Below are 57,514 nucleotides of genomic sequence, written 5' to 3'. Positions count from 1 at the left end.
GAAAATATCGGATCTCGTTTCCCTCGGTGGGGTTGGCTTCGGGCTGATGTCGATAATAGTGATGGCTGATCGTGGCTGGGTGGCGAGGCACCACGCCGCTTCACGCGTATTTGCAATACTCGACGCCCTGGCCGGGATACCGAGATATCGCGGAGCGTTTCCCCACTTCGTAAAAGCCAGCGATCTCACGGTCGTCCCGTTGGTGCCACTGGACGATGGGGCCGACCTCATTGAAACAGCGCTACTCGCCCAGGGGCTTTTATGCGCTCGAGAATATTTCGACGAGAAATCGCCGGCCGAAGACGAGATCCGAGAGCAAATACATCGAATTTTAACGGCGATTGAATGGAGCGGCTTCGTCCGTCCGGGAGCCCGACCATCGCTGTTCTGGCATTGGAGCCCGCAGTATGAGTGGTCCCTCAACGTGCCGATCACAGGATGGAACGAAGGCCTTATTGCCTATGTCCTTGCTGCAGGCTCACAGGATCATTCTATTGACCCAGAGGTCTTCCATCTCGGATGGAAAAACGAGGGAGCCTATCGCAACGGCGAAAGCTATTATGGCCATACCCTCCCCGCCGGCTCGCCCTACGGCGGCCCGCTTTTCCTTTCTCAGTACTCGTTCTGCGGCTTGGATCCTCGCGGCTTGTTCGATGAACATATCGACTATTGGGATCAGGCCGTCGCTCATTCGGGAATTAACTATGAGCATTGCAGACGAAACCCAAAGGGGCACATTGGGTACGGAGTCTATGGGTGGGGTCTAACCGCATCAGACGGACCCAGGGGTTACCTCGTGAGCTGCCCGATGAATGACGTCGGCGTTCTTGCGCCGACCGCCGCGTTATCGAGCTTTCCATTTCTGCCCGCTCAGGCTGAAGCCGCGGCACGTGCATTTCTTTCTTACGGAAACGGACGTTTGTGGGGAGCGTTCGGTTTTGCTGACGCCTTTGCCCCGGCTGAAAATTGGGTTTCGGATTGCCATCTTGCGATCAACCAGGGACCGATCGTGGCGATGATCGAGAACTATCGCACGGGTTTGCTATGGCGCTTATTCATGAAAGCCCCGGAAGTAATGGTTGGACTGGCGCGCCTGGGAATTGACAGACGGCAACGAAGCCGGGATCCGGAGTCTCTGGGAGAAACACGACCGTGAGCAACAAGCTTGTTTGGCCTGCGCATACGACAAATTTGCCGGATTTCCGCACAGATCCCGCCTACGCGAACGGCTCAGCCTATGTCGATGGGAAAATCGTACCGATTGAGGAAGCGAAGGTGCCCCTCTTGGATTGGGGCTTCCTGCGCTCTGACGCATGTCAGGAGACGATTTCGGTGTGGGACGGCAGTTTCTTCCGATTAAGTGACCACCTTGACCGGTTTCAAAGGTCTATCCAGCGTCTCCGGATGGATACGGCTCCTGTCGAAAGGGCCGATATCCTCAGAGTGGTCCACGAGCTCGTTGCCGTATGCGGGTTCCGTGATGCTTACGTCCAAATCATCATGACGCGGGGACGTCCCCCCATCGGTAGCCGAGACCTGCGCCTCTGCTTAAACCGCTTTCAGGCGTTCTGCATGCCGTATATGTGGGTCGCCAGTCCAGAAAAACAGGAAGCGGGCATGGCGCTTCATATAAGCCGACGCGTCAGAGTTCCGCCGCAGTCCGTCGATCCATTGGTGAAGCACTACCATTGGCTCGACTTTGAAATGAGCTTGTTTGAGGCTTATGAGAAAGGGGCCGATACAGTGGTTCTCAGCGATCTCCACGGCAACATCACCGAAGGACCCGGTTTCAATATCTTTGCGGTCATTGACGGGTCACTGCGGACCCCCTCCTCCGGCATACTGGACGGAATGACAAGAAGGAGCGTCATGGAGCTCTGCAACGAGCTAAATGTCGGTGTCGTGGAGGAGCACATTTCCTTCGAGCGGCTTCTAAAGGCCACAGAGATTTTCCTTACGACGACGGCAGGTGGAATCATTCCAGTGTCTTCGGTGAACGGAACCACGGTCGGCTCAGGCGCTGTCGGCGAGCAAACCCGTCGCATCCACCACTCGTACTGGCATAAACGTAGCAGCGGCTGGTATGGCGAGCCTGTCGCCTACATCCCAAAAGCCTCCTTCGTGCGTAGGTCACATTGAATATGTCACGTTTCGACGGAGCTCGCAGTCGTTGAAGCTGCCACGGGGTTAGGCGTCAGTTCTTCCGTCAGCGCTTGGGCATTTGAATTCTCTCAGTGCGTTCTATCCCGCCTTGACTGCGTCTTGGCTCATCGGAAATACAGCAATTGGAAGCTCTCGAAAAACGATCCACACTGAGACAGGTCACGTCGTCGCCACTTTATTTGGGCGCAGCAATCGCGATGTTCCTATCGGGCCTCGGGACATCTGCCGCAGCTCCGCAGATCGTATTGTTCCTTGTGAAGGAACTCGATACGCCGATGGCCGCTGCCGGCCTGTTTTACTTGACAAACCTGGCGGTGCCGTTGGCCGGTTATGCAATCGGCAGCTTTTCTGATCGAACTGGCGACCGCCTTAGCCTTTTTCGCTTATGTGCTTTCATGGGCTTCATCGGTTGGGCGGGGATTGCGCTGTCGACCAGCAGCTGGCTGCCCTTTATCGTCAATACATTTGTCTTGGCATTTTCCGGAGCGGCCGCCTCGCAACTTTTCGCCGCTATTCACGATGACATTCAGTGCAGAACAACGCTGGTGAGTGACGACATCGTTCCAACGGTCCGAATGGCGCTGACAGCCGGGTGGGTCATCGGGCCTGTCGTGGGGACGTGGATAACGGCGCAGTTTGGAATTCGTGAGATGCTTTGGTTTACCTCCCTCTGCTTCCTCCTTCAAATAGCACCTCTAGGCACGCTCGCCACACCTCGGCCCTCCGAAACGCCGGGAGTGGCGGAAAAGCAGCGTCGCCAGCCAAGTCTCGAGAAGATGCTGCCCCTCCTTGCTTTTACTGGTCTGTTCGTCCTGGTCTATGCGGGAGAGTCGATCAAATATGGCTTCCTTCTGTTGTACATGGACGAGAGCCTTGGTCTAGACGCTGCGACACGCGGAGCCGTAATCGGAATTCAGCCTCTCGTAGAGCTGCTGATTATGCCGTTTAGTGTTCTCCTCGCGCGAAGAACAGGTATGCTTTGGCTGATGTCTATTGCCGCAGCACTTGGTGTTTTTGCAAACATCTGCTTTGCGAGCTGGAACAGCGTCATGGGCATGTTCGCGGGTCAGATCCTCATGGGCGGCGTGTGGGGCGTATTCGCGGCCCTGGGAATTATCGCCGCCCAACGACTGCTCCCGACGGCGGTCGCAACTGCCTCAGCCATATTCATGAGTTCTACGGCGCTTAGCAGCGCACTTGGCGGAGCAGCGGGCGGGTTGGGTATCGCCTTGCTCGGTCTTCCCTATGTATTTTTCCTGCCGGCAGTCTTTTCGACAGTGGCTGTTGTCGGATTGGCGTTCATGGCTAGGTCAATGAAGCTCCTTTGACGCGCTCGAGCGTTGCAGAAAAGTGCAGCAGTCGGATGCGCCCGTGGAGAATGTTGAGAAGACGATGAGGAACGTTATAGCGCTGCAGTTGTATTCGCTTAGATCACTAGGGTCTCTTCAAGCCCAGGTGCTTGGGGCCGCAAGCGCCGGCTTCAAGGCGGTCGAGCTTTTGGAAGAGCATTTGGAAGAGCCTACTGTTCTGAAGGCTTTACTCGAGGATCATCAGGTAGTGGCGCCGTCCGCGCATGTAAGCCATTTGGCACTACGCAATCACCTCGCGCGACTTATCGATGTATGTGAATTTTGCGAAATCAAGCAGCTCTTTGTTCCCGGCGTTGCATTTCGTACGCCGAAGGGCAGCGTCAGTGACTGGCGCTTTATGGGATGGGAGTTGGCCCGATTGGCCGAGCGATTGCACAATGCCGGGATAACACTCGGCTACCACAATATGCGCCAGGACTTTTTGCCCCTCGCAGATGGGCGCTTTGGCTTCGAAGTCCTAGTCGACACCGCCCGAGGAAGCCCGCTGAAGTGGCAGGCAGACATCGCGTGGATGAACCGCGCTGGAATGAACGCAGCGGACTGGTTGAAGAGATATCGGGGCATTCTCGTATCTGCCCACATCAAGGACGAGGCGCCCGTCGGCACTCACGAGGATGAAGACGGTTGGTCCGATGTTGGTGACGGTACCATTCTTTGGCCGTCGCTTTGGAAAACCGCCACCGAGTGCGGTGCGTGGTTGCTTGTGGTTGAGCACGACAACCCGAGACAGCCACTGGAATTTGCCAAACGAAGCTTGAGTTACCTTAGTCGATTCAACGCTTAAGAGTCTGTACGCCCATTCTGAGCACGGAGGACCTTCTACAATGGATCTGAAATATCGGATTGATCATTTTTCGCTCTTGGTCAAAGACCTCGCACGCAGCATCAAATTCTATCAAGACGTCTTCGGCTTCGAGATCATTGAGGAAACCAACAATGCGAAGATCCGCTGGCTCAAGATTGGAGGCACTGACACGGTTCACCTGAGCGAAGGCGACACAAGCACAACTTCTCTTCGAAAGGATACGCACTTTGCCCTGCGTGTGAGAGATTTCGAAGCATTTCTCGCCGACATGGAAAACCGGAGTATCGCCTACTACGACTGGCCCGGGAATATCAACAGGGTGGGCGAACGGTTCGATGGGTATCGACAGGTCTATATCCAGGATCCCGATGGGTATTGGATCGAAGTCAACAATCACGGCCTTCGATGACTTTAGGTTCCCTTCGCCTGTCCTTCAGCAAACGTGGCGACAGAACTTCGCATCAGTGCTACCCTCTAGCAGCTGTTTTGGACGCGCATAGAAACTCGCTTCGAGCTTGCGGCCACAATCGCAACAGAGAAGCTCGAAGTTAAGCTGCACGCCGGTTAACTCGGCCGACAGTGGCAGAAGAACGATTAATCCGGCCACAGCAGCCGGAATTATGCGTCTGCAGCCAAATCTGGATGTCAGGTGCGCTGTGAAGGGCATTGTAGCAATTGATCCAACGCCCATGCAAAGCAATAGGAAACCAAGGGTACCTTCATCCACCCGAAGCCGTTGCTTCGCAAGCGGTACGAGGGGAGCCCAAGCTCCAAGGCAGATGTCCGCTAAGCAGAAGACCAAACGCGTCGCCAGTCGTTCTCGAGCGGGATCAAACGCAGCAATCCGCATGTATCTATCCACTGGAAAACGAGCCAGCAGCCAGAGCGAATTACTGGCTGCTGGACGACGCGGTATGCCGTACGCGGTTGGCGGCCTCAATCAGCCGCTCGGCAGGCAGTCGGCCCGTTTGAACGGCGTCGACTATACCGTCGCAGAGCTCAGGCAAATGTGGACCGCCAGCAACCAACAGCAGATCCACACCAGCGCTGAGCGCTGTCACAGCAGTATCGACCAGCGATTGCCCGCGCATCGTGGCAGGCGCGTCGAGGTCATCGCTGATGACCAGGCCAGTGAATCCAAACTCGCCGCGCAAGAGCTCGATGACCTTGGCTGACGTACAAGCGGCGTTCTCCTGGTCTAAAGCGGCAACGGGAGCTGGTCCAGCCATTACGGCCATCGTCCCGGCTCTTATAGCTTCGCGGAAAGGCGTCGCATTTTCCAGGATTTTGTCCAGTCCGGACATCATTGAAACATCTACGAGAGCTGGATCGCCTGCCAGGTCGATGAACCCGGGAAAGTGTTTCGTGACCGCCGTGATCCCGGCTCGCTGAATCCCTCTGACAAATGCAGAGACAATACGTCCGACTTCTCTTCTGTCCGTTCCAAGGGTTCGACCTTCAAGCCACGGGTTCTGCCCCACAACAACGTCGGCTATAGGCGCGAGAAACATTGTTACTCCCAGCTCCTTGGCCGCCCGCGCTGTTTCGAAGCAACTGCCTTCGATCTCATCGGCCGGCAGACGCTTCGCCTCGTGTAGTGTGGGTAAAGGTGGAGCGAGCCCCTCAAGACGCCTGATGCCCCCGAGTTCTTGATCAACGGCAACAATCAAACCCGCCTGACCACGGTGCAAACCGTCGATGGCCGCGGTAACTGCCTGCTTGTTCTCTCGAGCGAGTCGGTCGCCGGACATGCCCCTGGCGACATATTCGGAACGGGATTCTCCGATCAGGACCGAGCAGCCGCCAGCATCAATGAAAGGAACCATTATGTTATGGAAATCCAATGTATCGAATGCTGGCAGAAACACAGCTCTCGCATCACGCTGAATTGTCTCGCTCACTGGCTATCTCCGAATTGCTTCAATGTTTAATCAATGCCGTCTCGGCAAACCGACGCCGCTTGCGCCACAGAAGCGGTTCTATCTTACCGTCCACCCATTAAAATGCTGATCGCAGCGGCATGAAGATCCTTGTTTGCGGAAGCGATAATGCGACCTCCATTTTCCGCGCGCGAGCCGTCAAATGTCGTCACTACGCCCCCTGCCGATTCGATAAGGGGGATCAACGGTACGATATCGTAGGGCTGAAGATTGAATTCGACGCAGATATCGATGTGACCGGCCGCCAACATGGCGAAAGCGTAGCATTCGCCGCCATATCGGGTCATTTTGACAGCGTCGTCGAGGATATCAAACCGAACGTCGGGGTTCCTGCGAACACCCTCGGGCGAATTGGTGTGCAAGACGGCATCCGATAGCTGCGCGCACCCACTTGTCTTCAGGCGCGTCGTTGTGTTGTCGGTCTTAAGCCAACTCTCGCCTTTGTAGGCCCAGAATCTCTCTCTGGTGATCGGTTGACTCATCATACCTACGGTCGATCGCCCTTGCTCGCAGAAACCGATCAAGGTGCCCCATACCGGAATTCCGAGCAGGAAAGGACGTGTGCCGTCGATCGGATCGAGGACCCACTGGCAGGCCCCAGTTCCGGTGAGCCCGTATTCCTCACCGACAATGCTGTGATCAGGAAACTCCTCGGAGATTAGCGCTCGCATTGCCAATTCAGCCTCTCGATCCGCTTCCGTCACTGGATCGAAACGGTATCCCTCTTTTGGCTTCGTCGTGGTCTCGAGCGTTTTTCGGAATCGCGACACTGTCTCGCGATCGGCCAGGTCGGCCAGCCTGTGCAAAAAGTCCGCCGTAGGAAGTTTCATCGTCTATCTCTATCTCGTTAGGTGGCGGCCACATGGCGACACCCTCGTTGCCCAACATCGGTCGTTGATTTCGCTGTTCATCCGGCATCGCTGTTGCGGCTTCGTAGAAGCTGTAGCCGTCGTCCGTTGTCCGAGTTTCACACGAACAGCCTCATCCCGACGCAGACGAACGTCACACAAAATGCGAGGTCAATTTTCAAACAGCTTGGTCGATCTGTATTGAGCTCACTTGCTCTGCGAACAGGTGGACTTGCGCGCCAACTCGGCCAGGTCCTGCACGAGGCAAGAGCGTTGGCAAGCTCGCCCCGAGGTTACGTGCCGTTCCGCAGGTCTGCGATCTTTTGATAACTTATGCCGATCTGGTCGAAGTGCGCCTTGGAGCCTTCTCCCGTCGGCGATTGAACGCCAAAACCGACTTTGATCGGACGGTTGCCAGTGCCCGGGATCGCGAACCAGCGTAGAAACTGCCAAAATTTGCCGTCCTCGGAAAAATGGAATGCAATCGTATCCCCGTCGCAATAGACGCGAAGCCAGACATGTTCTCCATCGTAGTTGGGACCGTCACAATCGTCCGAGGTCGTCCTCGTAACGACGCTTACAATAGTCGGCTTCTTGGCAGCCGAGTATTCAAACGCCAATTTCGCCCAGTTATCTTCGTCAACTTGCAGAAAAATTGCGCCTGCGTCGTAAGCGGAAGAAAACTCGACAGAAACCCTAGCAGTAATTGAAAACGTCTCCTCAGCAACTTCCGTAACGAGCGAAAGTACGTCGTTGCGGCGAAAACTGTCCGCAGGGTGATGAAACCAGTCAGTGTTCCCGTTGGCGGTCAGTATCAAGCTCTTGTCGCCGACTACCGCCGTTCCGTGCTTTTCGCCCCTAACTTGCATCTTGTTCAAGTTCATTACAACTTCCGCTCGCTTATGAAATGGACCGCTAGTTCTGGAATGCGCCGGTACGCCTGACCCAGAAGACGACGCGTCTTGGTGAGAAGAAAAGGCAACGCAACAAGACATGCGTCAGAATCGCATGGAATTCATCGGCTACAATTTCGCAAGGTCGTCAAACCTGACGCGATGTGACGCTGTCCGCCGATGTCGGACGTGAACAGCATCGAACACCTGGGATTTACGACCAGTTCGCGGAGAGAGAGGTCGTTCGTTCGACTAAACTTTCGCGGAGCAATGCTATCGCGAGCCGGAAAGGTCGACGCCCCGGCAAGCATTCTCCATACGTCTGGGTCATGCGGTCGTCCGAAGCCGGCGCTGCTCCCGCATCATTGGCATACCATGATGGGCACTTACGATCTCTGCAAGGACCCGCCGTTGCAAATGTACTGGGATCTGTGGGTTGGAAGCTTCGACTTGGTCGATAACCTTTGGCGATGACAATGACCAAATCTCGCGAGAGCAGAAGTTAATAAGCCGGATTGGGTCCAGCGGTCGCCAAGTTTGGTGATTTTTCTATCCAGGCTGCTCGGTCTCGAGATCGAGTATCCCGCTGAAGGCAAAAAATCCGGCATCCGCTGCCGAGTTGCTGCCGACTTCCATCTAATGGCTCTGCACAAATTTGAAACCCACCCCATTCTGAGACAGGGCGGACTTTAGACGCCGATTGACAGTTGTCGCTACCAATTCAGCAGAGTGAAATTCCCCGGCGCTAGCCAGTAGCCCGCGGTTCTGTAGAATGATAGAAGCATTGTCCGACAAATTTCGGAGCGGCTGACATATAATGAGTCTTCAAATTGAGGAACGGGTGAAGCTTTCGGACAAGGTCTATGAAAGCCTTAGTTCTAAGATTTCGACCGGCGAGTGGCCTGAGGGCACCCGCATTCCAACTGAGGCAGAGCTTGCTCTGATGCATAGCGTATCCCGACCGGTCATACGGGAGGCGCTTTTCCGGCTTCGGTCAGAGGGGATAATTGGATCCAAGCGCGGCTCAGGCAGCAGCGTCCTCGCAAGCGCCGCCACTCCAGTGAACAGCAGCTACAAGCCGATTGAAAACGTCGCGGATCTTATTCATGCATTCGAGTTTCGCTTGTCGGTCGAATGTGACGCCGCCGCAGTGGCGGCCATGCGTGCGGAACATGAACAAATAAATATCATTAAAGGTGCTCATGACGCATTCAATGGCATCGTAAATGACGAAAATTTTGGCGATCTCGACCTAAATTTTCACGTTGCCATAGCGAAGGCGACAGGAAATCAGATGTTTGAGACAACTTTGACCATGCTCCACTCACAAATTATCTTCGGTATGCGCCTCACCGGTGAGTTTAGATCGGCTTCCGAGGGATCCCGAGTTGACGTCGTGAGACGTGAGCATCAGCCGATCGTGGACGCGATCGGCGCCCGAGAACCCAAGGCTGCTTTTCAAGCTATGCGACAGCATTTGCGGGCATCGCGGCTTCGCATTCTTGGTTTCGAAGTGGCTGGCGATTGGCAGAGGCCTTGATAGCGCTGTGGCAGGCCGCCTGTTGCTGTGGTGGAGGATTAGCCTGAGTAGCTGCCGGCATATGAGAATATCGCCGGCAAGCCGCCGGTATGAAGGAATACCACACGATCTGATTTTGTAAGTTTTCCACTGCGGATATCTCCTACCAAACCCGAGAGCCCCTTCGCCGAGTACACCGGATCCGCGAGGATACCCTCAGAACTCGCGATCAAATCCGCCGCCTCCTGTGCGGCATCTGATGGTTGACCGTAATCTGCTCCAACATAATCAACGGAGTTTTCGATATCTTCTTCAGTTACATCCAGATCGAAACCAAGCATTCGGGCGGCGGAAACGCATCGATCCGCGATGACCCCCGGCGGCTCATAGGCCTCATTGCGGGCGTCCATCGGATTTATTCCGCGAACCAGAGTCTCATGACCCAATAGCATAACCGCAGCCTGCAACCCGGCCTGCGTGCTTCCCTGAGAGGTTACATATATGTGGGTTGGCGGTAGGGCGCCCATCGCATCGAATTGATCTACCAGTTCACAATATGCGTCAATGTATGCGACGGCCGCCAAGTTAAGCGCACGTTCCGACCCCATCCCGAGGATCGCCGGCATGAGGCCCTGTGCACGCAGCCGCTCCGCCATAGCCTCTTTGGCAACCTTAGCGGAGTCTGCCGGATCAATTGGGACGATCTCGGCGCCAAATCGACGCGCGATCAGCTGATTACCCTGCACCTCCTCGAAACGAGCATCCTTGCGCGGCATTAGAATGCAGCGAATGCCCAATCGCGCAGCCGCGGCGGCAAGCTGGCGAGATTGGTTGGATTGCGACGCCGCGCCCTGAATGACGACGTTAACACCCCGGCTGATTGCGTCGCCTAAAATGTATTCGTGTTGTCTCGCCTTGTTGCCTCCAAAAGCCAAGCCCGTGCAATCATCGCGCTTGATCCAGATTTGGGGTCCCCCTAATTTTGCGGAGAATCGCGGGCACGCTTCGAGAGGTGTCGGGAGATGTGCGAGTTCAACTCGCGGAAGGGCGTCAAGAGCGAGCTTTAGCTGCGCTCGCGTGAGAATGGGCATGGCAAAACAATATCCTATCTACAATTTCGAGTTCGAGCAGAGCGCGTATCGACACAAGAGACGAACTGCCGCCGCGCGTACCTGGGGCGTCAACGCATAGTGTCAACGGCTACTACCTGCCCGGTTCTGGCGGCTTCGCGCGCGGCAATTGCGAGTTTGAGCGAGGCCAGTCCGTCCTCCCCAGTGACCACTGGTCTGCCCTCACCCCTGATTGAATCATTGAAAGCACCAATTACGCGCGGGTAAGCGTTCGAATGCTCAATGGCTATCGGTACCCTTGATCCGTCGATACTGAGAGATATTGTTCCTCCTGCGCGCTGAAGGAGGACGTCTTCAGCAAAAGCGGAAGCTTTGGTTCCGTGCAACTCGAGGGAGGTCTTTGCATGCTGCATCGCAAAGCTTTCGGTGATCTGAACAAGCAGTCCCGACTCCGTTCGAGCTATTGCGGCAACTGTGTCCTCAATGCCTTGGGCGGAAATGCCGTTGTTCGACGTAAATGCCGCGATTTGGGTAATCTTTTCACCAAGTACGAAATGAAGCAGGTCCGCGTCATGCACGCTTAGATCGAAGAATACCCCCGCACCGGCATCTGCACTCTCCGTTCTCCATCCGCGGTTGGCCTGGGGCAACAGAACGCCGAACATAATGCGCACAGCCACCAAATCTCCGAGAACGCCATCGGCTACCAGCTCGCGCAGCTTGCGGTGGGAGTTCATCGAACGGAGATGATGATTGACTCCCAACACGAGGCCCTTGTCCGAAGCAAGTCCGACCATAGCCTGGGCATCTTTTACGCTCATGGCCATCGGCTTTTCATCGAGAACGTGCTTCCCCGCCTGCAGCGCGCGGATGGCGCACGGAGCGTGTTTTTCGTTGGTATTGGATATATAAACAGCGTCTACGTCTGATGCGAGCAAGTCGTCTACAGACGAAAATGCCAATGGAATTCCGTGAGCACGGGCGTACTTCTCCACACGATCCTTATCGGAACCCTGAACGGCGACGACTTCACTGTCAGTTGCCTCCCTGATCGCTGGAATTATCCACTCTGCCGCAATTCTGCTTGCGCCGATCAGACCCCATTTGACTTTCTTTTTCATTTGTATCTCCTTGATTTGTGGAACGTATTCCTGGTCTATTGCCCAGGCGAATTGTTGGGGCAGCGATAGATGACGGAAGAACGTCGCGCCGCGGAAATGCACTGTGCAAGGCATGCGCTGTGCAGCAATCCCAACACTCGGGTCGTTTCCCGTATTGGCAGGCGCATTGATGAGAAATTTCCCTAACGCCCATTCCTTTCGCAAACGAGACCCGGGCCGTCGACGCGCGCCGCCTCAGAGCCAATGATGCGGACGTCAACAGACAAAGTCATGACAGCCGGGTACCCGTTTCCTGGTTGAAGACATTAACGCGGGACATGTCCACGCGCAGGCGGGCCGGCCCCGGATTGGAGATCGATCCCGCCCGGAGCAGAGCCGACATTTCCGTTCCTGCATAGCGGAACAGGACCACGTCATCGGAACCTGTGGGCTCGATGAGCGTGACGTCTACATCTATATCAATGGAATCGAGTCCCGCAGGACGCTCGTTAGGAATAGAGAAATGTTCCGGACGGATGCCTACCGTTAGTTTGGTTTGGTTTTGGCCGGCAGCCTTGACCAACTCTTCCGGAACACCGAAGCGCAATTCACCTTGGTTTAAGTGAATCGCACCGTTTTGGCTCGTCGCCGTAATCAGATTTATGCGAGGACTTCCGATGAACGTAGCCACGAAAAGGTTGGCCGGCTTGTTGTAGACCTCATGCGGCGTCCCAAATTGCTGAATTATGCCCCTGTCCAAGATGGCGATCCTTGTCGCCAACGTCATCGCTTCAATTTGGTCGTGCGTTACATAGACTGTCGTTCGTCCCATACGATGATGAAGCTTTTTCAGCTCGGTTCGCATTTCAACGCGCAGCAGCGCATCAAGGTTGGAAAGTGGTTCATCAAATAGGAACAGACTAGGGTCGCGAACGAGCGCCCGACCGATGGCGACGCGCTGGCGCTGCCCACCCGACAACTGCCCAGGCTTCCGATCAAGCAAGTGACCAATCTGCAGCAGCGAGGCCACGTCGTCGACAGCTTTCCTGCGGTCGACCGCCGGCATTTTGCGCATCTGCAAAGGGAAAGAGATGTTCTCCCGAACAGTCATTGAAGGATAGAGGGCGTATGACTGGAAGACCATTGCAATGTCCCTGTCCTGACAGGGAACGTCGTTGAGCACGCGGTCCGCAAGGCGTATTTCGCCAGCGGAAATCTTGTGCAGACCGGCGACCGCATGCAAGAGCGTCGACTTTCCGCAACCGGAAGGCCCTAGCAGGACGAGAAACTCCCCGCAGCGAGCCTCGATATTGATATCGTTGAGGACACACAGATGCGGGCTGTAGTACTTGTAAACGTTGACGAGGGAAAGTGACGACATCTGTCTTATCCTTTCACCGAGCCGGCCATCAAACCGCGTAGGAAGTAGCGCCCGGAAACAATGTAAATCAGGAGGGTGGGGGCTGCGGTGATGAGAACCGCGGCCATGTCAACGTTGTAAGCTTTGACGCCAGTCGTGGCGTTCACCAAGTTGTTGAGTGCCACCATCACGGGCACGTTTGCGCCTGAAGCAAATGTGGTCCCAAACAGGAAGTCGTTCCAAATATTGGTGAACTGCCAGATCACCGAGACAACGAAGCAACTAATCGCAATCGGGCAGAGGATCTTTGTGAAGACCGTGAAGAAGCCGGCCCCGTCCATGCGAGCCGCCTGAACCAGCTCATGAGGGACTGACATGAAGAAGTTGCGAAAGTACAACGTCGTGAAAGGAATTCCGTAGACGATATGCACAAGGATCAAGCCCGGAATGGAATTTGCCATGCCGGCAAAGCCGAGGACGCGCGCCATTGGGATGAGCACGATCTGATAGGGTATGAAGCAGCCGAAAAGCAGAACGGCGAAGACGAAGTCTGCTCCTCTAAAACGCACTAGCGTGAGCGCATAACCGTTTAGGGCGCCCAGGAATGTGGAAACCATCAGTGCGGGGATCACCATCGTGACAGAGTTCAGAAAATACGGCCGGAGTCCTTCGCATTGCACCGATATGCATGCAGAATCCCAAGCAAGCTTCCATGGTTCGAGCGTCAACCTGGCTGGCAGAGACAATATCGACCCGGTCCGAATATCATCCAGATCCTTGAGCGATGTGAGCACAATCACGATGAACGGCAGAGTATAGACAAGTGCCATCGCGATCACGCAAACGTAAATCGCAACCTTGCCAATCGTGAACCGTTTGTCTCCGGGCAAACCTTCAGGATCAATGAGCATAGGCGTTCTTCCGCGCTTCGCAGTAGAGATATGGAACGATGATCGCAAACACCGTCATGAAGATCATCACCGCGCTTGAGGCGCCAAGCGCCATCGAATTGCGCCCGAAAGTTTGAATGTACATGAAGGTAGCGGGGAGTTGCGTGGAGTTGCCCGGCCCTCCGGAGGTCAGTGCGATCACCAAATCAAAGCTCTTGACCGCTTGGTGGACCAGGATGACGAATGAAGTGAGGAAGCTGGGCGCAAGGAGAGGAAGGATGACCCGCCGATAAATGTGAACGGGTCGCGCTCCATCCAACCGCGCGGCAAACACTATATCGTTATCGACTCCCCGCAAGGCAGCGAGGAAGAGCGCCATGACAAATCCCGATGACTGCCAAACTGCTGCAATGACAACGGTGTAAATGGCCATGCTGGGATTGACCAGCCAGTCAAATTGAAAGGATGTCCAACCTAAATCACGCGCAAGTCTTTCAAGTCCGAGACCTGGGTTGAGGATCCATTTCCACGCTGTGCCGGTCACAATGAAGGACAGAGCCATAGGGTAGAGATATATCGTTCGCAACAGGCCTTCGGCCCTCAGCTTCTGATCGAGAAATATGGCAAGGGCGAGTCCGATCGCGATGCAGAAGACAATGAAAAGAAAAGAGAAAACAACGATGTTACTGACTGCTGTCAGCCACATCTTATTGGTCCAGAGCTTCACATACTGCTCGAAACCGACGAAGCTGTATGTCGGCATAATTGTTGAGTTCGTGAGTGAAATGACGCCGGTCCAGACCATGAAGCCGTAGACGCCAATTGAGATCGCAAAAAGCGATGGCGCTACGACCAGCTTTGACATGTACCGCGCGGAGAATTGCGCTAATCGACCGTCATGATGTAACTGCGCATCAAGCCTCATGGCGTCCCAAGTCCTTGTTCTCAGTGTAGTGATTGTAGTTCGACACGAAGTGTGACGATCGCTGCCACTCGACCGGCAATTCGAACCCGAGAAGCCGTCTGCGAGACATCGCTATATGCTCGCCCATTGCAGCATGGGCAGCGTCGGCATCTTTCCTCGACACAGCGTCGATAATCGCTTCGTGTTCTTCCAAGACAGTTTCGACGCGGTTAGCGGGCTTACCTTGTTTAAACTCTCCGACTAGCCGCATTCCGAATTCGATCTGGCGTCGCAGCATGCTCATCGTCGAGACGAACATCGCATTCCGGCTGGCCTTTGCGATTGCGAAATGGAAGCGAAAATCTACATCTCCGAAAGTGTCCTCTGACGCCTCCCCCATCAAGGTGAGACCGGCTTTGCGAATTTCGTTCATGTCGGAATCGTCACGGCGAATTGCAGCCAGTGCAGCGATGTCACACTCCATGGAAAAGCGGAACTCGAATACCTGGATAAGGTCGGCAACATTCTCGATCGGCCGATAGCCAGCGTCACGCTCGTCGCCATCAACAAGAACGTAATTGCCAGTTCTACCTCGCGGCCCGATCAACCCGTCGGCCCTCAATCTGATCAGGGCCTCACGCACGACGGGACGAGACACACGATTCAAGTGGGCAAGGTCTGTTTCCGCTGGAATGCGGCTGCCCGCAGCCCATTCTCCCGATGCGATCATTTGGGAAAAAAGGTCATACAGTTTGTCTGCAAGTTTCACTTTTTGTGGCACGGTAAGCTCGCCTGTTTACATATTTGTAATATTGGCAGCATTTTTGTTTTACATCAAGCCGAAAAAGTTCTTATAGTCCGACATTCTTGTTGATCGGCAAATCGGACGTGCTGGCTTCAGGAGAGCGCCTGATGGGATCGTTACAGGCCGCCAATTTTTGAGAGGAAATGACCTTGGACTCAGCATTTCAATACAACGGATACGACATCCCGGCGTACCAGCCGCCGGCCTACGCTTACACGTCAGTGCTGGTCCACAACGGGCAGGCATGGGTGAGCGGCAGCGTACCAAAAACCGGCAATAGCGACCTGCATCCCGGCAAGGTGGGCGCTGACGTAACCTTGGAGCAGGCGAAAGAAGCTGCTGACCTTGCGCTTAGAAACGCACTGGCTTCGTTGTCCTATGCAATAGGTGGGCTGGACAATGTTGTTCAGGTCCTAAAGATCACCGTTTACGTCGCATCGGCTCATGGCTTCAATCAGCAGCCACAGGTCGCCGATGCCGCCACTCATCTTCTGCGTGCAGTCTTAGGCGAGCGTGGCGACCACGCAAGATCGGCCGTAGGTGTCGCCGAACTGCCGCGAAACTCGTGTGTTGAAATCGAACTTGTGGTCGCCGTCAAATGACAAACCCTTGACGCGGAAGGTGACGTTCGCCTCCCGCGTCGACCGCTCAATCGTTAGTGGCGTGCCGCTCAAACATCGCTTGAACTTATGCTGCGACCGTTTGCTGGGCGGCGAGGCGTCGACCGAGGATCGCATCTGACCCTCGCTCCCCAATCATGATCGAGGGCGCGTTTGTGTTTCCCGAAATCAGGGTCGGCATGATCGACGCATCGACTACCCGCAGACCAGCAACCCCACGAACCTTCAGATCCGTATCCACCACCGCCATCTCATCTGCCCCCATTTTACAAGTGCCGGCAGGATGGAAGTCGGTTTTACTCCATTCGCGAACGTACGCTCGCAGATCCTCTTCAGCGGCCGTTTTTGCGCCGGGTAAAAGTTCCGCCTGGTACAGTTTCTCGAACGCCGGCTGGCGGAGGATTTCGCGGGCAATCTTGAATCCATCGATTGTGTGGGCCCAGTCATTCGGATTCGTCATATACTTTGGGTCGATCACTGGTTCGTCGGCCGCGTTGCCCGAAGCAAGGGTCACTTCCCCGCGGCTTTCCGGCCGCAGATACGCGGTGTTCAGCGTCATCCCATGGCCTCGCACCTTAACCCGACCGTGATCGATGACGTAGGCTGGGAGGAAGTGCATTTGTATGTCGGGCCAATCGGCGTTTCCCTCTGTGGAAACAAACCCACCGCCTTCGCAGACGTTTGAGGTCAAGGCCCCGGTTCCGAACATCATGAACTGTAATCCGTACCATAGCGCCATTGGCCCCTTGTCGTGCCCATTATATGACACCGGTTCCTTGAGGCTTGCACAGCAGTAGACGTCCAAATGATCCTGCAGGTTCTTGCCTACCCCTGGAAGGTCATGAATCGGCGTCACCCCTGCCTGTTTTAGCTCGCCAGCGGGACCTATCCCGGAGAGCAGCAACACTTTCGGGGAATTGATTGCCCCGGCAGAGAGAATGACCTCATTTTGCGCCGCGACATACATGACCTCCCCATTCCAGGAGACGTCAATGCCGGTAGCTCGGCCGCTTTTGACATGTATCCTTAAGACATGAGCGCCGGTTTTCACCGTCAGGTTCTTTCGCCCGATGTTCGGATAAATGAAGGCTTGAGCCGAACTCGAGCGACGCACGCCGCGTTGGGTGACTTGATAATATCCGATCCCGTACTGCTGCCGGCCGTTAAAGTCGGTGTTATACGGATAGCCGGCTTCCTGAGCGGCGCGGATATACACTCGTGTCAAATCGATCGGTGACCGTTGATCTGAAACGCCAAGCGGGCCGCCGCTCCCGTGAAAACTGTCCAGATAACGCTCATTGTCTTCAGACCTCTTGAAATAGGGAAGGAGATCATCGTACCCCCAACCATCGTTGCCGAGGTCGCGCCAATGATCGTAATCACGCCGGTTTCCACGAACGTAAACCATTGAATTTACGGATGACCCGCCACCCAGTATCTTCCCTTGCGGAAACAGCATTCGACGATTGTTGAGCGCAGTTTGGGGCACGGTTTCCCATTCGTAGCGGTACCTAGGGCCTTGCAATTTGGCGTAACCTGCTGGCCAACGGACCAGAGGGCCATCATTCTTCTCCCCGAACTCAAGCAGCAAAACCCGCGCGTCACTGTTCTCGCTCAATCTCGAAGCCACAACACAACCCGCCGAACCGCCGCCGACGACGATGTAGTCATATTCTTTTTCCATGGACGGTTCCTTCTTTGCTCTCAGAGAGCCTTGCCGATCCAGCGGGGCTCATAGCCACTGCTGCGGAGCTGGACCGTTTTGACGTCCGTAAATTCTTCGCACCCGACACGACCGACTTCGCGACCGATTCCGCTTGCTCCAACACCTCCGAAGGGAAGTTCGGCCGGACCGTCGAGATACGTGTTGATCCAAACGGTACCTGTTTCAAGGCTGCGCGCAGCCCTGATCGCGGAGGACGTATCGCGCGTCCAAATTCCAGCAGACAGGCCGTACTCCGTACCATTTGCGAGCTCGAACGCATCGTCAAGATTTTCAAACGTCTGGATGGTGCATACTGGGCCGAAGATTTCCTCCTGCGCGATCTTCATGCTGGGTTCGACCTCAGTGAAGACCGTCGGATCGATAAAACGTCCGCCGTCTTCTTCGCGCCACGTGCCTCCGAGCTTCAAATTCGCCCCTTCCGCCTTTCCAGCTTCGATATAGCCAATTATTTTGCGGTACTGGGTCTCGTTGATAATCGGCCCCATGAGGACATCATCGCGAAGCGTGTCGCCGACGCGGATTCTCTTGGCAGCCTCAACAAACCGCTTCGTAAATGTGGCCGCGATAGTGCTTTGCACCAAAAGCCTGCCGCCCTGATTGCAAGACTGGCCGGCGTTCAAGAATGCTCCATGCAATGCTGCGTCAAGCGCCGCATCCAATTCCGCGTCTGCCATGATGATGTGCGCGTTCTTGCCGCCGAGTTCCAGCGACACCTTCTTCAGGCAATCGGCGCCGACCCGCATCGCATGCTTGCCGACGGTCGTCGAGCCGGTAAAGGAAATCATCCGCGTTCGCGGATGAGCAAGGAGAGCTTCGCCGACGACGCGGCCAGTGCCTGCCAGGATATTCACGACGCCGTCGGGAAGGCCTGCGTCCTTAAGAATTGGACCTAGCAACAAAGTGGTTACCGACGTCAACTCCGATGGCTTTACCACTGCCGAACATCCAGCCGCCAGCGCAAACGGTAGCTTCTGGCTGATGATGAGAAATGGAAAGTTCCACGGCGTTATAATTGCAACTGGACCGATCGGTGCCCGCAGAGTCAATGCGAGATAGTCACGGCCGAGTCCACCAAAACTGTCACCGGTTAAAGATCGTGCTTGGGTCGCGGCATAGTCCCAAAGCATTGCTGATCGCTCTATCTCTGCGCGAGCCTGGCGGCAAGGTTTACCGCTCTCGGCCATCTCATACCACGCGAGTTCTTCTATATTGGTCCGGATACCAGCGGCGACCTTCAACAGAATCGCAGCCCTTGCTTCTCCGCTTGCGTCCCGCCAGCCATCAACGAAAGCTGCGTGAGCACTCTCGCAGGCAAGATGCACTTCGCGCTCGGTGCTTTGCACCAAGCGAGACACAACCGCACTATTCGATGGATTTCGTACGTCCGTTCCTGGTTCGGACGTATGTGACCACTTTCCATCGATCCAGCTAACGAATTGTCGGGGTGGCGTGGGTGGTATGAACGCAGTGGCCATTGTCAGATCCTAATATATGTCGTCATGCGTGGCAGTGGCTAACCCGAAAGGCCGGCGCCGATGAACGATGCCGGCCACGGAAAACTCGTAGGTCTAGAGCTGGCCAAGTCCGGTTACGATCGCTTCAACCGCATCCTTGGACGTCATCGACGGAGTGACAAAGAACTCGGACACGACGTCAAGATATACGCCCGTCTGAGCGGCGGGAAGCGCTGCATTGTGGAAGATCGACGGAACCACGCCATTGGTTGTGGCGGCGTTCTTCCGATCTTCGTAGGATTTCTGTCCGCATGCATCGAGACGCGTCGCATCAACATTGTCGATCACTGGAATAGAGCCCTTCTTTATCGCAAAGTCGACCTGCACTTTTGGATCGAGAACTGTTTCCGCAAGAGTATTCTGCGCCTCTTCCGCTGCCTTGTCGTTGAGATTGAAAAACGCAAAGTTGTCGACGAGCCAGATAAAGTCCTTGTCAGTGCCAGGCGACGCAACACAACCATAATCTATCCCGGGCTTTTTGCCGGCAAGCGCGAATTCCGCTTTGGCCCAGTCACCCATAATCTGGAAAGCCGCCTCGCCGTTGATGACCATCGCAGTTGCGAGATTCCAATCGCGACCCGGAGAGTTTGCATCGACATAGCCGCGTAGTTTGGCAATCTGATCGAATACGGAGATCATCGTGTCGCTTTTAATTGCTTCGAGATCTCCGGCGACGATTTTTCGATAGAAATCCGCCCCCCCTTTTGCCACGATGACGCTTTCCAGAAGATCCCCGTACTGCCAGTTCTGACCGCCGAGAGCGAGTGGTGTAATGCCGGCAGCCTTGAGCTTATCCGCGATGGCATTGAACTCGTCCCATGACTTGGGCGGCTCGGCGCCAACCTTCATTAAGAGCGCAGAATTGTACCAGAGCCAGTTCGACCGGTGCATGGTGACGGGAACCGCCACCCACTTTCCGTCTACCTCATAGTTTGATTGAATCGCAGGCAAGATTTCCTTCCGCCAACCGTCCTTCTCTGCAAGTGGCGAAAGGTCGCGTAGCAGCCCCTGATTAGCCCAGGCCAAAGTCTCCTGAATATGCATCTGCGCGCCGGAGGGAGGTGTACCAGCGGCTAGACGCGAACGAAGAACCTGGTAGGCGTTGGCTCCGGTTCCGCCGGCGACAGCGGCATCTTTCCACTCGATCCCTTTGGCAGCGAGTGCGTCTTTAAGCGCCCGCACGCCTTCTGCCTCACCTCCACTGGTCCAGAAGTGCAGCATTTCGACAGATTTGTCAGCGGCCAAGGCGCTACTGGCAAGCAGGCCGAACGCTGCCGCGGCGGTCACGTTCAAGGCAATTCTACGCATCGGCATTCCCCTTTTGTCATCAGATTTGCGGTAACTCGATATCCGAGATGATGCCCGGGTGTGCCAAGCATCACGATCGAAACGTGATGTCCGTGTCGTAGTCCCAATTGTTGTCGGACAATCGCAGCTCTAATAGGAGCAGAATTTACATCTTTGTCAATTTTATTTTTTAGAGTCACTATGACGCGGCGTCTTTCGGACGTTCGGCCTCTACTCTCTTGTCCTTTTATTGCCGGAGCTTGCATGCATAGACGGAAAGGCTACCCAGAGTACGCTTTTGGAGAGTGGCGCTTACAATAATGTATGTCTGCTTGGTTTCGTGATTGACAAAAGCTGGACAAAATTACAAATGTGGAAAAAACATAGTGGAGCTGCAACGATGAGTTCAAGGATCAATCGGGCATCGGCCGACATCGGAGGAACGTTCACTGACATTGTTATCGAGACTGATGGTGTAAGGAGTTCAACCAAAGTCCTGACAACCCATCAAGCGCCCGAACGCGCGGTTATTGATGGGGTTCAGAGCCTTCTCGAAAAACAATCTTTGGCATTCGCCGACCTCGACATCTTCCTCCATGGCACGACGCTTGCCACGAACGCAATTATCGAGCGACGCGGTGCGACTACCGCGTTGGTGACGACGGAAGGTTTCCGCGACACAATAGAAATTGGCTCCGAAAGTCGTCATGATCAGTACGATGTCTTCATCCAGAAGCCTCAACCGCTTGTCGGACGGGAACTTCGGTTCACCGTAAAGGAGCGTATCGCGGCGAACGGTGAGATCCTTGTCGGCCTCGATGAGAGCGAGGTTGCTGCGCTTGTCACCAAGCTTAAGGCGGCGGATGTTAGATCGATAGCGATTTGCTTCCTGCACGCTTACGCTAACCCTTGCCACGAACGACGCGTTTACGAAATTCTCTCCGCGCAGCTGCCGGAAGTATACTTCAGTCTGTCTAGCGAGGTTTGCCCAGAAGTGCGAGAGTATGAACGGGGCTCGACGACGGTCGCGAACGCTTATATTCGTCCTATCATGGCGAGCTATCTTGGTCGTTTGAAATCCGAGCTCGGCCAGCGAGGTCTCTCCGCGCCGATCCTGCTAATGACCTCGGGAGGCGGCCTTACAACTGTTGATCAAGCTGCGGACTATCCCATTCGGCTTGTCGAATCCGGGCCGGCCGGAGGAGCAATCCTGGCCGCGAAAATCGCGAATGAATGCGGTCTCAAGGAGATTGTTTCATTCGACATGGGTGGCACAACCGCCAAGATTTGCTTGATTGACAACGGACAGCCGTTGAAATCTCGGAGTTTCGAAGTCGATCGCACGGAACGTTTCCTTAAAGGGTCGGGTCTGCCAGTCCGCATCCCCGTAATCGAGATGGTGGAGATTGGGGCTGGCGGTGGTTCGATCGCGCAGGTCGACGCACTTGGCCGGCTAACGGTGGGCCCGGAAAGCGCCTCCTCGGAACCTGGGCCTGCGTGTTACGGGCTTGGAGGAACACGGCCGACAGTCACGGATGGAGATTTCATCCTAGGCCGTATTGACACCCGAAAATTTGCCGACGGGCGCATGGTCCTCCGGCGGGATCTGGCGGAGAAAGCGCTAGATCTTCACGTCGGAAAAGCTCTTTCGCTGAACTCTGTTCAAGCCGCCGCCGCAGTTACCGCGATCGTCGAAGAGAACATGTCGAATGCCAGCCGAGTGCACGCGGCTGAGCACGGAAAGGACCTGCGTCGACGCGCCATGATCGCGTTCGGCGGCGCAGCCCCGATGCATGCCGCTCAGCTTGCCCGCAAGCTATCGTTGAACACTGTCATCATCCCGCTGGGAGCCGGCGTTGGGTCTGCGATTGGCTTTCTCGAAGCGCCGATGGCTTATGAGGTGGTCCGCAGTCGCCATAGCAGCCTTGATCGCGTCAATGAAGACTCAATAAGCCAACTGATTTTGGAGATGTGCGAGGAAGCTGTTGCAGTGGTTTCTCCTGCTGCAGGTGGACAACCGATCGAAAAGCGTCTTTCGGCATTCCTTCGGTATGTCGGACAAGGGCATGAACTCGAAGTCGACCTATCGGTCGATCCCAGCGGCTCCATTGATCCCTCAGCATTGAAGCGTGCCTTCGATGACCGCTATTCTAAGGTCTTCGGCCGCTTCCTTCCCAATCATGAGATTGAGATCCTAACATGGGCGGTGACGGCTTCTGCCCCACAGCCGACGCTTGTGGGAGTGGGTGGCGATTGGAAACCGCACGACTCCATCAACCCCTCGGGGGAGACTGTCTTTACGGATGTCGATGGCACGACAGTCAATGCTCCTGTCTTCGAAAGGACAGATCTGACACCCGCCGTGACGCTGATGGGACCAGTGGTGATCACTGAGCGGGAGACCAATACGGTTGTCCCCACGGGCTTCAGTGCGGAGTGCAACGTCTTTGGACATCTAGTGCTCACCAACCTTGCCGCTCGCACGGCTGCGGCTCAGTGAGAGAGGAGCGAACGATGACTGCAAATCCTGCAAACGGTGCAACTCCAGCCATTGGTGAGATCGAGTTCCAGATCATGTGGAATCGGCTTATCGCTGTCGTAGAAGAACAGGCACAGGCGCTCCGTCGCACGGCCTTTAGCCCGATCGTCCGCGAGTCTGGCGATCTTTCGGCTGGCTATTTTCATCCAGACGGACGTATGATCGCGCAAGCTGTCACCGGAACTCCTGGTCACGTAAACACGATGGCCGCATCGGTCTTGCATTTCCTCCGTCTTTTTCCCGCGCGATCCATGTGCGAGGGCGATGTTTTCATCACGAATGATCCTTGGATGGGGACAGGCCATCTTCATGACTTCGTCGCTGTCACACCAGCGTTTTACAAGGGAACGATGGTCGGCCTTTTCGCCTCGACTTGTCATTTCATGGATGTTGGCGGAATTGGCTTCGGTCCCGATGGGCGTGATGTGTTCGAAGAGGGTTTCTACGTCCCGCCCACTGCGCTGATAGCCGCCGGAGAAATCAATCAGACGCTTATTTCCCTTGCGCGAGCGAACTCACGCTATCCTGCGGAATTTGAGGGTGACCTCATGTCTCTGGTGGCTTGTAACCAGATCGGCGTCAACCGTCTGACCGACATGCTCGATGAATTCGATCTAACGGATTTGACACCTCTTTGCGACCAGATTGTCAGTCGATCTCGACAGGCTGCCTTGAAGGCTATTGCCGCTTTGCCGAAGGGGATGGCCGAAGCCGAGATGGTGATGGACGGCTATGATAAACCGGTAAAATTAAGGGCACGTACGGAAATTTCGGCAGATCATATATTCGTCGACTTTACCGGGACCAGCGGGCTTTCGGCACGTGGCATCAATGTCCCTATCAGTTACGCGCAAGCCTATTCCACTTACGCCCTCGCCTGCGCCCTGTTTCCGGAGGTGCCCAATAACTCAGGCAGTCTCTCCGTCGTGACCGTAACGGCTCCCGCGGATACGATCGTGAATGCGTTGCGTCCGGCGCCGGTGTCGTCGCGCCATGTGATAGGCCAGATGCTTCCCGACGTCGTCTACGGGTGCCTTGCTCAACTGGTTCCTGAAAACGTCCTTGCCGAAGGAGCATCCGCACTTTGGAACCTTATCTTGGAAGACGCGCATGACGCATGCCTAACTCAAGGCATAACGTCCACCAGACGCTTTTCCGCCTTGTCCGTACAGACCGGCGGCACGGGTGCACGGTCGAGACTCGATGGTCTCAACGCAACAGCGTTTCCCTCTGGAGTTTCTGGAGTCCCTGTAGAGATTCTTGAAACTCTTACACCACTAATTTTCTGGCGGAAGGAACTCCGATCCGGCTCAGGTGGTGATGGCGAGTTTCGAGGGGGCCTCGGCCAAAGTATCGAAATTGGACATCGTGAAGGGCATCCCTTCTACATTTATGCCGCGCTCGACAGAATTGAGAATCCAGCCCGTGGACGTTTCGGCGGCGAGCACGGCGCGCCCGGCGTCGTCGCGTTAAAATCCGGAGGGAAGCTCAAGGGCAAGGGTAAGCAGATCATCCCCGCTGGCGATCGCTTGCTTGTGGAAACACCCGGCGGAGGAGGCTACGGCCACCCGGAAAATCGCAGCATCGAACATCGTAAAGCAGATCTGCGCAATGAATTGACGAAGAGGAACGACTGATGTCTGACTATATTCTGTCGGAAGAGACTAGGACAAAGTATAAAAAGATTTCAACTGCTACCATCGCGACCGCGCTGTATAAACGCGGGCTTCGCAATCAATTCATCCAGGGCGTGGTACCGGTCGCGGCGAAGGCGGATAATATGGTAGGACAGGCGTTTACCCTGCGATACATCCCGGCTCGCGAGGATCGCAATCCGATTACTGTATTCCGCGATCCGCATCATCCACAGCGCATCGCTATGGAAACATGTCCCGCGGGCCACGTGCTGGTGATGGATGCACGCAAAGACGCTAGAGCCGCAACTGCGGGCTCCATCTTGATAACCCGTTTGGCCGTGCGCGGCGCAGCAGGCGTCGTTTCCGATGGTGGTTTCCGTGACGCAGAGGGAATAGGCGCTCTCAGCATGCCGGCCTATTACGCCAAGCCTTCCGCGCCGACCAATCTCACGCTTCATGAAGCCTTGGATATCAACGTGCCAATCTCCTGTGGTGACGTGGCTGTCTTTCCCGGAGACGTCATGATTGGAGACAGAGACGGCGTGATGGTTATTCCCGCTCATCTAGCTGACGAACTTGCCGATGAATGCACAGGTATGGAAAGCTACGAAGATTTCGTTCTCGAACAAGTTCAATGCGGCGCAGCCATAATAGGCCTCTACCCGTGCACTAAGGAAGAGCATCAACTCAAATACGCCGAATGGCGCATCAAGACCGGGCGTTAGCAGAACCAATGGTCGTTAAACTCCGCCGCCAGCAGCGACATTGCTTCTGCCTCCACCGCTGGCGGCCCGGTCATCATGGGTCACTCGGCGCTTCCCGGTGTCCCTTGGTGCTGCAGTAATCCGGCACAGAAGCGGGCTAAAATCGCGTTCGCTTCGATTAGCCTCGCAAAACACGGAAGGAAACGAAGTGATAGGGTTTCGCGGTCTTCTTGGATTGATGAAATGTCGCGCAAAGTTCCGAAAGTTGCGAACTCGCGGGTTTAATGTCCCCAAGGTTGCCACGGTCGCAGCCCTAAAGCATTCGGGCTTCTGTCCATATCCCTTGACGGGCAGAAGCCGATCTCCGACTAAGCATGATGTTGTACCTTAGTGTAATTCCATGGTTGCTCTTGCGATCAACATCCATCCAACGCGAGGATCTGCAATGAACACGCCCTTGCGGCTTGCCTACAGCACGCTCTTTCCGGTTACGACAGAGCTGCAACTCTCCCCCGATCTTGTCGAATTCCTCAAAAGCGGCGGCCGAGCCATCCTCTTCGGTGAAGACGGCACCGAATACGCAACCGGCATAATGCACCCTGACCGCATACGAGACGAAACGGCCGAAACCTGGCGAGCCGCGACGGATGAAGTTCGCGCGATTGCCGGGCTTGCCCTGCTTGCTTTGGATGCCGATATTTCTGCTGTTCACCGCCTGCATAGATTGACAGCTGCCTTGCCCACTTTAAGCGAGGGCAAAGCCATGACCGATGAGGCATTCACAGCCAAGATACATGCAATGGCACACGATGCACGGCAGCTGGGGATCAATCTGGTGCTGTCTCCAACTGCCGACGTTGTCGCCAAAGATAACCCATGGCTGGCAGGACGCACGCTTGGGGATGATTTCGCCGAGGTTTCACGGTTGGTGTCCGCTTATGTCCGCGGCGTGAAGCGGGCCGGCATCGGCAGCACGCTGAAGCATTTTCCGGGAAATCCGGTTATCACCGGGCTGCCGGCAACTCAAGACGCCCGCATCCCCATGACGATGGAAGCCTTGCGGCCCTATCTCGCACCGTTCGCGGCTGGAATCGAGGCCGGCGTCGATGCAGTCTTGCTCAGTCCTGCCATCTTCGACGCCGTGACGCCGCCGCAGCCCGGCTCGATCTCGCCGGATCTGATCAACCTCTTGCGCCAGGAACTCGCCTTCTCGGGCCTGGTGATTACCAGCGATCTGGATCACCGTTCGACCTTGGGTAATCAGTCGCTTGAACAAATCGTGGTGGAGGCGCTGATCGCCGGCGCAGATCTTCTCTTGGTTTCGCCAGCAGCGGTGCCACATCTCCGCCTCCTCGCCCGGGCCATCGAGAAAGCGGTCGACGACGGGCGCCTGCCACTGGAACGATTGCTGGCAGCCTCGGCCGCAGTCGATCGCGTCTCAAGCTGACAGGGTTTCCTCGTCTCGATGAGAGTGAGTGCATGCCCGATTGGTAGCCTAGGCTATGAGCTCTTGCTGGATTGGAAATTTGGTAGCTGACACCTTCTGTTGTACCACTGCCGATACAAATCATTGATGGTGGCGACGGGTTCAGGTCTTGATCGAACCGGCACCGCGTCGGTGGGATCCTCAAAGCGGTTGAGCGGCCCGCGCAATGACCGCGGCGACGGTCTGAGGATGCGATATCATAGACATGTGCCCTGAGTTGATCGTTGTTGTGGTGGCGCCAATGTGCTGCGCGAGCCATTGCTGCACATGGTGTGGGAAGCGCGTTGTAACGTTCCGTCACCAGGTACCAGCTTGGTTTGGTGGTCCACGCGGCGGTGGTGACAGGCTCCGAAAAGGTTTTCACCGAAATTGGTGGCTGGGTTGCGGCGAGAACAGCAATGCGAGACGCCGAGACATCAGCAGCCATCACACGCGCGTATATCTTCGGATCATCCAGCCAGACAAGGTCTTCGTGATCCGGTGCTAGTCTTTCCATCGACACATTCTGTATCTGTAAAATCTCGGAGACGGATTCCCCTGCATCCGGAACGAGAGCGGATGGGTAGACCAGACCCTTGACGTTCTCAGCATTGCCAGCCTCCGTCACCACGGCACCGACCCAGGAATGTCTTTGCCGCTGCAACACACGCCTGGTCGCTGCGACATCGTCGGCTAGCGAAGTCAGCGGATTTTGCACAGCGGTGACATTGTAACCCCTGGATTGAAGGGGCGGAATGATGTCTGGCCAGCTTGACCAGTCAGAAGACGCCGTGGACTAAGTCGATATTTCGCACCGCCTTGGGCTGCTCTGCAGCACGGACAGGCCCTGCCACGACAGCAGACGCCAGGGCAATGGCAACACCGAAAATTTTTCCAAATGCCGGCAACCGCATCTCGCCCATGCGAACGATGGCGGGTATGGAATGCGCTAATCACGTTACAGCATTGGCCACCAAACCGCCTTTCGGATCGCCGATACGATCCAGGGCTCCAAGCATGCACTTCATGGCCAATCACGGCATCACATGCTCGATGAGCCGATCCGGACATGCTCGATGAGCCGATCCGGCAATGTCTTGGACAATGCCGCGATGGAAAGCTTCTTCTTATCACTCAAAATGGAAAGGACAGCTCGCAAGGTCTGCAGAACCAGAGACAATGCAAAAGCGGAGGTGTTCGACTACATCGAGCGCTTCTACAACCCGCAGCGCCGGAATTCAACGCTGGGTTATCTCAGCCCGATGGAATTTGAAAACAAAGTGAGATTAGCCTAACTCAGTGTCCGAGATACCGGCAGCAGGCGATGGGGATATAGCTGTGCCTAGAACCAAGACCGCTTCTCGACGATATTTGCAAGTTGCCTGCCTTTTACAAACGCCAGGCAGTTATCGCGCAGAATTTTATAACGACGCTCCTCGAGGTATGGTCCGAAGCCGGCCATGTGGGGTGTGATCAATACGTTGGGCATACTCCAGAGCGGGTGACCTTCCGGAAGCGGCTCTTGATCGAACACATCAAGCGCTGCTCCTGCGAGATGCCCCTCTTCCAACGCCACAACCAGATCACTTAGTCGCGTAGTCAATCCCCTGCCGATGTTGATGAAGAAACTCGATGCCTTCATTCGGCGAAATCGCTGGTGGTCCATCATATTTTCAGTCTGCGGCGTATGAGGCACCGTCAGGATCACGAAATCCGCGGACGGCAGAAAATCATCCATGGCGTCGACACCATGCATCTCTGCGAAGCCTTCCGGCATTGACGTGCGTCGCGCGTCGATCCCAATGATGCGTGTGCCAAAGGCCGAGAGCATGCGCCCGGCTTCGGCACCGATGCCACCCACACCGATGATCAGCGCCGTCGCCTCCGGCAAGAATACCACATCGCTATTCAATGGCTTGGGAGCCCACCGCCCCTTTAGTTGCTGAGTGTGATAGTATGGGAGATCACGAGACAACGCGAGCACGAAAGCGAGAATGTGCGCGCCGATATGATCATTATAGACTTCCCGGGTATTGGTAACGACAAGCGGGTGTTCTACGAGCGCATCATGGAAATAACCGGGCGGCGGGGCGATCTGTCGCGAATGAAGCCAGCGTATGTTGGGTGCGTGTCTTAGCAGCTCGGGTGATAGCGCCCCAAAGGCTGCGTCGGCCTTTGCCAGACACATCATCGCTTCTGCCTCGGATTCAGGGACATGCACGACCAGACCCTCGACATCATTCTGCAACTGTGCCGCAAAGGCTCGCGTGACATCCGATTGGGGTGGAACGAAGACAAAGTTGATCATGGAAGTTCAGGAGTTCCTATTCACACAACTGTTATGGCTTAAGCGAAAAGGCGGCTCGGGTTCACGTTCAACGTCAGTCTAATTTGTTGGTCGGTGTCACACCATTCTTTAATCAGGTTCAAAGAAAGCGCATCGTCAACAATCCCGAATGGTGCAACTTCCTCCACGCTATTGCCGCGCCTGGAGTGGGGCCAATCCGAACCCCAGAGCACCCTTTCGGGATTGGCGTCGATCAATTGCTTTGCAAAGGGCTTCATTCTGTCAGGCGATTGGGCAAGGCGATCCGCAAGCGAGAGCTTTACGTACGTCCCACGACGAACGAGATCAGTCAGTTCACAGAAGCCCGGCTGCTTGAGACCGTGTTCGGCCCGGGCCAGCCCAAAGTGGTCCACAACTACGGGAAGCGGCAGGCTGGAAATAGCCTCACCGATCGAAGCGATCACCGCTAAGTTCGTGTAGATTTGAATATGCCAACCCAGCCCTTCGATCTGCGCCGCGGCCTCTTCAAGCCGTCGCCGCGCAATCCCCGGGTCATCCTTGTGCGCGGTTGTCTCCAGATTTAACCGAACGCCCCTAACCCCTGCTGCCTGGTATTCCAGCAGAACTGAACGGTCGACGTCCGGCTTGAGAGATACGATTCCTCGCGCACCTCCATCGAACCAGGCAAGAGTGTCCAACAGACAGCTGTTGTCGTTACCATAGACGCTCGGCTGCACGACGACCGTGCGGCCGATACCGTGCTGCGCGCGGAACGATCGCAGAGTTTCCGCATTTGCTAGGCCCGGAGTGTATATTCTCGAGTGGTCCAATGGAAACTGCAGAGGATCGCCAAACACGTGCACATGGCAATCCCAGATCAGGTCCTGATTGTCAGGCATCGGTCACCCGTCGAAACTTTCCTGCGAAGTATGCCAGGGGGACGCTTCCCAACAGCGCCATGTCCGTGACACGCCCGACGAGGATGCGGTGATCGCCGCCATCATAAACCGCGCCGACCTCGCAATCCGCATAAGCGAGGACGCCTTCGATCAAAACCGATCCGCTTTCGAGTTGCCGTGAAGGCAAGCCCTCGAATTTCTCGCCCTTCTTACTGGCAAAACGCATCGCGATCGCTTCTTGGCCTTGCGCCATGAAATTGATGCAAAACCTTCCACTAGAGATGATTGAGGGCAATGTGTTCGATTTGTTATCAACGCTGATCAGAAACTGAAGGGGTTCCACAGAGAGCGACATCACCGCACTCATTGTCAGACCAACAGGCCCATCCGTTTCACTGACGCTGGTGATAACGGCAACGCCGCTCGGCCAATGCCCTGCAATCGAACGGAAGACGTCGCGGGCGACTTCTGCGTTGTTCATGAGATTTGACGATCCAGTTAAGGTATGAGCACTCGAAGGTGATGCATTCATGACTGTTCTCCCAGATTGCTTAAGGCTTCATGGCCTTCCATGTTGCCGTGGCGAACGCATACAGCGCGCCCGTACGGGGGTTGCGAGCTTCGGACCTGACGAAATTGATCGACTTGCCCGACCGCAGAAAGGACGCGCTGCATGTGACGGCCTCACCCACGGATGCGGGCGCGAGATATTGAATCTTCATTTCGAGCGTGGCTGCTGGCGAGCCGTGAGTCTTGAACAGCAGATGTCCCATCGACACATCCATCGCAGTCGCCATTATTCCTCCGTGGAGCGTGCCCAAAGGATTGGTAAGCTCCGGAACTACTTCGAAGGTCACGTCGCACCCTGCGTCGGGATATTCGATTTTCAGGCCGAGTAGTCTGGACAGGAAGAAGTCCCCAAATTCGTGCCGATCGCTGGAACCGACTCGGCTCATAAAGCCCTGTCCATCGGGTGTCGCCGGTAATGTCATCGCCAGAGATTCTCCGATAGGTCGAAACTGCCGACGCGCAGATCGGCTTTGGCCCTTTTGAGCTCAGGCTTCGAAATTTTGAGAGATACGGTGAGCGGAAACTCATCGATGTACTCGATGTATCTCGGCAACTTGTAGGCAGCCAAACGTCCCCGGCAATGATCCAGGATAACTTGGGGTGAAACGTCCCTGGTCGAGGCACCAGGCTGCAAGCGAATGTAGAGTTTCACCTCCTCACCTCGGTAATCGTCTGGGACCGGGAGTGCCACGACCTCGAGCACGCCGGCTAACTTGCCGACCTCCTCCTCCAACTCCGTAGCTGAGATATTTTCGTTGCTCCGTCTGATTACGTCTTTGGCGCGTGCAACCCAGAAGTAGTAGCCATCGCTGTCCTGACGGAAAAGGTCGCCGGTCTTGAACCAACCGTCGTCGAATGCATCGGTGGAGGCTTCGGGCGAGTTATAGTAGCCTGACAACATCCCAGGGCCGCGCACCTGCAACTCGCCAACATCGCCCTGCGACACCTCTTTGCCAAGCGCGTCCACAATGCGGCAAGACCGAAACGCCGCGGGAAGACCTACCGAACCGGAGCCAACCATCGTCGTAGCCTGCGTCGGCATAACGATCGTCGAGCCCATCTCCGTTGAACCGTAAATTTCGCGGATGGGAGCTCCGAGCTTTCTTTCCGCTTCGGTATGAAGCTCTTTTGGCAAAGCGCAGGAAGCCATCCACCTCAACGGAGACCCACCATCAAGCGCGAAGTTTGGGCGCTTGGCGATCAGGTTCGGCAGCGAAGAGAACTGGACGCCGTGGGATGTGATCCGCTGCGCGAAATGATTGAGGGTCGGCTTGCTGGCCACCAGCACGCAAGCGGCCTGGGTCAGCGCGATCGCCAGTCGCCATTGACCGCCCATGTAGTAAATGGGGTTCTCGATGAGGACGTTCTCAATGCCGGGGCCCTGCAGCGAGCGCACGTGCCCCATCATCGTGTGCCAACGGTGCGGAAGCATGGCGGGTTTGGGCCGACCACTTGATCCAGAAGTATACAAGATGCTGGCGGGCGCATCGATATCCGAACCGTAAAGTTGCGGCTCCCGATAGATCTGTTCGACTAGATTGGCATCGAATGGTCGGCCTATATCTTGCGAGACACTGGCCCCGACCACGATTATTCGCTCCGAGGGAAGTCGAAAGGCTTTCCAGTCTGACACCCAATCAATGCGCCCCTCGCCAAGGACGAGGAATTCCGAGTCGGATGTGCCGAGGATGTACTCGAGTTCCTTTTCGGTCAGGCCGGGATTGACGCCAACGGCAACCGCTCCAAGCCGAGAAAGGGCGATCCAGATCGCGATAATCTCTACACAGTTCGGCAATGCTATCGCGACGTGCGTACCCCTGTGCACCCCGAATGAAGAGAGTAACGCGGCGACGCGCCACACTAAGCCATCGAGATCGCGATAGGTCAGGGTTCTGCTCTGCCCATCGATCTCTCTCAAGGCGGCTCGCTGCGGATATTTGTCGGCTTGGAGCCTGAGCAACTCCCCGAGACTAGCCGACAGACTCCCGGATTCTATAGCCCGACGGCCGGCTTCGATCAGTTCGACTTCATCGCGCGGTGTCATAGCATCTATACTCCAACTCGTTTGAAGTTTGGCTTTGCAAACTCCGTCAGCAGCTTGAGTGTATCAGGCGTACTTTTCCCGGTGCTCCAAATGACATGGGTGGCACTCGCGCTTGCGAACCGCCTCTTCCGCTCCTCGACATGTTCGTTGCAGGATTTGACAAACGGCTCCAGCGCGCCGAGCGCCGATGCAGCAGAGGGTTCAACCGGAAACCCATGCTCGCCGAGTTTGGCCGACAGCTCCAGCATTTCAGATTCCGAGACAGTGACGCAAGTCTCGACCATCTCACCCACCTGCTCGACCGCGAAGATCGACGCAGAAGGCACCGCTAGTCCGTCTGCGATCGTTCTGTTGTTGAGACCAACATCATAGACGGACGTCGGAGTGTTTTTCCCGGACATCAACTGCACCAGGAAACACGGAGATTGAGTTGGCTCGACAAATACGCACGCGCAGTTGTCTCCAAAAATCGCCTTGAGCCCGAACGTCAATCCGCCCGGCGCGCCACCAACGCCGCACGGCAGGTACACGATCAACGGATGTTCCTCGTCCACCGTGATCCCGCGCGAGGCCAGTTGGTCGGCGAGGAGGCGCGCTCCGTACGAATAGCCGAGAAATAGGCGGGGGGAGCTTTCGTCGTCAATTAGATAGGCCGCATCGTCGCCGGCCGCAGACTTCCGGGCAGCGGCGACCGCCTCGCTGTAGTCCCCGGAGTGCTCAACGACATCTGCACCCAACTCAACTAGCCTTGCCTTCTTGAATGGGGTTGCATCGGCGGAAATGTGGACCTCGGCTTGGAAGCCAAGGGCGCGAGCAGTACGGCCGACACTGTAAGCAAGGTTGCCCGTGCTGCCGACCACAATCCTTCTCGTCTCCAGGTTCGAATGCAGTCGCCCCCAATCTGGTGCAAGCGGATCAAACTCCGTGCCGTCGATGACGGCGCGGTCAGCTGCATGCTGAAGTACTTCGAACACGCCGCCACGAGCCTTGATTGACGACCCGATCGGGAGGTCATGGTCCGCCTTCAGAAAAACGTTCTCGCGGCCCGCGATTGAAGCAATGTCTACAAGCTGGGAGTCAACAACGCCCGATTCAGGAACTTCTCCTGGAAATAGTGCTGCAAGTACCCCCCTATACTCCTTCCATGAGGCCGCGGCCTCCTCCACGTCCGATAGTGTCATTGATGCGCGCGACAACGCCTCTGCGAAAGGCCGCCAGCGATCGTTATGCCATACCGTTGGACGGCCACTTTTCAGGGCATTCAGATCGTCTTGGACAGCAGCAAAAGACGGCGCTGCTCCCGCGAGCTGCGGCAACATATCTTGCATAAAACATTCCTCGTTTTCGCGAGAGAGAGTGACTTTCCTAAAGTTGAACCTACCCCACAACACACGGTAAATCTACAAAAATATTGCCTATAGGAAAATTTATCTCCGCAGGAAATACTTGCTGGTGTGTGTTCATGGAGAGGCTCGCCTTGGGTACTAGCGGAAGCTCAAAGGGCATCCTCGAGGATCATGGCGGCAGCCTTTTCCCCGATCATGATCGTTGGTGCGTTTGTGTTGCCCACGATGATGCGTGGCATGATCGAAGCGTCCGCAACACGCAGACCATCTACCCCTCCGACTCTCAAACGTGGATCGACCACGGCGGCGCTATCCACACCCATCTTGCACGAGCTCGTTGGGTGCAAATTCGACATCCCGCGATTCCGAATGTCGGCCTCCATCTCGGCCTCGGTGTTCACATTTGGACCGGGCAAAACCTCCTCGACGATAAACTCCTTCAATGCCGCTTGACGCGCAATGTTGCGAGACAATTTGATGCCCCGCTTTAACGTCTCCATATCCTCTTCATGCTTGAGGAAATTGAAGCGGATTTCCGGCTTGTCTAGGTGGTTCGCGCTTCGGATTCGAACGCTTCCGCGGCTTTGAGGAGCAAGATGCACCGGGCTGAGAGAGAACGCTGAGAAAGGATGAGGTACGACGCCGGCAGCCGTCCTGGATTTGGCACCCCACGTACCCATATGAATTTGGAGGTCAGGTCGGTCCAACCTTTCGTCGCTTCGAACGAAGCCACCAATGTGCATACCGGTGCCGCGCATCGGCCCCTTGCCAAAAAGATATTGAAGCGCAGCCACGCCACGCCGCGGATAACTGTTTGCGATGTCGTTCAGCGTCATCGCTTTCGATGATCTGTAGATGATGGATGTCCAGAAGTGATCCTGCAGATTCTCGCCGACACCAGGCAGGTCAACCTCGACGGCCATTCCATGACGTCTAAGCAGGTCCCCAGGACCAATACCGGATAGCTGCAGGATATGCGGGCTGTGAAATGCACCCCCAGAAACCACGATCTCGCGACGTGCGAAGATGGTCTCCACCACACCGTCGCGTACTACCTCGACCGCTACGGCACGGTGTCCCTCAAGCACGATGCGCCGTACGTTAGAGTTGGTCTGCACGACGAGATTCTTCCGCGACCGCGCGGGCCGCAAGTATGCGGCCGAAGTATTTGCGCGGCGACCATTGTTGATCGCAAACTGATAGAGTCCATAGCCATCCTGCTCCGCACCATTGAAATCAGGGTTGTGCGGAATTCCAGATTGGCCGTAAGCCTGAAACGCTGCGGCGACAAGCGCGTTAGGTGGCGACTGGTCAGAAACGGTGAGCGGACCATCGTTGCCGTGGAACCTGTCGTTTATTCTCATGTTGGATTCAGCCTTCCTGAAATACGGAAGGACATCCTCGTACGACCATCCAGTGCAACCCATCTGACGCCAATCGTCGTAGTCGAGTCGGTTGCCGCGGACATAGATCATACCGTTGATGCTGCTTGTCCCGCCGAGCACACGACCGCGAGGTTGGAACGAAGTCCGATTGTTGAGTTCGGGCTCCGGCTCGCTTTCGAGGTTCCAGTTGTACTTTGCATTGTTGTAAAGGAGAGGGTGACCGAGAGGTATCTTGATCAACGGGCTTTTGTCCTCAGGACCGGCCTCGAGCAGAAGAACGCTATATTTGCCTGATTCACTGAGCCTTGCAGCGACAACCGCGCCACCGGAACCTGCGCCCACCACAATGAAATCAAACGTTTTTAAATGCGACATCGCATTGTCTCCAGAAAATATGGGAAGCAGCCTGCTTAGTTGATGATGCAGACGTCGTCGGGCGACCATCCGAATTTCACGGTACGGCCCGTCTCGTAAAGCTGGAACCCGGTATGTGGTAAAGCACGCGCGACAAGACTTTGCCCTGTTGGTGCGGTGATCCGGTACTTGACACTGCCCGCCGTATAGAGGGATTCTGTGATGAGGCCCTCATAAGCGTTGGGTAGCCGCGCCGCGTCTTCCCCAATCACTACATTTTCAGGGCGAATACAGACGTATTTCCCGCCACGTACAACGTTGGCCGGGTTGAGCCTCATCCTGAGACCACCTTCGATGGACGCGGACGCGTCGGAGCCCGTCGACAGCTCGGTGATTGGAAACACTGACGCTTCGCCGAGGAAGCCTGCAACGAAGCGGCTCTTGGGTCGTTCGTAAAGCTCCCGCGGCGTGCCAATTTGCTCCATCGCGCCATCCTTCATGATTCCAATTCGATCGGCCAGGAACGCTGCTTCTTGCTGATCGTGCGTCACGTAGATGACCGTAATGCCGAGCTCCTGCTGGAACCGCTTGATTTCTTCCTGCATCTCGTCTCGCAAGTTCTTATCCAGGGCACCGAGCGGTTCGTCCATCAACAATAGCGACGGCTGGTAGATAGCCGCCCTTGCGAGTGCGACACGCTGCTGCTGGCCGCCAGAGAGCATCCCAGGTTTACGGTCGCGGTACTGCTCCAACCGCACCATCGCCAAGGATTGGTTTACCCGCTCCGCCACGTCGGCATTCTTCATGCCACGCATCTTCAAAGGAAACGCGATATTCTCTGAGACGGTCATGTGAGGGAAGAGAGCGTAGTTCTGGAATACCATGCCGATGTTGCGTCGATACATGGGCTCCGACAGAATGTCCTTGCCATTAACCTCAACCCGTCCCGCCGTTGGCTGGACGTATCCGGCCAAAATGCCCAGGAGGGTAGATTTTCCCGAACCGCTGGGACCAATTATCGCGAAGAATTCCCCGGAAGCGATATCGACGCTGGTCGGAGCCACAGCGACAATCGGATGGTATTCCTTCGTGAGTTCCCTGATAGCAACCGCGCAGCCAGTCTTGATTTTTCCGATGTTCATCATGCGCTCGAGACCTTGTATTTCTGCTGACCGAACCGTCGCACGAGTGTGGCGCTTAGGATCAGCAACAATGTAAATGTGAGGAGAACGGTGGCGGCGGCCGCGATTTCCGGGGTGACCTGGTAGTTCAACTGCTGCCACAAAAGCAGGGGTAGCGTTCTAGTCGACGGACTCGTCAGGAAGATCGCCAAGACGAGCTCATCAATCGAAAACGCCAAAGCGAAAACGAAGCCCGAGAAGACACTAGCGCCTATCATAGGCAGAGTGACGTGCCGAAAAGTCTGGCGAGGGGAAGCGCCCAGGCTCATCGCCGCATACTCAATGCGCTCGGAGTAACCCTGTAGCGCACCGCACACAGCGATGAAGGGAAAAGGTATCGATACAGCGGCGTGGGCCAGAATGACGGCCCAGTAGGTGCCGTTCAAAGACAGCAGAACGCTGATCGGGTAGAGGCCGATCGCCAGGATGATCTGAGGAAGGATCGCAGGAGCCATCATCAATGTCGACAGAACGTTCTTCCCGGGTATGGCTCCACGGATGACGGCGATGGCTACCAGCGTTCCCGCAACCGTAGCTAAAAAAGCGGCAGACACGCCAATTGTCAGGCTGTTGGCGATGGCGCTCTGGTAGTCCGCGTTGGACAGAAACGACCGATACCAACGAAACGAGAAGGCGCTCGGGGGAAATGACAGATAGGATTGGTCCGACAGGGAAAGTATGACGATAATTGCCAGCGGCACTAGCATCGCAAGCAAGAGCAACATCGTCAAAGCACGTACGGATAGTCGTAAAGTCTTCCAGACGATTCCTTCGTTCTTCATGCTATGCCTCCGCTCTTGGCGGTTGCGCCACGCGCCATCTTGTAAACCAGAAACAACGCTGCCGTCAGAACAAGCGCGACCGTCGCCAAAGCGGACGCGAGGGGCCAGTTCAACAGTCTTGATGCCTGCTGGCTAATGAGGATGGACAACATTGTTCGAGAGCCGCCGAGTAGCGAAGGAGTGACGAAAAAGCCAAGAGACGAAATGAAAACCAATATTGATCCAACCATTGCGCCCGGCAGGGAGAGTGGGAAATAGACGCGGACAATTTGCCAGAATGGATTGGCCCCCAATATAGCTGCGGCGCGCATAAAACTGGGGTCGATCGTCCTCATAGTATTGATAAGCGGGATCACCATAAATGGTATCTGGATGTATACCATCGCAATGATCATCCCGACCCCGTTGTCGAGAAGACGAAGTGGTTGGCTGAGTAGCCCGATGGCCATCAGAGCTTCATTCAGAGGACCTTTGCGTCCCAGGATGATCATCCAGGCGAAGGTTCGGATGACGGTGCTGACCCAGAAAGGAAGAAAAATCAGCGCGACACAAACGGTTGCAATCTTCTTGGGCAGATGAGTGATGACGAAGGCAACCGGATATCCGACAAGCAGAGTTATCACAGTCACGACTGCTGACACGTAGAAGGTGTAAACGAGGACGGCTCGAATGCCGGGATTCGTGAACACGATCCTGTACTGCTCGAGCGGCCCGCCATCGCCAGAAAAGCTCTTGCCGATGATGAGTACTGACGGCCACACAAAGAATGGCAAAATCAGCAGCGCGGCAGGCAACAGCAGCCATAAATGGCCGCTATGACGTCGCTGACGTCGTTCAATCAGAGTTCCACCCATTACATTGTTCCCATTATTTTCATCGTTCCCGGAACGGGTCCTTTCCGATCGTCTGAAATTTTGGGCCGCCGAGGTTTGGACGTCCGCGGCCCAAAGACGATTAGCCCTTCTTCGACTCGGTCGCATATTTCGCAATTTGAGCCTCGACTGCGCGCCGGCGTTCGGCCTCGTTGTTTGCTGCGTTCCCTGCCATCTCGGTAAGCGAAGCTTGCCGATTTGCGTTCACCTTCGTGAAGTGGGGGATGACGTAGCGCGCATAGAGTTCATAGGATCGGCGGGTTTGCTCCCAGTCCGCCCAATTGTGAGCCATCTGGAGGAATACCCCAAAGTCGCCTTGGCGGCCGATCAGCCGCTCGATCAGCGCAATTGCGTCATCAGGGGTACCGATCGCGCCGCCGCCGACCTCGTTCATATAGGCGACCGGATCGCCATCCGCTGGAAAGCGGCCCGGTGCAACGCTGTTCGAGTAATCCATGTAATCGCGAAGGCCGAACTGAACGTTCTTGGCCGCCTGCTCACGGGTCTCGGCGATGTGCATCGGTGCCACAAGACGAAGCCCACGGGGGTCCATTTTTTTACCGTTGGCTTCCGCAACTTGCGTCGCGATATCCCAGTTGGTCTTTAGGGCATCAAAGCCGGCCCGGTCAGCCGCAGCAACGCAAAGCATGGAGAATCCATATTTTCCGGCCGCCTTCGCGCCAGACGGCGAAATCGAGCTGGCGAGTGCGATTTCGGGATGCGGTTGTTGATATGGTGCGAAATGGACCCGCGCGTCCTTGAGGACAAACCAGTCGGCGGTGTGGGTTATGGTTTCACCCCTGAGAAGACGAACGATGACCTCCAAGGCTTCAGCCATCCGGTCTCGGGTCTGCTGAGGGTCGATGCCGAGCATTCGCGCGTCTGTGACGAGCAGGCCTGGGCCGACGCCGAAAATGATGCGCCCCTGGGTCATATGGTCGAGCTGAATGATCCGGTTCGCGACCATCAGGGGGTTGTGGTAAGGCAACGATACGACGCCAGTTCCAAGCCTGATCCTGCGGGTTCGCTCGGCAACAGCGGCGAGAAGAAGTTCTGGCGAGGCTATGGTCTCGAAGCCACCGGAATGATGCTCGCCAACCCATGCTTCGTCAAATCCGAGTTCATCCGCCCATCGAATGATTTCCATATCTCGATGAAGGGAGATCGTGGGGCTTTCAGTCACCTTGTGGAAAGGAGGCAGAAAGAGCCCGTGCTTCAAAGGCAGGTAGGACATGCGTTTTCCTTTATTACTAACTAATTTTGGATCGGTCGATGTGCATGCGGACTTCAGCCCCATAGTCGCGGGTCCACCCATATTGGGCAGCCTTGTCGATCATTGCATCAAAACGGGCGAGCCAATCGGCGGCCTGAGGTCCAAGCTTCCGCAACCGCTCGGTTCTCACCCAGACATGATTGGGGTCTTCAAGGCTGCCCCACCCGGCAAGACCCGATGAAAAATCCCCACCGGACAAGCCCGTAGGCCAACTCTCATCGAGTCTCAGGGAAAGAGCTTTGAAATCATCGGGAAGCAGCAGTTTGACTGTCAGGTCCCGGCTTAAACTAACGATCATTGAGACCGTCCCCTTCATCGTTATCGGAGCTTATTGCGGCTCCTTGATTGGGACGCATTCAAAGCTTCGAAACATTTTGTGTCAAGAAATATATTTCCCATAAGAAAAAAACTAGACGTTCAGGTCAAATTCGATAAAGATGCAACCCAAGAAAAAGGGGTCGACCAATGTTTGAAACGCTACTTTTTGAAGTCGATGACCGTGTGGCCGTGGTCACCATCAATCGCCCGGATCGCATGAATGCCATCAACGATCAACTGACCGTCGAGTATCGGGCGTTGATGGCGGAGCTCGATGGCAACGACGACGTCCGGGTGATCATTGTGAGGGGAGCAGGCGACCGAGCATTCTCGGCCGGATACGATCTCAAAGAGTATCCCGGAGCCAAAAGGAACATCGAGCAAATCAACGATCGATACCTGGATCAGCAGGAATTCCTTCTGTCAAATTGGCGCTGCAGCAAACCGGTGATCGCGATGATCGACGGCTTCTGCCTGGCGGGCGGCCTTGAGTTGGCCCTTTGCTGCGACATCAGGTACTGTTCGGACCGATCGCAAATCGGCGTTCTGGAAGCACGGTTCGCGGGCGCGATCGGGACAATGATGGCTCCCTGGATACTCGGGAACAAGTGCCGTGAACTCATCTACACCGGGGATATCCTGGATGCGCATGAGGCCCTGGAAGTAGGCCTTGTCGAGCGTGTCTTCCCGACAGCCTCTCTCTTTGAGGAAACGTTGCTCGTAGCGAAGCGAATGTCGCGCGTCGCAGCAAACTGCCAGCGTTGGAACAAGCGCTCAATTAATCAAAGTTTCGAGACAATGGGCCTTTTCACCGCATTGCGACACGGTGCCGACATGGCCGCGATGATGCGGACGGCCGGTTCTCCGGAACGCGACATGTTCGACGACCTTCGCACGAATGTAAGCCTCCAGGCCGCACTGGACTGGCGCAAGCAGCAGTTTGCCCCATTCGAGAAGCGCAAGACTATCCCGTCCTCGGAAGAGTGAGCTCGACGTCGCCATCGCGGCGCATATGCGAAATAGCTTCGAGAGGGAGAAAGGAGAACTGGAAGTGCTTCAAGAACCATCAATCCGAACCGATTATCCGTCTCTCAGGGGAACGCGGAAACTGCTTATAGACGGTGAGTGGATCGAGGCCGCCACAGGTGAGACTTACCCCTCAATCAACCCGGCCACTGGAGTCACCATCGCCTATGTCGCGATGGGTGGCGAGGAAGACATCAACCGAGCAGTAGCTGCTGCGCGGAGAGCTTTCGAGACGGGGCCTTGGAGCACGAGCACGCCGTACGAACGTCAAAATCTCCTTCTGACATTTGCCGACCTCGTGGACGCCAATTTCGAAGAACTAGCGACACTCGCAACGATCGATATGGGCGCGCCTATCTCTCGGCAGATGGGTTTTCGCAAGCGCGCGATCGGGCTGCTCCGGTATTACGCGGCGATGGCGGTATCTGTACACGGCGAAACGGTTCCCAATTCCCATGGTGGCGACATATTTTCCTATACGCTACGCGAGCCTATCGGGGTCGTCGGCGCGATTACGCCGTGGAACGGCCCGATTCCGTCCACCATCTGGAAGCTCGGTCCGGTGTTGGCAACTGGCTGCACGCTTGTCCTGAAACCTGCGGAAGAGGCCCCTCTTGTGCCTTTGCGATTGGGTGAGCTAGCCCTAGAGGCCGGGATACCGAAAGGCGTTTTCAATATTGTTACTGGCTCGGGAGCGGTCGCAGGTGCACGACTCGTCGAGCATCCCGAGGTTGACAAGATCGCATTCACGGGAAGTCACTTGACCGGCCAACGGATCATGCAGGCTGCCGCGCCGACAATGAAGCGGTTGACCATGGAGCTGGGAGGCAAGTCCCCAAACATCGTTTTCGCCGATGCCAATTTGAGTAAAGCCATACCTGGGGCTGCACAAGCCATCTTCAATAACAGCGGTCAGATATGCAGTGCTGGATCGCGCCTTTTTGTCGAGCGATCAATTTACGACCAGGTTGTTGAGGGTGTCGCCGAGTTTGGTAGAAGTCTAAAAATGGGGAACGGCCTTGATACCTCTACGCAAATCGGCCCCCTTGTTTCTACGAAACAGCTCGAACGCGTCTGCGGGTTTGTTGAGAGCGGTGTTCGAGAAGGGGCGCGAGTAGTCTCCGGCGGAGCCCGTGTCCAGGAAGGCGAACTCGCCAACGGCAACTTTGTCGCCCCGACAGTGTTTGCAGACCTGACTTCCGAAATGGCCATCGGGCGAGAGGAAATATTTGGTCCAGTCCTGACGGTATTTCCATTCGATACCATCGACGAAGTCGTCACTTTGGCAAACAGCACGGTTTTCGGACTTGGAGCTGGCGTTTGGTCGAGCCATCTGGATACGGTGCATACGATGGCACGGCGCATCAAATCAGGGGTTATCTGGGCGAACTCGTACCAGCTTGCTGATCCAGGCGTTCCCTTTGGTGGATACAAGATGAGCGGGTTTGGGCGCGAGTCAGGTCGGCAGCACGTGGAAGAGTACACCAACGTCAAATCCGTCTGGATAGCGCCGTCGGACTGAGTTCGCCCCGGGACCAGCTTTCAAGACTCCATGCTCTCGCGCAATGGCAAACTCGGAGACAAGAGTTGAAAATCACAAATATCAGGTCTTACATCGTCGACAATGGCACGAAAAAACATTGGGTTTTCGTTCGGCTCGAGACTGACGCCGGCATTGTTGGATGGGGTGAATCGTATTCACAGTCAGACAGAGAAGATGCCATCATCAGCCATCTTGCTCAATTCGCCCGTTACATGATCGGCCGCGACCCATTTCAGATCAAGTACACGACAACGATGCTCCGGGACGATTACGTCCACCGCCGCGGATCGATGGAATTTTATAGCGCGCTCTCCGGACTTGAGATAGCCCTCTGGGATATTGTCGGCCAGGCCTGCGGTCAACCCGTTCACAACCTGCTTGGAGGGCGTTACCGCGATAAGATCAGGGTGTACGCAAATGGGTGGGCCTACAATGCGAAAACGCCAGTGGACATAGCCAAGGCGGCCGAGGCCGTCGTTAGCCGTGGCTTCACGGCGCTAAAATTCGACCCGTTCCCGCTGCCTGTCCGCACTTACGTCGACAAAGACATTGAACGGCATGCCGTGTCGATGGTTTCGGCCGTTCGCGACGCCGTCGGAGACGAGGTTGAGGTTCTCGTCGAATGCAGCCGACGCTTCAGTCCAACGATCGCTTCTCGCTTCGCCAAGGCAATCGCCCAACTGCGCCCTTACTGGATAGAGGAGCCAGTTCCTGCGTTCGACCTCGACGGACTGCGAGAAGTGCGACAGGTCTCCGACGCCCCGATCGTTTCCGGGGAAACACTGTATACGAAAGACGAATTCCGATCACTTTTCGCATCCCGTGGCGTCGACATCATCAATCCCGACATCTCCGTATGTGGGGGCCTTCTTGAGTTGAAGGAGATTGCGGCGACCGCCGAGTCCCATCTCGTAGGCGTCAGCCCGCACAACTACAATTCGACGACAGTGTCGCTTGCCGCCACGATGCAGGCTAGCGCGAGCATGCCAAATTTCCTGCTGACTGAGTATTTCCTCAGTTTCGATAAAGTTGGTTCCGACATCTGCGATGAACCGCTCGTTCCCGTTAACGGTCACATTGAACTAACGGATCGCCCCGGGATCGGAATTGCATTGAGAGAGGATGAACTGCGCAAGCGGGCGGCAAGCGGCACGCCGTTCAGGACGCTTCGCACAGTCTCCGCCGAAGCATAGCCAATAGCTAAATGTTGATGAGCAAAGGCGCGAAACCCATGATTCCGCGCGTTTTCTAATGATCAATCAATGTGACGGCAGATAGTTGATGCGCCGAAGTCATTCTTGATCGGGACGTCATGTGGTCGAGAGTGGAACTGATCACTACTGATCCCAAGTCAGCAGCCGGGTTCACCAATGCAAATTTGTTTTCGTAGGCTCACTTCCCGCCGCAACGTTAGACGCTGCGGCGGGGCATCACGTGGTCAGTGGCCTAGCCAACGACCCAGTTGTTGAAGCGATCGAACACTTCCTTGCCGTTCTTGACCCAGTAATCGACGTCGATCATCGTACCCTTCGAGAAATTCTCCGGGGAGTTCGGAATTTCTGCCAGTCGAGCCGCCGACAGCTGAGCGAACGCTTCCTGGTTTGTGGGACCGTAAGGAATGTTCTCGGCGAAAATAGCCTGGTTCTTGGCATCAACGCAGTGAGCGATGAATTCCATCGACAGCGCCTTGTCCTTTACGCCTTTGGGAACGCACAGATCGCCATACGTGAACAGCGCGTTGTCAAATGTATAGTCCACAGGCGCGCCTTTAGCTTTCAAAGGCTGGATACGACCGTTCCACACCATACCGAAATCGACCTGATTGTCACTGACGAGCTGTGCCGCCTGAGCGCCGGATTCAAACCAGGAAATTTCCGACCGAATGCCGTCCAGGGTCTTGAAGGCTGCATCGAGGTCGATCGGATAAAGCTTCTTCGGGTCGACACCTGAGCCAAGCGCCGCTAGTTCCAGCGTCTGATTGGCGCTCTTCCAAAGTGTGCGCTGACCCTTGATATCGGAATTGAAGAACTCCTTCCAGTTCTTGGGAATCCGCATGCCCTTTGCGGCGTCAATGTTCCATGCGATTACGGATGCGGCGATGTAAATGTTCGTCCAATAAGGGTTCGCGGACCCCGTTTGGAGGCCTTTGCTCGGCACGACGTTGTAGTCGATCTCCTCAAGGAGACCCATTTCGGACGCAGGGGCGGCCTCCGCAGCATCCAGGTCCGAAACGTCAATGTCCACCGACTTCGCATCGACCATCGCTTTGAGCTTTGCCGAATCCAGATAAGGGGCGCTGATAACCTTGATTCCTGTCTTCTGCTCGAACGTGTCGAAATAAGCTGCCTTGAACGCCGTTTCGATCGCACCACCGCTGTTCGCAACGGTAATAGTTTTCGACTGCGCACGAACGATATTCGGCGCACCCAGGGTCGCTACGGCGGCCAGCCCCGCGCCAGCTTTCAAGACTTCGCGTCGGCTAATTGTCAGTCCACTCTTTTGAATGATCATCGTAGTTCCCCTTTGGTTGGGTCAATTATCGTTTTGCCTCCCCACGCGTGCCGCAGCACCGCACTCATGGTGGCAATAGTGAACATTCCCATGGGAAAAACGTCAAGTATTTTTCTTATCAGAAAACAATTTGTTTTGTTTTTCTCGACGACGACAGCGGCGGCATGTGTCAGAAAACGTGAGAAACGCCGTAAAGAAGAAGCGTAAATCAGGACCGGAGATCGCGCGCAACTGCCTTCGGCTGCGCAACTGTCAGCCTCCCGCGGTTTGCTGTGCGACGCGGAAGATAGCGTTTGCGGGACTGGATTCTATCTAATCGGGGCCCATCGCATGTGTCATGCGAGGAAAGCACGGCCAGCGGGTGGAGCCCCTAGCGGACGAGTTTTTATTATAGTAAAACCTTTTTTCGAGCGGAGCTATTTTTGGCCGCAAGGCAAAACGGAGTTAGTAATGAGGAAACCCATCCGGCAGGACGGTGGCGATTTCAATTTAGGTGCCCACATCAAACATCTAAGGCAGCAAAAACGCTGGACTCTCGAGACGCTGGGCGAAGCCTCGGGGCTATCTATATCCGCTCTATCAAAAATCGAGAATGCGCAAGTTTCCACATCATTCGACACTCTCGTAAAGATAGCGCATGGGCTTGGAATGCCGGTGGCGGAGCTTTTCGAATCTACCGAGCAGAGCGCCGCACGGGGACCGGATTCATCAAAAAATTATTCCGCTAGAAGGGTGTCGACGCGTAGCGGAGAAGGACAGCGGTTTGCGTCGGACTACTACGACTATCAAGTCCACTCCTCTGATCTTCTCCACAAGGGGATGATACCACTTGTAATGAAAATTCGTACTCGGGAGGTCCCGCCTCGTGGCGACTGGTCCGTGCATGACGGCGAGGAATTCATTTTTGTCGTGAGTGGTGAACTGGAGCTGCACACCAGCCTTTATTCACCGCTGCTGCTAAAGGCCGGGGACAGCGCTTACATCGACAGTACAATGGGGCATGCTTTCGTGTCGAAAAGCAAGGAAGACGCAGTCATGTTGTCAGTTTGCCTAACTGAGCGCTTACAATTCAACGATGAGGTCGTTGGTAGGGAGAAAGCGCGCTAGTTCGTCCATGGCCGCAAATTTCGGGGGGCACCACCGGCCGCAACGCGTCGCAATGGAAACTTGCCCGCCCGGTCACGTTCTTGCCATGGATGCTCGGAAGGATGCTAAGTCCATTCGACATTCGGGATTCACGTTAGGCTTAATGTGTGATTCATAGGTCTCCGGATTGATTGATCTGGAGACCTCAGATGGCCAAGCGATATGAACTGACGGCATCTCAATGGCACCGTATCTGCGGTCTTTTGCCGGCAAAGTGCGGAGATCCTGGCCGATGCGGGCAGGATAACCTTCTGTTTGTGAACACGGTTTTGTGGTTGGAGGTCGTATTCTAACCGCTCCATCAAAAGGCGCTCAGAGCGGACCGAATAGAAGGCTTGCAGAAGCATGGCGCGCAGAAGCTTTTCTGGCGCGATCGACGGCCGCCCGACCGGTGAATAAAGCGCCGAAAAATCTCGTTCCAATAAAACAAGCGCTTTGTTCACGATCTGCCGGATGGCCTGTAAAGGATGATCTTTTCGAACCCGAGCCTCCAAATCCACATAGCTGAAGAGTTCAGCCTGTGCTCACATCGCCGCCGACAGCGAGTGAATCATGACCAATGCCCGGGAGCTAGGAATTTTTCAACACCCTTCTAGATCGGCTTTGCGGCTCCCGCCCCGCGGGCGGGAAAGTCTGCTGCCCGGAGCGCCGGGTCGCAGGCGTCGATCTCGAACGTTGCCAGGCGGTGGATATCGAACGGGTCCTCGGCGATCATGCTCTGGATGACCGCGAGGTCGTCGGCATGGGCGAGAACGAAGCCGGCATCACCCTGTGGGACGGGGCCGGCAACCAGAATGTTGCCGGCCTTTGTGTATTTAACGAGCCAGGCCTTGTGAGCGTCGAGATGGGACTGGATATCTTCGTTAGGACCGATATACCGCAGCTTGATGGCGAACAGCATGATGGAAGCTCCTTTGGGTTCTCAGACGACGGCACGAATGTCGGCGATCGCATCGGGGATGGCAGCGCGGGCTGCGGCAATGCCCTTCTGGCGAATCTCATCGCCGCGTGAGGCACCCTCAGCGCGGACGAAGCGAACATCGTCAACGCCCAGGAAACCGAGGAAGCCTTTTAGATAGCTCTCCTGGAAATCCAGGCGCGCCATCGGCCCCTCGATGTAAAAGCCGCCTCGAGCTGAAACGACAATGACACGCTTGCCGCCAGCAAGACCGACCGGCCCAGACGCCGTGTACTTGAAGGTCTTGCCGGGCTGAGCGATTCGATCGAGCCAAGCTTTCAACTGGGTGGAGACAGAAAAATTATACATAGGTGCTCCGATGACCACGGTGTCGCTGGCAAGGAACTCTGTCACCAGTTGTTCCGACATTCCGTGCTCCTGCAGAGCGGTGTCATCGAACGCGCTGACACCAAGCGGCCGGAAGCCGGCGGCGATGGCACCCTCCAGGTGAGTGACTGGGTCAGCGACCAGATCGCGATAGGTGATCTTGGCGCTAGGGTTGCCGGCGAGAATGTCTGCGACGACAGCGGCGGTCAGGTCGCGGCTGATCGAGTTGTCGCCGGAAATGCTGGAGTCGATGTGGAGAAGCTTCATTTGAACCTCGTGGTGCTCTGTTGATAGTGCCGGCAACCCACCGGTCACTGCCCGGTTTGCTGTGCTGCGCGATCGATGAGATCGACGACAGCGTCGGGATGTGAGACAAGCGACATGTGGCTAGACGGGATGGACGTGATTTGCGCATCGATTTGCTCGGCCATCGTCTGTTGGACGGCAGGTGGCAGCGCGTTGTCGTTTTCGGTGCGCAGGTACCAGCTCGGCTTGTCCTGCCAAGCGGCGTGTCCGATTTTGGCGGAGAAGGCCGCCGCCGCGATTGGTTGCTGGAGCGCTGCCAGCTCGGCGGCCTTCTCCGCCGTAACATCCGCCGCCATGACTTGCCGGTAGGTATCTGCGTCGTCGAGCCAGATCAGTCCCTCTGGATCAGGCGTCAGACCCGACATCGGCGCATTCAGACGCTGGAGCAGGTCGGCAACAGACTCGCCGCTGTCAGGGACGAGCGCAGAGAGATAGACAAGGCCTTTCACATTGGATGCATTGCCTGCCTCGGTGATGACGGCACCGGCCCAGGAATGGCCAACAAGGAGAACGTCGCCGGTCTGGCGGCGTAGGACCCGGTTGGTAGCGGCGACGTCATCGGCGAGTGAGGTCAAGGGATTCTGGACAGCGGTGACACGGTAGCCGCGCGCCTGAAGCCGCCCGACGACGGCGGCCCAGCTGGACCCATCAGCAAAAGCGCCGTGGACGAGGACGATATTACGCACCGCAACGGGCGCTTTGGTGGCTTCTGTCGGCGAGGGGGAGATCGCGACTGTCACGCCGACAAGGGCGGCGAGATGGCGCAGTGGCCGCACGGCCGGACGGGCACGCTCGAGCTGATGAGCATCGGTAGTGCCCTTTCGATAACGAAGGAATTTCATGTCAAACCACCTCAAGAACTTGTTGAAGTGATTGTAGGCGGCAGTTCTCGCGGATATAATCTGGCAAATTGGACACTATTCATGCAAAATTCGCCAACCGTTAGGCCCGATGATAGGGTCGTGCGTGTAGCCGTCATCGCGGTGGAGGGCAGCCTGCTCTCGGCGATCGCCGGCCTGACCGATCTGTTCTGGATCACAAATCAGGCGCTCAGGGCGCCGCCGGAAGGCACTCTGCCCAAGGAGTCAGTTCGGGCGCGGCCATTGTTCGAAACCACCATTGTCAGTGCCGACGGGACGAGCCTGCCGACGGCTCAGGGGCGACGCATTCCCGTCGATGCCGCTTTCGCCGATTTCGGGCATTGCGATGTCGCCCTTGTTGCCGGCATGGCGCTCGGATCGGACGGTTTGCCGCCAGCCTCGGACACGGTCAGGCATGCAGCGGACTGGCTGCATGCTCAGCATCGTCATGGTGTGCTGATCGGCGGGGCCTGCGCGGGCACCTTCGTGCTCGGCGAGGCAGGGCTGCTCGATGGCAGGCGATGCACCACGACATGGTGGTTGCACAACGCGTTTAAGCGCCGTTTCCCCAACGCGAAACCCGTTTGGGGCACGGCGATCGAAGAGCAGGATAATGTCATCACGACCGGCGGGCCGCTGTCGTGGATCGATCTAGCCTTGCACGTCATAAAGCGCACCGCTGGGGCAGATGTTGCCAAACTGGCGGCGGACGTGTCGGTGGCCGATAATTCCTCGATGCCGCAGATGGTCTACGCCCCGCGTGGATTCATCAACGCAACCGACCCTTTGTTACTGAGGGCGGAACGGATTATTCGGGGTGCCGATCCGGGTCTGACCGCTGAGGTCCTGGCAACCGAACTGAGCCTCAGCGCACGGACGCTACACCGACGCCTGAAGGACCTGGTCGACGAGTCACCGAAAAGTTTCATCACTCGGGTTCGGGTAGAGACCGCCTGTGTGCTTCTCGAAACGCCTGGGTCGAGCATCAAGCAAGTGGCCGTGCAATGTGGATATACCGACGAAACAGCGTTTCGGCGCGCATTCACACAACTAATCGGTATGACGCCGGCCGACTACCGGCGCTGGGCACATAAACGCCTCACAAAATCTGCGGGCTCTCTTTAAGCGGCCGGGTGTTTTGGGCGATTGCTACGTCAAGTAGGGCGCAAGAACAACCCAAGTCCTTTGCATCTAACTCTGACTACAGTCCGGGAGGATGCTGTCTATGAATCACCTTGAAAAGGATCGAACCGGAGATCCCCCGTCGGAAATAGCCATGTGTTTGGCAATCGGGAATTTTTCCGATCGTCGGCACAAAGCCAATCCCAGTCGATCCAATCATGTGGGCACGTTTCCGCTTCATTATGCCCGGCAATACTGCACGGGTCAGATGCCTCGGTGTGCCTTGAGGTTCACATCGATCACTGCGCCGATTTCGGCAGGATCCACCTTGTAAAAACCCGCGCAAGTGTAGAGGATTCCAGCGTTGTTGACCATAATGTAGACTTTAACAGGACTTGGTGCAGCCGTCCCAGATGGATTTCTCATCCGGCTATGGGGCAGACGCGCGATATCACAGATTTGTAGGATAGCGTTGACTTATATCGTTAGTTATGAGTGCCGACAGAACCCGCGAAACCTCCGGTGCGCGGCACTCATGGAAAATCTGCTGTCCATGGCGGCGCGTCTCGACCAAACCGACTTTACGAAGTTTCGCAAGATGCTGAGATGCGGCGGATTGGTCGAGTTCAACCAGTCTGGCAATGTCGCCACGCTGAACTTGTTGCAGGTCAGTAGTGATAGCATCTTCAGCCTCTTGCCATTGACCATTGCGGTAAGGACCGTGAAAGATCTTCTTATCCATTCCTCGCTTTGAGGAAGCGCTCAAGGGCCTCGTGATCACTTGCGGCTTGCATCATCACCGTTCCTCCGAACAACGACCTTAACAGGCATGGTATCGGCGGCGCAGCGTGTATGACATGGAGATCAGTTGTGAACGATCTCCATCTTAAATTCTGTAAAAGCGCGCCGAGTTGTCATGGAAAAGCGCCAGTTGCTCATCTCGCGAGTAGTTGACCACCAGAGCCTTGAAACCATCCATTATCTTGTCGTAGCTGCCGAACAACTTATCGACCGGGAAGTTCGAAGCGAACATGCACCGTTCAACGCCAAAAGCTGCTATCGTCTCCTCGACGTAGGGCCTGATGCTATCCACCGTCCACGTCCAATCTCCCATACCGAGGCCGGAGATTTTGCATGCAATGTTGGGCGCCTGGGCCAGCATTCGCATTCCCTTTCGCCAGCCCTCGAAATGGCTAGGACCGTCAACCTGCATCCCCGTGTGGTTCAGTATGATCTGCACGTCAGGAAAATCCCGGGCGAGTTCGAGGAATTCTTCCATCTGCCAGTAGTAGAGCTGAAGGTCGAAGCTGAGGCCCCGCCGTGCCAGCTCCTTGAAGCCTCTGCGCCAGTCCGGCGTCCGACTGACTTCCGCTTCGGTGAGATAGGTCTTCGCGGCATCGTCGTGAAAGTTCATCGACTGTCGGATGCCGCGGAAGTTCGCATACGACAAGTGCTCGTCCAGGAGATCGCCGACATCGGGCTTGCGCAAGTCGGCGTATCCGACAATCCCGTGAGGGAAGCCGTGCTTGTCGGCCACACTTTGCAGCCAACGCGTCTCGCCGGCCGGATCCCTTGGATCATAGCCGACATCCAGATGAACCGATTTCAGAAGGTTCTGTTTCTTCGCATCGGCAAGGAAATCTTCGATGAGATAGGTCTTGTTGATCGCGGTATAGTCGCCGAAGGCGGATGGCTTCACGCCATGGGACAGCCATGGGTAATAATTGTTGTCGAGATCCCAAAGATGGAAGTGCGGATCGATGATTGGTAGGTCGTCCATAAGTTATGCCCTCGGATGTTATCGCGGTAAATTGGACGCCGGACATGAAGGCCGGCGTCCGAGGCTGGGCTAGTTGGCCGGCGGGAATACGCGCGCTATGACCGCCTTTGCTTCCGGAGTGTCGACCTTATCCGCCGTGACGAGCGGCATGATGAGAGCGAGATCCTTTTTGACGGGGGCGCCGGAGATGGCGTTGAAAACCTGCTGCGTCCCATCTATTCCCTGCCCAACAGCCTCTTGGAAGAAAATGCCCTGAATCGCATTTGATTTCAAAAGCGAGATGGTGGTCGGGCTGCCGTCCGCAACGGCGATGCCAACCTTGCCCGTTAATCCACGGGTTTGTAGAACCTTCGCCGCACCCGTCCCGGCTTCGTCGTACATGCCGTAGATCGCCTTGATATCAGGATGTGCGGTGAGCATGTCGTTGGCCTGGGTGACGGCTTCGTTCACGGTAAGCCCCCTTGTCTCAAGCATCTGCGCCAGATCACAGCCGCTTGTCTTGAACGCCTCTTCCGCGCCCTTCAGATACTTCTGGGCATTCTCGCGGTCCTGGGGCAGTGATAGCATGCCGACCTGATTGCCACCGCGGTCTTTGGCCAGCTTGCAGACAAATTCTCCCTGCGCCTTGCCGGTCTCGTAGTTGTTCGCCGTGACTGACGACGTATAGTCGGTCTGGCCGGGCTGCGGGCCGATGCCGGCAAAGGCGATCGGAATGTTCTGTGATTTGAGATAGGCCAGAAGCGGCGGAGTGCTGGTCGAGCTGACAGGTCCGATCACGATCGCGTCGACGCCCTTAGTCACCGCCGTGCGAGCATTGTCCATTTGTTTTGCAGGTGAATTTTCAGACGTGTACTCGACATAATCCATGCCGAGTTCCTTCGCCTTTTCCTTCACACCATACCCGACCCACTGCCAGTACGAGATGTCGAGTGACGGGGCGAGATAGGCCACGGTTTTCTTGTCCTGAGCCTGTGCTGCGGCAGAAAATGCCAGGGTAGCGATGGCGACACCGGCAGCGAGCCTGAGCCCCTGTTTGAGATTTTTCATTTACGTTCCTCCTCCACTTGTCCGGCGACATGCCGGGTTAAGATCAAACGAATCCCCGCCGCGATTTGCTAAAGCGGTCGATGAGAACCGCGATGAGAATGGCGACACCGGTGACGGAGCCCTGCCAAAAGCTGTTGATACCGATGAGATTGACGCCGTTCTGAATAACCGTGATCATTAGCGCTCCCAGCACGGCGCCGACAGCGGTTCCCGTGCCACCCGAGAGGCTTGCTCCGCCGATCACGACCGCTGCGATAGCCTGAAGCATAAGGCTCGATCCCGCCGTGGATTCGGCGTTCAGGATGTACGAGATCGTCAGGAGCCCCGAAAATGACGCCAGAAGCGATGACGCAACATAAGCCATGAACTTCGTCCGCTTGACCGGAATTCCGAGCAGGTATGCCGCAGTGGAACTGCTGCCGACCGCATAAAACCACCGGCCCGCAACCATCTTCTTGAGGAAGAGCTCGATCAGGATCAGAAGAACGACGCAGAACAGGATGTAATTCGGAACGCCGGGTATCATGCTACCGCTGTTAAGAAGCCAGAAATCAGGATCGCCGATCGGCATCGATCGTCCATTTGTTACGATGAACGCCAAGGATCCGGCGACCGCGAACGTGATCAGTGTGACAACAAAAGGCGCCAGGCCTGCGATTGTCACCAAAAAGCCGTTGACGGATCCAAACACGAGCCCGACGCAGAGCCCGATGAGACCTGACGAGAAACCGCCGAAACCGCCAGCCATCGCCTGCGCTGTTACCATGCCGGTGAGGGAGAAGACCGACCCGACCGATAGATCGATGCCGCCGGTCACGACGACCAAAAGGACACCGAGCGACATGATGATGAGTGGCGCGCCTGCCTGTGTGATGTTCGCGAAGTTGCCCCATGTCAACGCCTGGGGAACCTGGGAGCCAACCGCCAGTGCAAGAAGGACGATGGCGACCGCAATCGCGATCTCCGTACGATAGGCGCTGAAGAGGCTTTCCCTTTGTTTGATGTCTGCTGTCGGCGTTTCCGTTCGAGCGACTTGGGCCTGTGTCCTGGTCATGCTGCCATTCCAGTCAATGTAACGAGTTTCTCTTCGCTAAAGTCGGCCTGCGCCAGGACGCCAGCACATCTACCTTCGGTATCGAAAGCGACGACCCGGCTGCATACTTCCAGCAGTTCGACGTTCTCTGTCGACCACCAGACGATGATAGTGCCGCTGGCGGCCATCTGCCTGATGAGCTGGTAGATCTCACGCTTCGTTCCGATGTCGACGCCGCGCGTGGGCTCCTCCAGCACAAGGAGCCGCGACGGGACGCCAAGCCAGCGAGCGATCAGGAGCTTCTGCTGCGTCCCGCCGCTCAGCGTGTTCGGCAGATCCCAGACCGAAGCCGCCCTCACCTTGAGGGCTTTCAAGAGGTCGAGGCACTCGGCACCTTCCGATCCGCCTGCGATCGCGGCACCGCGGACAACCCGTCGCGACGCCATGACGTTGTCGATGATGGGCAGGCTGTGGAGCACGCCCTTGTGGGCCCGGTCGCCGGTGATATATCCGGCGCCAAGACGAGCGGCTTGACGGGGAGACTGGAGGCGATCCGGCCATCCGGCGCGCGCGACAGTCCATCTTTTACTCCGGGCCGCCCCGGTCAGCCCGTCAATCAGCATCGCAGGTCCGGCTGGCGCTCCGGCGACCCCGAGAATCGTGCCAGGACGCAGTTCCAGTTTGAATCCTTGCTCTTGGATCGTGAGCGTGTTCGTCGCGGAAGAAGCGTCGAACGTGACCGCCGACAGGCGCGTCCGCTCGACCGCGTGGGAGGCCGTCACCTGGCCCATCTTCTCGATGATTGCGACGTCGGACAGTTCATTTATCGCCTGCCGATCCACGACCGTCCGTCCGTCACGAATGATTGTGCAGACGTTCGCGATTTGCCTGATCTCCTTCATGCGATGGGAGACGAACACGACCGACAGTCCATTTTCGCCGGTCAGCTTCCGCAATACCGTAAACAGTCTTTCCGTTTCGAGGGCGGTTAGGTTGGCCGTCGGCTCGTCGAGGAGGATCAACTCCGCGCCCGATGAGAGAGCCCTGGCAATTTCGACCATCTGGCCCTCGTGAAGGCTCAGGCTCCCGACAGGCCTGTGCAAGCAGGTGGCTGCGAAGCCCTGGTCGATCATGCGCAGGGACTCGAAGGCCTCTCTTGCGGCCGCCGTGCGTCTGAACAGACCCATACCTTTCCGGTGATTCGGCAAGGCAATGTTTTCTGCCACGGTGAGATGGGGCAGTAGCGCCAGCTCCTGGTGCACGACAGCAACCTTCGCCCTGCCCTCAGTCTCGCTTCGCTCCCTGCCGTCCTCGTCGAAGAAGCGGATATCGCCATCGTTCTTGGAAACAGCGCCGGTGATGATCTTGATCATCGTCGACTTCCCGGCGCCGTTCCCCCCAAGCAGTGCATGAACTTCTCCACGCGCAACCGAGAACTCGACGCCCTGGAGCACCGACGTCGCACCATACGACTTTGTAAGTCCCCGCACGGTCATGACGTTCGTTGAAGTTTCACTCATCGACTGCTCCTCAGTAGATCGTCAGCGCGGGCACGAAGCTGACCGCCAGCAGGAGAAGCATGGCCATGCCGAAATACGGCCAGAGCTCGTTGGTTGTCGTTCCCAGAGGGGCTTTTGCGATGGACGAGGAGATGAACAGTGTCGTCCCGATCGGCGGCGTGTAGAGGCCGATCCCCAGATTGATCACCATCATCAGGCCCAATTGTACCCGGTCGAGGCCGATTGAGTCGGCGAGAGGGACGAAGATCGGCCCGAGCAAGAGGATGGCGGGTGGCATGTCGAGCGGCATGCCAACAACCAGCATGATGATGTTCATCATTAAAATGATGACAATTGGACTGGAAATGTGAGCAGAAACCCACTCCGCCATATGCTGCGGAGCCTGATCGAATGTGAGCACCCAGCCGACCGCGGCGCTCCCCATGATTACAAGCATGACCACGCCCGTCGCGACGCCCGCCTCGACCATGTTGTCGCAGAAACGCTTCCAGGTCAGGTCTCGGTAAAAAAGGATGCTGAGCACGAGCGAATAGACCACCGACAGGACCGAGACCTCGGTAGGCGTTGCAAGGCCGAAACGAAGGAAGATGATGATCAGGATCGGCAGAAGGATCGCCGGAAGGCTCTGGAGAGCCAATCGCGCCAGCTCGCGCTTGCGGACCTTCACGGCCTCCGCGGCGTAACCCCGCCTTACCGAGATATACCAGCATACGAACACGAAGCTCGCCGCCATGATCAACCCCGGAATGATACCCGAGATAAAGAGGTCGCCCACGCTGACACCACTGATCAGCGCGTAGAGGATCATCGGTATCGACGGAGGTATCAGCACGTCGATCACCGCCGAGGTCGCATTGTTGGCCGCACAAAGCGCTGGAGGAAAGCCGTGCTTCTTCTGCCAGGGGATGAGGACGGATCCCAGCGCGCTCGCATTCGCCACGGCGGAGCCGGAAACGCCGCCAAACACGACCGAAGACACGACCGTGGTCGAGAGAGGTCCGCCCCTCCAACGCTGCATCGCGCGAGAAGCGAGCTCCAACAGCTGACGGCCGAGTTCACCGCCCAGCATCAAAGTCCCTGCCAGCATGAAGAATGGAAGCGCCAGCATGGGGAAGGACTGAGTTTGATCGTAGACCTGCTGGGCAACGACCGAAAGCGGGACATAGCCGTTAAACAGCACCCCTAAACCTGCTGCGATGATGAGCCCATATCCGACGGGAACCGCAAGGACCATCAGGATGCAGAAGGAAATGATCATGACGAGGGTCATAGTGCGATCTCCTCGGGTTTGATTTCAAGTCGCTGGTCCCAGCCCAGTCGGAGAACGCGGCCGGTCGCAGCGATGGTTACGATGGAGACGAGAACCGCGCCTATGGAAAGCGAATAGTACCCGATGCTGTTCGGAAGCTGCAGGACGGCGCTGTGTTCGGCGCCGGCGATTTCGGCCACCACCATTGCCTGGTACGCCAGTACGAGAAATGCTGCCACGCTGATGCCATTTGCGACGATCAGGGCCGCCGTCCGCGCCCGGCCGTCAAGCTTGTCGTAAAGCCACTCGACTGCCATATGCCCGCCGGCGTGGGCGGCTATGACAATCCCTGCTATGATGAACCATGGGAACATCAGCATCGGCAGCTCCTGGGCGAAGGAAAGCCCGCCGCTTGTGGATAGGTAGCGAACAACGACGTTGGCCGTAGTGACCACTGTCAGGGCGATGCCGCTGACGATGATGACCAAACGTGCAAACATGACGATGATGCCGGCGACCAGATCGACGGCCGAGTATAACCTGTTCATGAGGCCTCTAGGTCGTAAGACGGGCGTCAGCCCCTCGCTGCTGCTTCTACCTGAGCGACGAAATCGCC

52 protein-coding genes and 3 pseudogenes (2 of these 55 cut by a window edge) are annotated in these 57,514 nt (G+C 56.2%); 18 read left to right on the top strand and 37 right to left on the bottom strand.

Going from position 1 to position 57,514, the window contains the following annotated elements:
- The 5 genes from GGD57_RS12235 to GGD57_RS12215 all read left to right on the top strand — a co-directional run.
- A protein-coding gene (locus GGD57_RS12235) for a glucoamylase family protein (protein WP_348645972.1) crosses the window boundary here: on the top strand, positions 1-1,156 show its 3' portion. 308 nt of this gene lie to the left of the window's left edge; the window shows 1,156 of its 1,464 coding nt (coding positions 309-1,464); its start codon lies off the left edge, out of view; the stop codon is at positions 1,154-1,156.
- Positions 1,153-2,139 carry an aminotransferase class IV gene (locus GGD57_RS12230; RefSeq protein WP_184469988.1) on the top strand — a complete coding sequence of 329 codons (987 nt, stop codon included), beginning with the start codon at positions 1,153-1,155 and terminating at the stop codon, positions 2,137-2,139. Before GGD57_RS12235 ends, GGD57_RS12230 begins: the two co-directional genes overlap by 4 nt.
- Before the next feature lie 146 nt (positions 2,140-2,285).
- Positions 2,286-3,491, top strand: a complete 1,206-nt coding sequence (locus GGD57_RS12225; protein ID WP_246713617.1) for an MFS transporter — start codon at positions 2,286-2,288, stop codon at positions 3,489-3,491.
- 43 nt (positions 3,492-3,534) lie between these two features.
- Complete coding sequence (locus tag GGD57_RS12220) at positions 3,535-4,317, top strand: sugar phosphate isomerase/epimerase family protein (protein WP_348645971.1); 783 nt, start codon at positions 3,535-3,537, stop codon at positions 4,315-4,317.
- Between the two features lie 40 nt (positions 4,318-4,357).
- Positions 4,358-4,747 carry a VOC family protein gene (locus GGD57_RS12215; protein ID WP_184469986.1) on the top strand — a complete coding sequence of 130 codons (390 nt, stop codon included), beginning with the start codon at positions 4,358-4,360 and terminating at the stop codon, positions 4,745-4,747.
- Between the two features lie 481 nt (positions 4,748-5,228).
- Here GGD57_RS12215 and GGD57_RS12210 read toward each other — a convergent pair whose 3' ends face one another.
- From GGD57_RS12210 to GGD57_RS12200, 3 genes are all read right to left on the bottom strand, one after another.
- Positions 5,229-6,239: a glycoside hydrolase family 3 N-terminal domain-containing protein gene (locus tag GGD57_RS12210; RefSeq protein WP_348645970.1), complete on the bottom strand. Its 1,011-nt coding sequence runs from the start codon at positions 6,237-6,239 to the stop codon at positions 5,229-5,231.
- A gap of 83 nt (positions 6,240-6,322) precedes the next feature.
- Positions 6,323-7,108 carry a histidinol-phosphatase gene (gene hisN, locus GGD57_RS12205; RefSeq protein WP_184469984.1) on the bottom strand — a complete coding sequence of 262 codons (786 nt, stop codon included), beginning with the start codon at positions 7,106-7,108 and terminating at the stop codon, positions 6,323-6,325.
- A gap of 311 nt (positions 7,109-7,419) precedes the next feature.
- The gene (locus GGD57_RS12200) at positions 7,420-8,010 is read right to left on the bottom strand and encodes a DUF1349 domain-containing protein (RefSeq protein ID WP_184469982.1); all 591 of its coding nucleotides are present in this window, start codon (positions 8,008-8,010) and stop codon (positions 7,420-7,422) included.
- An 826-nt stretch (positions 8,011-8,836) separates the two neighbouring features.
- Here GGD57_RS12200 and GGD57_RS12195 point away from each other — a divergent pair.
- On the top strand, positions 8,837-9,559 hold the full coding sequence (locus GGD57_RS12195) for a FadR/GntR family transcriptional regulator (RefSeq protein WP_184469980.1): 723 nt from the start codon (positions 8,837-8,839) through the stop codon (positions 9,557-9,559).
- Between the two features lie 38 nt (positions 9,560-9,597).
- Here GGD57_RS12195 and GGD57_RS12190 read toward each other — a convergent pair whose 3' ends face one another.
- From GGD57_RS12190 to GGD57_RS12165, 6 genes are all read right to left on the bottom strand, one after another.
- Entirely contained in the window at positions 9,598-10,629 is a 1,032-nt protein-coding gene (locus tag GGD57_RS12190; protein WP_184469978.1) for a pyridoxal-phosphate dependent enzyme, read from the bottom strand.
- A gap of 89 nt (positions 10,630-10,718) precedes the next feature.
- Positions 10,719-11,729: a Gfo/Idh/MocA family protein gene (locus tag GGD57_RS12185; RefSeq protein WP_184469976.1), complete on the bottom strand. Its 1,011-nt coding sequence runs from the start codon at positions 11,727-11,729 to the stop codon at positions 10,719-10,721.
- 268 nt (positions 11,730-11,997) lie between these two features.
- Positions 11,998-13,089 carry an ABC transporter ATP-binding protein gene (locus GGD57_RS12180; protein WP_184469974.1) on the bottom strand — a complete coding sequence of 364 codons (1,092 nt, stop codon included), beginning with the start codon at positions 13,087-13,089 and terminating at the stop codon, positions 11,998-12,000.
- A gap of 5 nt (positions 13,090-13,094) precedes the next feature.
- Positions 13,095-13,979, bottom strand: a complete 885-nt coding sequence (locus GGD57_RS12175) for a carbohydrate ABC transporter permease (protein ID WP_184469972.1) — start codon at positions 13,977-13,979, stop codon at positions 13,095-13,097.
- Positions 13,969-14,883, bottom strand: a complete 915-nt coding sequence (locus GGD57_RS12170) for a carbohydrate ABC transporter permease (protein WP_184469970.1) — start codon at positions 14,881-14,883, stop codon at positions 13,969-13,971. The genes GGD57_RS12175 and GGD57_RS12170 overlap by 11 nt, the downstream gene beginning before the upstream one ends.
- Entirely contained in the window at positions 14,873-15,643 is a 771-nt protein-coding gene (locus GGD57_RS12165; RefSeq protein WP_184469968.1) for an FCD domain-containing protein, read from the bottom strand. The genes GGD57_RS12170 and GGD57_RS12165 overlap by 11 nt, the downstream gene beginning before the upstream one ends.
- A 173-nt stretch (positions 15,644-15,816) precedes the next feature.
- On the opposite strand from GGD57_RS12165, the gene GGD57_RS12160 reads away from it, so the two are divergent.
- Positions 15,817-16,269: a RidA family protein gene (locus GGD57_RS12160; RefSeq protein ID WP_246713616.1), complete on the top strand. Its 453-nt coding sequence runs from the start codon at positions 15,817-15,819 to the stop codon at positions 16,267-16,269.
- A gap of 85 nt (positions 16,270-16,354) precedes the next feature.
- Here GGD57_RS12160 and GGD57_RS12155 read toward each other — a convergent pair whose 3' ends face one another.
- From GGD57_RS12155 to GGD57_RS12145, 3 genes are all read right to left on the bottom strand, one after another.
- Complete coding sequence (locus tag GGD57_RS12155) at positions 16,355-17,971, bottom strand: GMC family oxidoreductase (protein ID WP_184469964.1); 1,617 nt, start codon at positions 17,969-17,971, stop codon at positions 16,355-16,357.
- A gap of 20 nt (positions 17,972-17,991) precedes the next feature.
- Positions 17,992-19,488, bottom strand: coding sequence for an aldehyde dehydrogenase family protein (locus tag GGD57_RS12150; RefSeq protein ID WP_184469962.1), 1,497 nt, complete (start codon positions 19,486-19,488; stop codon positions 17,992-17,994).
- Positions 19,489-19,581: 93 nt separating this feature from the next.
- Positions 19,582-20,835, bottom strand: a complete 1,254-nt coding sequence (locus tag GGD57_RS12145) for an ABC transporter substrate-binding protein (protein ID WP_184469960.1) — start codon at positions 20,833-20,835, stop codon at positions 19,582-19,584.
- Between the two features lie 379 nt (positions 20,836-21,214).
- Between GGD57_RS12145 and GGD57_RS12140 the strand changes: the two genes are divergently transcribed.
- From GGD57_RS12140 to GGD57_RS12120, 5 genes and pseudogenes are all read left to right on the top strand, one after another.
- Positions 21,215-23,314 carry a hydantoinase/oxoprolinase family protein gene (locus GGD57_RS12140; protein WP_184469958.1) on the top strand — a complete coding sequence of 700 codons (2,100 nt, stop codon included), beginning with the start codon at positions 21,215-21,217 and terminating at the stop codon, positions 23,312-23,314.
- A 14-nt stretch (positions 23,315-23,328) separates the two neighbouring features.
- Positions 23,329-24,990 (top strand): hydantoinase B/oxoprolinase family protein, encoded by a 1,662-nt coding sequence (locus GGD57_RS12135; RefSeq protein WP_184469956.1) that lies wholly within the window; start codon positions 23,329-23,331, stop codon positions 24,988-24,990.
- The gene (locus GGD57_RS12130) at positions 24,990-25,715 is read left to right on the top strand and encodes a ribonuclease activity regulator RraA (RefSeq protein ID WP_184469954.1); all 726 of its coding nucleotides are present in this window, start codon (positions 24,990-24,992) and stop codon (positions 25,713-25,715) included. Before GGD57_RS12135 ends, GGD57_RS12130 begins: the two co-directional genes overlap by 1 nt.
- Before the next feature lie 424 nt (positions 25,716-26,139).
- Positions 26,140-27,141 carry a glycoside hydrolase family 3 N-terminal domain-containing protein gene (locus tag GGD57_RS12125; protein ID WP_184469952.1) on the top strand — a complete coding sequence of 334 codons (1,002 nt, stop codon included), beginning with the start codon at positions 26,140-26,142 and terminating at the stop codon, positions 27,139-27,141.
- Positions 27,142-28,220: 1,079 nt separating this feature from the next.
- A pseudogene (locus GGD57_RS12120) lies at positions 28,221-28,454 on the top strand (IS3 family transposase); the annotation flags it as partial.
- A 47-nt stretch (positions 28,455-28,501) separates the two neighbouring features.
- On the opposite strand, the gene GGD57_RS12115 reads toward GGD57_RS12120, so the two are convergent.
- The 12 genes from GGD57_RS12115 to GGD57_RS12060 all read right to left on the bottom strand — a co-directional run bounded on the left by GGD57_RS12115 (position 28,502) and on the right by GGD57_RS12060 (position 40,450).
- Positions 28,502-29,467, bottom strand: a complete 966-nt coding sequence (locus GGD57_RS12115) for a D-2-hydroxyacid dehydrogenase (protein WP_184469950.1) — start codon at positions 29,465-29,467, stop codon at positions 28,502-28,504.
- Positions 29,468-29,505: 38 nt separating this feature from the next.
- On the bottom strand, positions 29,506-30,345 hold the full coding sequence (locus tag GGD57_RS12110; protein WP_184469948.1) for an amidohydrolase family protein: 840 nt from the start codon (positions 30,343-30,345) through the stop codon (positions 29,506-29,508).
- Positions 30,338-30,877 carry a flavin reductase family protein gene (locus GGD57_RS12105; RefSeq protein ID WP_184469946.1) on the bottom strand — a complete coding sequence of 180 codons (540 nt, stop codon included), beginning with the start codon at positions 30,875-30,877 and terminating at the stop codon, positions 30,338-30,340. The genes GGD57_RS12110 and GGD57_RS12105 overlap by 8 nt, the downstream gene beginning before the upstream one ends.
- Before the next feature lie 19 nt (positions 30,878-30,896).
- Entirely contained in the window at positions 30,897-31,337 is a 441-nt protein-coding gene (locus GGD57_RS12100; RefSeq protein ID WP_210202848.1) for a PaaI family thioesterase, read from the bottom strand.
- On the bottom strand, positions 31,334-32,959 hold the full coding sequence (locus tag GGD57_RS12095) for a class I adenylate-forming enzyme family protein (protein ID WP_184469944.1): 1,626 nt from the start codon (positions 32,957-32,959) through the stop codon (positions 31,334-31,336). Before GGD57_RS12095 ends, GGD57_RS12100 begins: the two co-directional genes overlap by 4 nt.
- A 5-nt stretch (positions 32,960-32,964) precedes the next feature.
- Positions 32,965-34,287: a D-serine ammonia-lyase gene (locus GGD57_RS12090; RefSeq protein ID WP_246713614.1), complete on the bottom strand. Its 1,323-nt coding sequence runs from the start codon at positions 34,285-34,287 to the stop codon at positions 32,965-32,967.
- 167 nt (positions 34,288-34,454) lie between these two features.
- Positions 34,455-36,065 carry a GMC family oxidoreductase gene (locus GGD57_RS12085; RefSeq protein WP_184469942.1) on the bottom strand — a complete coding sequence of 537 codons (1,611 nt, stop codon included), beginning with the start codon at positions 36,063-36,065 and terminating at the stop codon, positions 34,455-34,457.
- Positions 36,066-36,100: 35 nt separating this feature from the next.
- A complete protein-coding gene (locus GGD57_RS12080) occupies positions 36,101-37,189 on the bottom strand; it encodes an ABC transporter ATP-binding protein (RefSeq protein WP_184469940.1) in 1,089 nt (362 codons plus the stop codon).
- The gene (locus GGD57_RS12075) at positions 37,186-38,007 is read right to left on the bottom strand and encodes an ABC transporter permease (protein WP_184469938.1); all 822 of its coding nucleotides are present in this window, start codon (positions 38,005-38,007) and stop codon (positions 37,186-37,188) included. Before GGD57_RS12075 ends, GGD57_RS12080 begins: the two co-directional genes overlap by 4 nt.
- Positions 38,004-38,861 carry an ABC transporter permease gene (locus tag GGD57_RS12070; protein WP_184469936.1) on the bottom strand — a complete coding sequence of 286 codons (858 nt, stop codon included), beginning with the start codon at positions 38,859-38,861 and terminating at the stop codon, positions 38,004-38,006. The genes GGD57_RS12075 and GGD57_RS12070 overlap by 4 nt, the downstream gene beginning before the upstream one ends.
- Before the next feature lie 100 nt (positions 38,862-38,961).
- Complete coding sequence (locus tag GGD57_RS12065) at positions 38,962-40,113, bottom strand: LLM class flavin-dependent oxidoreductase (protein ID WP_246713612.1); 1,152 nt, start codon at positions 40,111-40,113, stop codon at positions 38,962-38,964.
- A gap of 16 nt (positions 40,114-40,129) precedes the next feature.
- Positions 40,130-40,450 carry a hypothetical protein gene (locus GGD57_RS12060; protein WP_184469934.1) on the bottom strand — a complete coding sequence of 107 codons (321 nt, stop codon included), beginning with the start codon at positions 40,448-40,450 and terminating at the stop codon, positions 40,130-40,132.
- Positions 40,451-40,617: 167 nt separating this feature from the next.
- Between GGD57_RS12060 and GGD57_RS12055 the strand changes: the two genes are divergently transcribed.
- The 3 genes from GGD57_RS12055 (at position 40,618) to GGD57_RS12045 (ending at position 44,232) form a co-directional block, all read left to right on the top strand.
- The gene (locus tag GGD57_RS12055) at positions 40,618-41,457 is read left to right on the top strand and encodes an enoyl-CoA hydratase/isomerase family protein (protein WP_184469932.1); all 840 of its coding nucleotides are present in this window, start codon (positions 40,618-40,620) and stop codon (positions 41,455-41,457) included.
- A gap of 25 nt (positions 41,458-41,482) precedes the next feature.
- Positions 41,483-43,018: an aldehyde dehydrogenase family protein gene (locus GGD57_RS12050; protein ID WP_184469929.1), complete on the top strand. Its 1,536-nt coding sequence runs from the start codon at positions 41,483-41,485 to the stop codon at positions 43,016-43,018.
- A gap of 65 nt (positions 43,019-43,083) precedes the next feature.
- Positions 43,084-44,232 carry a mandelate racemase/muconate lactonizing enzyme family protein gene (locus GGD57_RS12045; protein ID WP_184469927.1) on the top strand — a complete coding sequence of 383 codons (1,149 nt, stop codon included), beginning with the start codon at positions 43,084-43,086 and terminating at the stop codon, positions 44,230-44,232.
- Between the two features lie 253 nt (positions 44,233-44,485).
- On the opposite strand, the gene GGD57_RS12040 is transcribed toward GGD57_RS12045, so the two are convergent.
- Complete coding sequence (locus GGD57_RS12040; RefSeq protein ID WP_184469925.1) at positions 44,486-45,550, bottom strand: extracellular solute-binding protein; 1,065 nt, start codon at positions 45,548-45,550, stop codon at positions 44,486-44,488.
- A 450-nt stretch (positions 45,551-46,000) separates the two neighbouring features.
- Here GGD57_RS12040 and GGD57_RS12035 point away from each other — a divergent pair, with 450 nt between their 5' ends.
- Positions 46,001-46,657 (top strand): helix-turn-helix domain-containing protein, encoded by a 657-nt coding sequence (locus GGD57_RS12035; RefSeq protein WP_097624363.1) that lies wholly within the window; start codon positions 46,001-46,003, stop codon positions 46,655-46,657.
- A 34-nt stretch (positions 46,658-46,691) separates the two neighbouring features.
- A pseudogene (locus tag GGD57_RS29520) lies at positions 46,692-46,769 on the top strand (ribonuclease activity regulator RraA); the annotation flags it as partial.
- A 205-nt stretch (positions 46,770-46,974) separates the two neighbouring features.
- Here GGD57_RS29520 and GGD57_RS12030 read toward each other — a convergent pair.
- From GGD57_RS12030 to GGD57_RS12015, 4 genes and pseudogenes are all read right to left on the bottom strand, one after another.
- Positions 46,975-47,224 (bottom strand): annotated as a pseudogene (locus tag GGD57_RS12030) (transposase); the annotation flags it as partial.
- A 64-nt stretch (positions 47,225-47,288) separates the two neighbouring features.
- Positions 47,289-47,597: a YciI family protein gene (locus GGD57_RS12025; RefSeq protein WP_184469923.1), complete on the bottom strand. Its 309-nt coding sequence runs from the start codon at positions 47,595-47,597 to the stop codon at positions 47,289-47,291.
- 21 nt (positions 47,598-47,618) lie between these two features.
- Positions 47,619-48,248, bottom strand: a complete 630-nt coding sequence (locus GGD57_RS12020) for an FMN-dependent NADH-azoreductase (RefSeq protein WP_184469921.1) — start codon at positions 48,246-48,248, stop codon at positions 47,619-47,621.
- 44 nt (positions 48,249-48,292) lie between these two features.
- Positions 48,293-49,129 (bottom strand): alpha/beta fold hydrolase, encoded by an 837-nt coding sequence (locus GGD57_RS12015; protein ID WP_184469919.1) that lies wholly within the window; start codon positions 49,127-49,129, stop codon positions 48,293-48,295.
- Positions 49,130-49,249: 120 nt separating this feature from the next.
- Here GGD57_RS12015 and GGD57_RS12010 point away from each other — a divergent pair, with 120 nt between their 5' ends.
- Entirely contained in the window at positions 49,250-50,272 is a 1,023-nt protein-coding gene (locus tag GGD57_RS12010) for a helix-turn-helix domain-containing protein (RefSeq protein WP_184469917.1), read from the top strand.
- 448 nt (positions 50,273-50,720) lie between these two features.
- Here GGD57_RS12010 and GGD57_RS12005 read toward each other — a convergent pair whose 3' ends face one another.
- The 8 genes from GGD57_RS12005 to GGD57_RS11970 all read right to left on the bottom strand — a co-directional run.
- The gene (locus tag GGD57_RS12005; protein ID WP_184469915.1) at positions 50,721-51,011 is read right to left on the bottom strand and encodes an ArsR/SmtB family transcription factor; all 291 of its coding nucleotides are present in this window, start codon (positions 51,009-51,011) and stop codon (positions 50,721-50,723) included.
- 144 nt (positions 51,012-51,155) lie between these two features.
- Entirely contained in the window at positions 51,156-52,049 is an 894-nt protein-coding gene (locus tag GGD57_RS12000; protein WP_184469913.1) for an amidohydrolase family protein, read from the bottom strand.
- A 69-nt stretch (positions 52,050-52,118) separates the two neighbouring features.
- Positions 52,119-53,096 (bottom strand): substrate-binding domain-containing protein, encoded by a 978-nt coding sequence (locus tag GGD57_RS11995; RefSeq protein ID WP_184469911.1) that lies wholly within the window; start codon positions 53,094-53,096, stop codon positions 52,119-52,121.
- A gap of 43 nt (positions 53,097-53,139) precedes the next feature.
- Positions 53,140-54,150, bottom strand: a complete 1,011-nt coding sequence (locus GGD57_RS11990; protein WP_184469909.1) for an ABC transporter permease — start codon at positions 54,148-54,150, stop codon at positions 53,140-53,142.
- Positions 54,147-55,649, bottom strand: a complete 1,503-nt coding sequence (locus tag GGD57_RS11985) for an ATP-binding cassette domain-containing protein (protein ID WP_184469907.1) — start codon at positions 55,647-55,649, stop codon at positions 54,147-54,149. The genes GGD57_RS11990 and GGD57_RS11985 overlap by 4 nt, the downstream gene beginning before the upstream one ends.
- Positions 55,650-55,659: 10 nt before the next feature.
- The gene (locus GGD57_RS11980; protein WP_184469905.1) at positions 55,660-56,919 is read right to left on the bottom strand and encodes a TRAP transporter large permease subunit; all 1,260 of its coding nucleotides are present in this window, start codon (positions 56,917-56,919) and stop codon (positions 55,660-55,662) included.
- Complete coding sequence (locus GGD57_RS11975) at positions 56,916-57,446, bottom strand: TRAP transporter small permease (protein WP_184469903.1); 531 nt, start codon at positions 57,444-57,446, stop codon at positions 56,916-56,918. Before GGD57_RS11975 ends, GGD57_RS11980 begins: the two co-directional genes overlap by 4 nt.
- Positions 57,447-57,472: 26 nt before the next feature.
- Positions 57,473-57,514, bottom strand: partial view of a TRAP transporter substrate-binding protein gene (locus tag GGD57_RS11970; RefSeq protein WP_184469901.1) — the 3' portion only. The gene runs 966 nt beyond the window's last position; only the last 42 of its 1,008 coding nucleotides appear in the window; the start codon falls outside the window, past its right edge; it ends in the stop codon at positions 57,473-57,475.

The sequence above is a fragment of the Rhizobium esperanzae genome (genome assembly GCF_014197615.1).
GTDB classification, from domain to species: Bacteria; Pseudomonadota; Alphaproteobacteria; order Rhizobiales; family Rhizobiaceae; genus Rhizobium; species Rhizobium esperanzae_A.
Note: the sequence above shows the minus strand (reverse complement) of the source record. Positions and strands in the feature narration are given on the sequence as shown.

What these genes read in the sequence shown, in the direction of transcription:
- GGD57_RS12215 (WP_184469986.1), top strand. Translation starts at nt 4,358, where the DNA reads ATGGATCTGAAATATCGGATTGATCATTTTTCGCTCTTGGTCAAAGAC.
- hisN (WP_184469984.1), bottom strand. Translation starts at nt 7,108, where the DNA reads ATGAAACTTCCTACGGCGGACTTTTTGCACAGGCTGGCCGACCTGGCC.
- GGD57_RS12200 (WP_184469982.1), bottom strand. Translation starts at nt 8,010, where the DNA reads ATGAACTTGAACAAGATGCAAGTTAGGGGCGAAAAGCACGGAACGGCG.
- GGD57_RS12195 (WP_184469980.1), top strand. Translation starts at nt 8,837, where the DNA reads ATGAGTCTTCAAATTGAGGAACGGGTGAAGCTTTCGGACAAGGTCTAT.
- GGD57_RS12190 (WP_184469978.1), bottom strand. Translation starts at nt 10,629, where the DNA reads ATGCCCATTCTCACGCGAGCGCAGCTAAAGCTCGCTCTTGACGCCCTT.
- GGD57_RS12185 (WP_184469976.1), bottom strand. Translation starts at nt 11,729, where the DNA reads ATGAAAAAGAAAGTCAAATGGGGTCTGATCGGCGCAAGCAGAATTGCG.
- GGD57_RS12180 (WP_184469974.1), bottom strand. Translation starts at nt 13,089, where the DNA reads ATGTCGTCACTTTCCCTCGTCAACGTTTACAAGTACTACAGCCCGCAT.
- GGD57_RS12175 (WP_184469972.1), bottom strand. Translation starts at nt 13,979, where the DNA reads ATGCTCATTGATCCTGAAGGTTTGCCCGGAGACAAACGGTTCACGATT.
- GGD57_RS12170 (WP_184469970.1), bottom strand. Translation starts at nt 14,883, where the DNA reads ATGAGGCTTGATGCGCAGTTACATCATGACGGTCGATTAGCGCAATTC.
- GGD57_RS12155 (WP_184469964.1), bottom strand. Translation starts at nt 17,971, where the DNA reads ATGGAAAAAGAATATGACTACATCGTCGTCGGCGGCGGTTCGGCGGGT.
- GGD57_RS12150 (WP_184469962.1), bottom strand. Translation starts at nt 19,488, where the DNA reads ATGGCCACTGCGTTCATACCACCCACGCCACCCCGACAATTCGTTAGC.
- GGD57_RS12145 (WP_184469960.1), bottom strand. Translation starts at nt 20,835, where the DNA reads ATGCGTAGAATTGCCTTGAACGTGACCGCCGCGGCAGCGTTCGGCCTG.
- GGD57_RS12140 (WP_184469958.1), top strand. Translation starts at nt 21,215, where the DNA reads ATGAGTTCAAGGATCAATCGGGCATCGGCCGACATCGGAGGAACGTTC.
- GGD57_RS12135 (WP_184469956.1), top strand. Translation starts at nt 23,329, where the DNA reads ATGACTGCAAATCCTGCAAACGGTGCAACTCCAGCCATTGGTGAGATC.
- GGD57_RS12130 (WP_184469954.1), top strand. Translation starts at nt 24,990, where the DNA reads ATGTCTGACTATATTCTGTCGGAAGAGACTAGGACAAAGTATAAAAAG.
- GGD57_RS12125 (WP_184469952.1), top strand. Translation starts at nt 26,140, where the DNA reads ATGAACACGCCCTTGCGGCTTGCCTACAGCACGCTCTTTCCGGTTACG.
- GGD57_RS12115 (WP_184469950.1), bottom strand. Translation starts at nt 29,467, where the DNA reads ATGATCAACTTTGTCTTCGTTCCACCCCAATCGGATGTCACGCGAGCC.
- GGD57_RS12110 (WP_184469948.1), bottom strand. Translation starts at nt 30,345, where the DNA reads ATGCCTGACAATCAGGACCTGATCTGGGATTGCCATGTGCACGTGTTT.
- GGD57_RS12105 (WP_184469946.1), bottom strand. Translation starts at nt 30,877, where the DNA reads ATGAATGCATCACCTTCGAGTGCTCATACCTTAACTGGATCGTCAAAT.
- GGD57_RS12100 (WP_210202848.1), bottom strand. Translation starts at nt 31,337, where the DNA reads ATGACATTACCGGCGACACCCGATGGACAGGGCTTTATGAGCCGAGTC.
- GGD57_RS12095 (WP_184469944.1), bottom strand. Translation starts at nt 32,959, where the DNA reads ATGACACCGCGCGATGAAGTCGAACTGATCGAAGCCGGCCGTCGGGCT.
- GGD57_RS12090 (WP_246713614.1), bottom strand. Translation starts at nt 34,287, where the DNA reads ATGCAAGATATGTTGCCGCAGCTCGCGGGAGCAGCGCCGTCTTTTGCT.
- GGD57_RS12085 (WP_184469942.1), bottom strand. Translation starts at nt 36,065, where the DNA reads ATGTCGCATTTAAAAACGTTTGATTTCATTGTGGTGGGCGCAGGTTCC.
- GGD57_RS12080 (WP_184469940.1), bottom strand. Translation starts at nt 37,189, where the DNA reads ATGATGAACATCGGAAAAATCAAGACTGGCTGCGCGGTTGCTATCAGG.
- GGD57_RS12075 (WP_184469938.1), bottom strand. Translation starts at nt 38,007, where the DNA reads ATGAAGAACGAAGGAATCGTCTGGAAGACTTTACGACTATCCGTACGT.
- GGD57_RS12070 (WP_184469936.1), bottom strand. Translation starts at nt 38,861, where the DNA reads ATGGGTGGAACTCTGATTGAACGACGTCAGCGACGTCATAGCGGCCAT.
- GGD57_RS12065 (WP_246713612.1), bottom strand. Translation starts at nt 40,113, where the DNA reads ATGTCCTACCTGCCTTTGAAGCACGGGCTCTTTCTGCCTCCTTTCCAC.
- GGD57_RS12060 (WP_184469934.1), bottom strand. Translation starts at nt 40,450, where the DNA reads ATGATCGTTAGTTTAAGCCGGGACCTGACAGTCAAACTGCTGCTTCCC.
- GGD57_RS12055 (WP_184469932.1), top strand. Translation starts at nt 40,618, where the DNA reads ATGTTTGAAACGCTACTTTTTGAAGTCGATGACCGTGTGGCCGTGGTC.
- GGD57_RS12050 (WP_184469929.1), top strand. Translation starts at nt 41,483, where the DNA reads ATGCGAAATAGCTTCGAGAGGGAGAAAGGAGAACTGGAAGTGCTTCAA.
- GGD57_RS12040 (WP_184469925.1), bottom strand. Translation starts at nt 45,550, where the DNA reads ATGATCATTCAAAAGAGTGGACTGACAATTAGCCGACGCGAAGTCTTG.
- GGD57_RS12035 (WP_097624363.1), top strand. Translation starts at nt 46,001, where the DNA reads ATGAGGAAACCCATCCGGCAGGACGGTGGCGATTTCAATTTAGGTGCC.
- GGD57_RS12025 (WP_184469923.1), bottom strand. Translation starts at nt 47,597, where the DNA reads ATGCTGTTCGCCATCAAGCTGCGGTATATCGGTCCTAACGAAGATATC.
- GGD57_RS12020 (WP_184469921.1), bottom strand. Translation starts at nt 48,248, where the DNA reads ATGAAGCTTCTCCACATCGACTCCAGCATTTCCGGCGACAACTCGATC.
- GGD57_RS12015 (WP_184469919.1), bottom strand. Translation starts at nt 49,129, where the DNA reads ATGAAATTCCTTCGTTATCGAAAGGGCACTACCGATGCTCATCAGCTC.
- GGD57_RS12005 (WP_184469915.1), bottom strand. Translation starts at nt 51,011, where the DNA reads ATGGATAAGAAGATCTTTCACGGTCCTTACCGCAATGGTCAATGGCAA.
- GGD57_RS12000 (WP_184469913.1), bottom strand. Translation starts at nt 52,049, where the DNA reads ATGGACGACCTACCAATCATCGATCCGCACTTCCATCTTTGGGATCTC.
- GGD57_RS11995 (WP_184469911.1), bottom strand. Translation starts at nt 53,096, where the DNA reads ATGAAAAATCTCAAACAGGGGCTCAGGCTCGCTGCCGGTGTCGCCATC.
- GGD57_RS11990 (WP_184469909.1), bottom strand. Translation starts at nt 54,150, where the DNA reads ATGACCAGGACACAGGCCCAAGTCGCTCGAACGGAAACGCCGACAGCA.
- GGD57_RS11985 (WP_184469907.1), bottom strand. Translation starts at nt 55,649, where the DNA reads ATGAGTGAAACTTCAACGAACGTCATGACCGTGCGGGGACTTACAAAG.
- GGD57_RS11980 (WP_184469905.1), bottom strand. Translation starts at nt 56,919, where the DNA reads ATGACCCTCGTCATGATCATTTCCTTCTGCATCCTGATGGTCCTTGCG.
- GGD57_RS11975 (WP_184469903.1), bottom strand. Translation starts at nt 57,446, where the DNA reads ATGAACAGGTTATACTCGGCCGTCGATCTGGTCGCCGGCATCATCGTC.